Annotated in this window: 54 protein-coding genes and 2 riboswitches (1 of these 56 running past the window's edge); of the genes, 8 read left to right on the top strand and 46 right to left on the bottom strand. The window is 46.1% G+C overall.

Annotation, left to right across the window (positions count from 1 at the left end; all coding sequences use genetic code 11):
- The 7 genes from dxs to QZL69_RS09360 all read right to left on the bottom strand — a co-directional run.
- Window positions 1-100 carry the start of a 1-deoxy-D-xylulose-5-phosphate synthase gene (gene dxs / locus QZL69_RS09390; protein WP_022214958.1) on the bottom strand. The gene continues 1,763 nt to the left of window position 1, outside the view, so the window shows 100 of its 1,863 coding nt (coding positions 1-100); it begins with the start codon at window positions 98-100; its stop codon lies off the left edge, out of view.
- Between the two features lie 16 nt (window positions 101-116).
- Entirely contained in the window at window positions 117-1,016 is a 900-nt protein-coding gene (locus QZL69_RS09385; protein ID WP_022214957.1) for a polyprenyl synthetase family protein, read from the bottom strand.
- Window positions 994-1,209: an exodeoxyribonuclease VII small subunit gene (gene xseB / locus QZL69_RS09380; RefSeq protein WP_022214956.1), complete on the bottom strand. Its 216-nt coding sequence runs from the start codon at window positions 1,207-1,209 to the stop codon at window positions 994-996. Before xseB ends, QZL69_RS09385 begins: the two co-directional genes overlap by 23 nt.
- Window positions 1,197-2,408, bottom strand: coding sequence for an exodeoxyribonuclease VII large subunit (xseA, locus tag QZL69_RS09375; RefSeq protein ID WP_022214955.1), 1,212 nt, complete (start codon window positions 2,406-2,408; stop codon window positions 1,197-1,199). Before xseA ends, xseB begins: the two co-directional genes overlap by 13 nt.
- Before the next feature lie 4 nt (window positions 2,409-2,412).
- Window positions 2,413-2,943, bottom strand: a complete 531-nt coding sequence (gene nusB / locus QZL69_RS09370) for a transcription antitermination factor NusB (RefSeq protein ID WP_022214954.1) — start codon at window positions 2,941-2,943, stop codon at window positions 2,413-2,415.
- Between the two features lie 58 nt (window positions 2,944-3,001).
- Window positions 3,002-3,388 carry an Asp23/Gls24 family envelope stress response protein gene (locus QZL69_RS09365; protein ID WP_118251940.1) on the bottom strand — a complete coding sequence of 129 codons (387 nt, stop codon included), beginning with the start codon at window positions 3,386-3,388 and terminating at the stop codon, window positions 3,002-3,004.
- A 114-nt stretch (window positions 3,389-3,502) separates the two neighbouring features.
- A complete protein-coding gene (locus QZL69_RS09360; protein WP_022214952.1) occupies window positions 3,503-5,092 on the bottom strand; it encodes a peptide chain release factor 3 in 1,590 nt (529 codons plus the stop codon).
- A gap of 181 nt (window positions 5,093-5,273) precedes the next feature.
- Between QZL69_RS09360 and QZL69_RS09355 the strand changes: the two genes are divergently transcribed.
- Entirely contained in the window at window positions 5,274-6,191 is a 918-nt protein-coding gene (locus QZL69_RS09355) for a LysR family transcriptional regulator (protein ID WP_022214951.1), read from the top strand.
- Window positions 6,192-6,248: 57 nt separating this feature from the next.
- Here QZL69_RS09355 and QZL69_RS09350 read toward each other — a convergent pair whose 3' ends face one another.
- From QZL69_RS09350 to QZL69_RS09275, 15 genes are all read right to left on the bottom strand, one after another.
- Complete coding sequence (locus tag QZL69_RS09350) at window positions 6,249-7,007, bottom strand: SpoIIIAH-like family protein (RefSeq protein WP_022214950.1); 759 nt, start codon at window positions 7,005-7,007, stop codon at window positions 6,249-6,251.
- A gap of 10 nt (window positions 7,008-7,017) precedes the next feature.
- Window positions 7,018-7,296 (bottom strand): stage III sporulation protein AG, encoded by a 279-nt coding sequence (locus QZL69_RS09345; protein WP_022214949.1) that lies wholly within the window; start codon window positions 7,294-7,296, stop codon window positions 7,018-7,020.
- Window positions 7,289-7,891 (bottom strand): stage III sporulation protein AF, encoded by a 603-nt coding sequence (locus QZL69_RS09340; protein ID WP_022214948.1) that lies wholly within the window; start codon window positions 7,889-7,891, stop codon window positions 7,289-7,291. The genes QZL69_RS09345 and QZL69_RS09340 overlap by 8 nt, the downstream gene beginning before the upstream one ends.
- 8 nt (window positions 7,892-7,899) lie before the next feature.
- Window positions 7,900-9,117 (bottom strand): stage III sporulation protein AE, encoded by a 1,218-nt coding sequence (locus QZL69_RS09335; protein WP_022214947.1) that lies wholly within the window; start codon window positions 9,115-9,117, stop codon window positions 7,900-7,902.
- The gene (locus tag QZL69_RS09330; RefSeq protein WP_022214946.1) at window positions 9,114-9,500 is read right to left on the bottom strand and encodes a SpoIIIAC/SpoIIIAD family protein; all 387 of its coding nucleotides are present in this window, start codon (window positions 9,498-9,500) and stop codon (window positions 9,114-9,116) included. Before QZL69_RS09330 ends, QZL69_RS09335 begins: the two co-directional genes overlap by 4 nt.
- 12 nt (window positions 9,501-9,512) lie before the next feature.
- The gene (gene spoIIIAC / locus QZL69_RS09325) at window positions 9,513-9,707 is read right to left on the bottom strand and encodes a stage III sporulation protein AC (protein WP_022214945.1); all 195 of its coding nucleotides are present in this window, start codon (window positions 9,705-9,707) and stop codon (window positions 9,513-9,515) included.
- Between the two features lie 18 nt (window positions 9,708-9,725).
- Window positions 9,726-10,256, bottom strand: a complete 531-nt coding sequence (locus QZL69_RS09320) for a stage III sporulation protein AB (protein ID WP_022214944.1) — start codon at window positions 10,254-10,256, stop codon at window positions 9,726-9,728.
- Window positions 10,250-11,983 (bottom strand): stage III sporulation protein AA, encoded by a 1,734-nt coding sequence (gene spoIIIAA / locus QZL69_RS13845; protein ID WP_022214943.1) that lies wholly within the window; start codon window positions 11,981-11,983, stop codon window positions 10,250-10,252. Before spoIIIAA ends, QZL69_RS09320 begins: the two co-directional genes overlap by 7 nt.
- 82 nt (window positions 11,984-12,065) lie before the next feature.
- Window positions 12,066-12,614 carry a 4'-phosphopantetheinyl transferase family protein gene (locus tag QZL69_RS09305; RefSeq protein ID WP_022214942.1) on the bottom strand — a complete coding sequence of 183 codons (549 nt, stop codon included), beginning with the start codon at window positions 12,612-12,614 and terminating at the stop codon, window positions 12,066-12,068.
- Complete coding sequence (locus QZL69_RS09300) at window positions 12,611-14,440, bottom strand: ATP-dependent helicase (RefSeq protein WP_118698978.1); 1,830 nt, start codon at window positions 14,438-14,440, stop codon at window positions 12,611-12,613. The genes QZL69_RS09305 and QZL69_RS09300 overlap by 4 nt, the downstream gene beginning before the upstream one ends.
- A 10-nt stretch (window positions 14,441-14,450) precedes the next feature.
- Entirely contained in the window at window positions 14,451-15,899 is a 1,449-nt protein-coding gene (gltX, locus tag QZL69_RS09295; protein WP_022214940.1) for a glutamate--tRNA ligase, read from the bottom strand.
- 72 nt (window positions 15,900-15,971) lie between these two features.
- Window positions 15,972-16,205, bottom strand: a complete 234-nt coding sequence (gene acpP, locus QZL69_RS09290) for an acyl carrier protein (RefSeq protein ID WP_022214939.1) — start codon at window positions 16,203-16,205, stop codon at window positions 15,972-15,974.
- Between the two features lie 93 nt (window positions 16,206-16,298).
- On the bottom strand, window positions 16,299-17,540 hold the full coding sequence (locus tag QZL69_RS09285) for an FtsW/RodA/SpoVE family cell cycle protein (protein WP_022214938.1): 1,242 nt from the start codon (window positions 17,538-17,540) through the stop codon (window positions 16,299-16,301).
- Between the two features lie 128 nt (window positions 17,541-17,668).
- Window positions 17,669-20,518 carry a hypothetical protein gene (locus tag QZL69_RS09280; RefSeq protein ID WP_022214937.1) on the bottom strand — a complete coding sequence of 950 codons (2,850 nt, stop codon included), beginning with the start codon at window positions 20,516-20,518 and terminating at the stop codon, window positions 17,669-17,671.
- A 50-nt stretch (window positions 20,519-20,568) separates the two neighbouring features.
- Window positions 20,569-22,638, bottom strand: coding sequence for an efflux RND transporter permease subunit (locus tag QZL69_RS09275; RefSeq protein WP_022214936.1), 2,070 nt, complete (start codon window positions 22,636-22,638; stop codon window positions 20,569-20,571).
- 229 nt (window positions 22,639-22,867) lie between these two features.
- Between QZL69_RS09275 and QZL69_RS09270 the strand changes: the two genes are divergently transcribed.
- Complete coding sequence (locus QZL69_RS09270; RefSeq protein WP_022214935.1) at window positions 22,868-23,488, top strand: TetR/AcrR family transcriptional regulator; 621 nt, start codon at window positions 22,868-22,870, stop codon at window positions 23,486-23,488.
- 40 nt (window positions 23,489-23,528) lie between these two features.
- Here the strand turns inward: QZL69_RS09270 and QZL69_RS09265 are convergent, their stop codons facing one another.
- The 4 genes from QZL69_RS09265 to QZL69_RS09250 form a co-directional block, all read right to left on the bottom strand.
- A complete protein-coding gene (locus QZL69_RS09265) occupies window positions 23,529-24,629 on the bottom strand; it encodes an ABC transporter ATP-binding protein (RefSeq protein WP_022214934.1) in 1,101 nt (366 codons plus the stop codon).
- A 1-nt stretch (window position 24,630) separates the two neighbouring features.
- The gene (locus QZL69_RS09260) at window positions 24,631-25,695 is read right to left on the bottom strand and encodes a FecCD family ABC transporter permease (RefSeq protein WP_022214933.1); all 1,065 of its coding nucleotides are present in this window, start codon (window positions 25,693-25,695) and stop codon (window positions 24,631-24,633) included.
- Between the two features lie 14 nt (window positions 25,696-25,709).
- Window positions 25,710-26,876 carry an ABC transporter substrate-binding protein gene (locus QZL69_RS09255; RefSeq protein WP_022214932.1) on the bottom strand — a complete coding sequence of 389 codons (1,167 nt, stop codon included), beginning with the start codon at window positions 26,874-26,876 and terminating at the stop codon, window positions 25,710-25,712.
- Between the two features lie 69 nt (window positions 26,877-26,945).
- A complete protein-coding gene (locus tag QZL69_RS09250; protein WP_022214931.1) occupies window positions 26,946-30,164 on the bottom strand; it encodes a hypothetical protein in 3,219 nt (1,072 codons plus the stop codon).
- A gap of 184 nt (window positions 30,165-30,348) precedes the next feature.
- A riboswitch (cobalamin riboswitch) is annotated at window positions 30,349-30,534 on the bottom strand.
- A gap of 229 nt (window positions 30,535-30,763) precedes the next feature.
- On the opposite strand from QZL69_RS09250, the gene QZL69_RS09245 reads away from it, so the two are divergent.
- Window positions 30,764-34,018 carry an Ig-like domain-containing protein gene (locus QZL69_RS09245; protein ID WP_022214930.1) on the top strand — a complete coding sequence of 1,085 codons (3,255 nt, stop codon included), beginning with the start codon at window positions 30,764-30,766 and terminating at the stop codon, window positions 34,016-34,018.
- Window positions 34,019-34,149: 131 nt separating this feature from the next.
- Here the strand turns inward: QZL69_RS09245 and QZL69_RS09240 are convergent, their stop codons facing one another.
- The 9 genes from QZL69_RS09240 to QZL69_RS09200 form a co-directional block, all read right to left on the bottom strand.
- Entirely contained in the window at window positions 34,150-34,767 is a 618-nt protein-coding gene (locus QZL69_RS09240) for a hypothetical protein (RefSeq protein ID WP_022214929.1), read from the bottom strand.
- 91 nt (window positions 34,768-34,858) lie between these two features.
- Window positions 34,859-36,328, bottom strand: a complete 1,470-nt coding sequence (locus QZL69_RS09235) for a sirohydrochlorin cobaltochelatase (protein ID WP_022214928.1) — start codon at window positions 36,326-36,328, stop codon at window positions 34,859-34,861.
- Window positions 36,329-36,461: 133 nt separating this feature from the next.
- A riboswitch (cobalamin riboswitch) is annotated at window positions 36,462-36,659 on the bottom strand.
- Between the two features lie 54 nt (window positions 36,660-36,713).
- Window positions 36,714-37,364 carry a thiamine phosphate synthase gene (gene thiE, locus QZL69_RS09230; protein ID WP_022214927.1) on the bottom strand — a complete coding sequence of 217 codons (651 nt, stop codon included), beginning with the start codon at window positions 37,362-37,364 and terminating at the stop codon, window positions 36,714-36,716.
- A 5-nt stretch (window positions 37,365-37,369) separates the two neighbouring features.
- A complete protein-coding gene (locus QZL69_RS09225) occupies window positions 37,370-38,662 on the bottom strand; it encodes a Na+/H+ antiporter NhaC family protein (RefSeq protein WP_022214926.1) in 1,293 nt (430 codons plus the stop codon).
- A gap of 9 nt (window positions 38,663-38,671) precedes the next feature.
- Window positions 38,672-39,175: an NUDIX hydrolase gene (locus tag QZL69_RS09220; RefSeq protein WP_022214925.1), complete on the bottom strand. Its 504-nt coding sequence runs from the start codon at window positions 39,173-39,175 to the stop codon at window positions 38,672-38,674.
- Between the two features lie 357 nt (window positions 39,176-39,532).
- A complete protein-coding gene (locus QZL69_RS09215; RefSeq protein ID WP_022214924.1) occupies window positions 39,533-40,156 on the bottom strand; it encodes a manganese catalase family protein in 624 nt (207 codons plus the stop codon).
- Between the two features lie 3 nt (window positions 40,157-40,159).
- Window positions 40,160-40,444: a spore coat protein CotJB gene (locus QZL69_RS09210; RefSeq protein WP_022214923.1), complete on the bottom strand. Its 285-nt coding sequence runs from the start codon at window positions 40,442-40,444 to the stop codon at window positions 40,160-40,162.
- Entirely contained in the window at window positions 40,441-40,776 is a 336-nt protein-coding gene (locus QZL69_RS09205) for a spore coat associated protein CotJA (protein ID WP_227222101.1), read from the bottom strand. The genes QZL69_RS09210 and QZL69_RS09205 overlap by 4 nt, the downstream gene beginning before the upstream one ends.
- A gap of 130 nt (window positions 40,777-40,906) precedes the next feature.
- Entirely contained in the window at window positions 40,907-41,446 is a 540-nt protein-coding gene (locus tag QZL69_RS09200; RefSeq protein WP_022214922.1) for a flavin reductase family protein, read from the bottom strand.
- 131 nt (window positions 41,447-41,577) lie between these two features.
- Here QZL69_RS09200 and QZL69_RS09195 point away from each other — a divergent pair, with 131 nt between their 5' ends.
- Window positions 41,578-42,765: an MFS transporter gene (locus tag QZL69_RS09195; RefSeq protein ID WP_022214921.1), complete on the top strand. Its 1,188-nt coding sequence runs from the start codon at window positions 41,578-41,580 to the stop codon at window positions 42,763-42,765.
- Between the two features lie 72 nt (window positions 42,766-42,837).
- Here the strand turns inward: QZL69_RS09195 and QZL69_RS09190 are convergent, their stop codons facing one another.
- Together QZL69_RS09190 and QZL69_RS09185 are read right to left on the bottom strand one after the other, a co-directional pair.
- Complete coding sequence (locus QZL69_RS09190) at window positions 42,838-43,389, bottom strand: biotin transporter BioY (protein WP_022214920.1); 552 nt, start codon at window positions 43,387-43,389, stop codon at window positions 42,838-42,840.
- A 151-nt stretch (window positions 43,390-43,540) separates the two neighbouring features.
- On the bottom strand, window positions 43,541-44,464 hold the full coding sequence (locus tag QZL69_RS09185; protein ID WP_022214919.1) for a mechanosensitive ion channel family protein: 924 nt from the start codon (window positions 44,462-44,464) through the stop codon (window positions 43,541-43,543).
- 187 nt (window positions 44,465-44,651) lie between these two features.
- Between QZL69_RS09185 and trkA the strand changes: the two genes are divergently transcribed.
- Entirely contained in the window at window positions 44,652-46,007 is a 1,356-nt protein-coding gene (trkA, locus tag QZL69_RS09180) for a Trk system potassium transporter TrkA (protein WP_022214918.1), read from the top strand.
- Between the two features lie 14 nt (window positions 46,008-46,021).
- Window positions 46,022-47,461 carry a TrkH family potassium uptake protein gene (locus QZL69_RS09175; protein WP_022214917.1) on the top strand — a complete coding sequence of 480 codons (1,440 nt, stop codon included), beginning with the start codon at window positions 46,022-46,024 and terminating at the stop codon, window positions 47,459-47,461.
- Window positions 47,462-47,818: 357 nt separating this feature from the next.
- On the opposite strand, the gene QZL69_RS09170 is transcribed toward QZL69_RS09175, so the two are convergent.
- Window positions 47,819-49,501: a glycosyl hydrolase family 18 protein gene (locus tag QZL69_RS09170; RefSeq protein ID WP_022214916.1), complete on the bottom strand. Its 1,683-nt coding sequence runs from the start codon at window positions 49,499-49,501 to the stop codon at window positions 47,819-47,821.
- A gap of 239 nt (window positions 49,502-49,740) precedes the next feature.
- Window positions 49,741-49,962, bottom strand: a complete 222-nt coding sequence (locus QZL69_RS09165) for a hypothetical protein (protein WP_022214915.1) — start codon at window positions 49,960-49,962, stop codon at window positions 49,741-49,743.
- A gap of 637 nt (window positions 49,963-50,599) precedes the next feature.
- Between QZL69_RS09165 and QZL69_RS09160 the strand changes: the two genes are divergently transcribed.
- Window positions 50,600-51,340, top strand: coding sequence for an adaptor protein MecA (locus QZL69_RS09160; RefSeq protein ID WP_022214914.1), 741 nt, complete (start codon window positions 50,600-50,602; stop codon window positions 51,338-51,340).
- A 51-nt stretch (window positions 51,341-51,391) separates the two neighbouring features.
- Here QZL69_RS09160 and QZL69_RS09155 read toward each other — a convergent pair whose 3' ends face one another.
- Window positions 51,392-51,595 (bottom strand): DUF1858 domain-containing protein, encoded by a 204-nt coding sequence (locus QZL69_RS09155; protein WP_022214913.1) that lies wholly within the window; start codon window positions 51,593-51,595, stop codon window positions 51,392-51,394.
- 228 nt (window positions 51,596-51,823) lie between these two features.
- Here QZL69_RS09155 and QZL69_RS09150 point away from each other — a divergent pair, with 228 nt between their 5' ends.
- Entirely contained in the window at window positions 51,824-51,997 is a 174-nt protein-coding gene (locus tag QZL69_RS09150) for a DUF362 domain-containing protein (RefSeq protein ID WP_022214912.1), read from the top strand.
- A 41-nt stretch (window positions 51,998-52,038) separates the two neighbouring features.
- On the opposite strand, the gene QZL69_RS09145 is transcribed toward QZL69_RS09150, so the two are convergent.
- The 6 genes from QZL69_RS09145 to QZL69_RS09120 form a co-directional block, all read right to left on the bottom strand.
- On the bottom strand, window positions 52,039-52,566 hold the full coding sequence (locus QZL69_RS09145) for a MerR family transcriptional regulator (RefSeq protein WP_022214911.1): 528 nt from the start codon (window positions 52,564-52,566) through the stop codon (window positions 52,039-52,041).
- Window positions 52,567-52,903: 337 nt separating this feature from the next.
- Window positions 52,904-54,232: a replicative DNA helicase gene (dnaB, locus tag QZL69_RS09140; protein WP_022214910.1), complete on the bottom strand. Its 1,329-nt coding sequence runs from the start codon at window positions 54,230-54,232 to the stop codon at window positions 52,904-52,906.
- A gap of 17 nt (window positions 54,233-54,249) precedes the next feature.
- Complete coding sequence (gene rplI, locus QZL69_RS09135; protein ID WP_022214909.1) at window positions 54,250-54,696, bottom strand: 50S ribosomal protein L9; 447 nt, start codon at window positions 54,694-54,696, stop codon at window positions 54,250-54,252.
- Window positions 54,693-56,747 (bottom strand): DHH family phosphoesterase, encoded by a 2,055-nt coding sequence (locus QZL69_RS09130; RefSeq protein WP_022214908.1) that lies wholly within the window; start codon window positions 56,745-56,747, stop codon window positions 54,693-54,695. The genes rplI and QZL69_RS09130 overlap by 4 nt, the downstream gene beginning before the upstream one ends.
- A gap of 200 nt (window positions 56,748-56,947) precedes the next feature.
- Complete coding sequence (gene rpsR / locus QZL69_RS09125; protein ID WP_005427218.1) at window positions 56,948-57,211, bottom strand: 30S ribosomal protein S18; 264 nt, start codon at window positions 57,209-57,211, stop codon at window positions 56,948-56,950.
- A 32-nt stretch (window positions 57,212-57,243) separates the two neighbouring features.
- The coding region (locus tag QZL69_RS09120) for a single-stranded DNA-binding protein (RefSeq protein ID WP_291519139.1) at window positions 57,244-57,671 on the bottom strand (428 nt) is incomplete at its 5' end.

Below are 57,671 nucleotides of genomic sequence, written 5' to 3'. Positions count from 1 at the left end.
CAGATTCGATCAGGAACTGACGGATCTCCTCTGCAAGCTGTGGAAAATCTGCTAAAGCTATTTTGTGTATATCATTTGGCTTATTGATCTTTTCCAACATCCTTTGTATCCCTCTTTCATTTTCTGCGGCTTGCCATCTCCATAACAAGTGCCGTCAGAAATTTATTTTTGCTGCTTAACCCTTCCAGAACAGTCTCTGCCTGCTCTGAAAGTTTCTGAACCTGTTCAGATGCCTTCTCCACACCAAACAGTGTCACATACGTGACTTTATTATTTTTCTCGTCGCTGTGGACCGGTTTGCCAAGCTCCTGGCTGGTGCTTGTCACATCCAGAATGTCATCCTGGATCTGGAATGCCAGTCCGATAGCAGAAGCTGCCTTCTCAATCTGTGCTGTCTGTTCTTCATCCGCTCCGCCAAGGATGGCACCTGCCATCATGGAAGCCTCGATCAGCGCAGAAGTCTTGTGCTCGTAGATATAATCCAGCATCTCTCTGGATATCTCCTTGCCGTCATTCTCGACATCCACGCTCTGTCCTCCGAGCATTCCATAAAGCCCTGTCTTATTTGACATGATCTTCAGTGCACGGATCACTCTGTCCTTATCGGAAGTCAGATCAAATGCACCGAGCATTGTCTCATATGCATAATTGAGCAGGCTGACACCGCTTAAGACTCCCATTGCTTCTCCGTAAACTTTGTGGGTAGTCAGGCGTCCTCTCCTGTAATCATCATTGTCGATCGCCGGGAGATCATCGTGGATCAGGGAATGTGTATGGATCATCTCAATCCCTGCCATAAAAGGCTCTGCAACACGCTCATCCTCGCCAAACATCCGGAATGTTTCCAGAAGAAGGATCGGTCTCAGGCGCTTGCCGCCGGCACACATGCTGTAATTCATCGCCTCTGCCATTGTCCTGGCAAAGCCGGCTTCCTCCGGCAGATATCTGCGGATGATTTCCTCTGCATGTGCTGTTCTTATCTGCAATTCTTCTTTAAAATTCTCGTAATGTTCCATCCTCGTCCATCTGGAGCATCTTCTTCTCTACTGTGTCCAGCCTGCCGCTGCAGTATTTGAGCAGCTCCATTCCTTCTTTATAAAAACGAAAAGAATCCTCCAGGGACGTTTCACTGTCCTCCAGCTTCGCAGCAAGAGTATCCAGTTCCTGAAAGACCTCTTCTATTGTCTTTGATTCTGTTATTTCTGCCATGTTTCCCTCCTGCTGTCCGAAACTTCCGCCTGGATCACACCGTCTGTCACAGAAATTTCGACTCTGTCCCCGGGCTTGACCTGTGAAACAGAAGTGATCCCTCTGCCATCAGTATCTGCAACAAAAGAATATCCCTGATTCAGCTTCGCAAGTGGTGACAGTCCCTGGTAGCGTTCCAGATAGATTCCCAGACGATGACGGTACTGCTGGAGTTTATTATCCATCGCCCTTCGCAGTGTATCCTCAAAATCCACAAGGGTCTGCCGCCGTTCTCTGAGACGGCTTTCCGGGCTTAAATATTTAAGCCGCATCTGATACTGCCCAAGCCGTACTCTCTGAAACTCGATTTCCTCCCTCATGTCACGCTGGAAACGCTCCTGATAACTGGAAAGCGTATACATCACCTGCGCCATATCATCCACTGCAAGCTCTGCCGCTGCTGACGGTGTCGGCGCACGGAGATCTGCCACAAAGTCAGCGATCGTAAAATCCACTTCATGTCCAACTGCTGATATGATCGGTGTACGGCACTCAAAGATTGCTCTGGCAACCTTCTCCTCATTGAACGCCCACAAATCCTCGATCGAACCGCCGCCACGTCCTACGATGATCGTATCTACGCCGGCCTCGTCAAGCATGCGGATGCCTTTCACGATGCTGTCTGCTGCTCCATCGCCCTGTACCAGTGCCGGATAAAGGATGATCTGCAGGTACGGATTTCTCCGCAGGGAAATATTCCGGATATCCTGCACAGCCGCGCCGGTAGGCGCAGTCACCACTCCCAGTCTGCGGATAAACCGCGGGATCGGCTGCTTATACTCCGGTGCAAACATTCCCATTTCCTCCAGTTCTGCCTTCAGTGCAAGGAATCTCTCATAAAGTGCGCCGGCGCCCTCCAGAGTGATTTCCTTCGCATACATCTGATAACGGCCGTCTCTCTCATACACATCCACGGCGCCGCCGACTACAACACGGTCTCCGTCCTTCATACGGAAAGCAAGTCCGCGTCTCTGTCCCGCAAACATGACACAGGAAAGCACCCCTGTCTCATCCTTGAGCGAAAAATAAATATGTCCGCTGGTATGATATTTGCAGTTGGATACTTCACCCTTGACGTATACTTTTCTTAAAACATAGTCCTGTATGAACATGTTCTTGACGTAACGGTTGACCTGTCCTACGGAATAAACTGTTTTCATTTAATTAATTATCAGAGTTTTCTTCTGGCTCTGCCTTTGTTTCGGATTTCGGTGCATCTTTCTTGGATGAACGGATGATGATCTTGGCCTGATGGGTCGGACGGCGTCTCTTCGGTGCTTCACCGGAGTCCTTCTTACCGCTGGCGATCTTGCCGAGGATCCCGTTTACGAAAGAACCGGAATCGTCTCCACCAAACATCTTGGCAAGTTCTACTGCCTCGTTGATCGCAACGCCAACCGGAACGTCCTCATCAAATTTCATCTCATATACTGCCAGACGGAGTGCTGTCAGGTCGACTCTGCTCATACGGCTTGTCTTCCATCCACGGCTGTAGTCGTTGAGGATCTGGTCGATCTCGTCAAGCTTCTCCAGGATCTTCTGATACTTCGCCTGCATTGCCTCCTGGTCCTTCTCTTCCAGCTCTCCAAGTGTCTCAAAATACATGGACACCTGATCTGACATTTCATCTTCTGAATTAAACTGTGTCATGAACAGCAGTTTAAAAATATGTTCTCTCTGCTCGCTTCTTCGCATGTTTCCTCCTAAACCAATATCCCCCTCCGGGACTTTTATAAAGAAAAAAGGAAAGAGTTTACTTTCCTTTTCCGTTTTCCATATCAACGCCTGCGATGCGGATATTTACATCTGCCACTTCCAGGCCTGTCATGTTTTCAATGGACGATTTGACCTTGTCCTGAACCTTCTTGCTTACTTCAAGAATATTCTTGCCGAACTCGATATTCAGTGTCAGGTCAACAGTAACAACGCCCTCAAGGACGGTTACCTTAACTCCTTTGGAAAGGTTCTTCACTCCAAGCTTGCTTACCAGCTCGTTTGTAATATTTCCTCCCATGGATGCAACGCCGTCAACTTCGGTTGCTGCCAGTCCTGCGATGACTGTTACTACTTCATCTGCGATCTTGACTTCACCGATTCCTCCTACATCCTGTAATTTATAGGTTGTTCTCTTTTCTGCCATATCTAATACCTCCTGCGGGCTCCGACTCATAGCTGCAAGAAATCCTCTCACAGCTATCAAATTCTAATTTTGCATAGGTTTAGTATATCAAATTTGTCCGCAAATTAAAAGCGTTTATTTACTGAATTCTGTCAGTACGAGATTCGGATTTCGGTCTTCTGTCATGCCGACGCTCCATGCATTGACGAACAGAAGAAGCGGGTTGCCTTTGAGGTCTGTAACCTTCTTCATGTCTGAAGTTCCTGTGATCTTGGCCACATCGACTTCTTCTTTGTTTGCAATCCAGCGGATATGCTCATATGGAAGGTTTTCCAGACGGATCTCAACATTATATTCGTTTTCCAGACGGTATTTGAGGACATCAAACTGCAGGACACCGACAACGCCTACGATGATCTCTTCCATACCGGTGTTGAATTCCTGGAAGATCTGGATCGCACCTTCCTGCGCGATCTGGTTGATACCCTTGACAAACTGCTTACGCTTCATGGTATCAAGCTGGCGCACACGTGCAAAATGCTCCGGTGCGAAAGTCGGGATTCCCTCAAATGCAAACTTACGTCCCGGCGCACAGATCGTATCACCAATGGAAAAAATACCCGGGTCAAAGACTCCGATAATATCTCCGGCATATGCCTCATCTACCACATGACGGGATTCTGCCATCATCTGCTGAGGCTGGAGAAGACGCATCTTCTTGTCTCCCTGTACATGATAGACTTCCTGGGATGCATCGAATTTACCGGAGCAGATACGCATGAATGCGATCCTGTCTCGATGTGCCTTGTTCATGTTTGCCTGGATCTTGAATACGAATGCGGAGAAATCATCAGACATCGGATCAATCTCGCCCTCATCGGATACTCGCGGAAGTGGAGAGGTTGTCATCTTGAGGAAGTGCTCAAGGAAAGTCTCCACACCGAAGTTTGTAAGCGCGGAACCGAAGAATACCGGTGTCATATTTCCCTTGCTTACCTGTTCCTGGTCAAATTCCACACTTGCTCCGTCCAAAAGCTCGATCTCATCCATGAGCTGTTCCTTCTGATCCGGATCTACGATGTCGTCAAGTCTTGCATCGTCAATATCGATTTCTTCGATCACACCTTCCTTGGTTCCCTTCTGTGTGTCAGAGAAGGTCAGGACTTTGTGTGTATTTCTGTCATAAACTCCACGGAATTTCTTACCGGAACCGATCGGCCAGTTGATCGGGCAGGTTGCGATCCCGAGTTCCTTTTCTATTTCATCCAGAAGATCAAACGTATCATTTGCATCTCTGTCCATCTTGTTGATAAAAGTAAAGATCGGAATATGTCTCATGACGCAGACCTTGAACAGCTTTCTTGTCTGTGCCTCGACACCCTTGCTTCCGTCGATGACCATGACTGCGGAATCCGCTGCCATCAGAGTACGGTAGGTATCCTCTGAGAAATCCTGATGTCCCGGTGTATCCAGAATATTGATACAATATCCATCATAATGAAACTGTAATACGGAAGAGGTTACGGAAATACCTCTCTCTTTCTCTATTTCCATCCAGTCAGATACTGCATGGCGGGCAGTTGCCTTACCTTTAACACTACCTGCCAGGTTGATCGCACCTCCATACAGCAGAAATTTCTCTGTCAGGGTTGTCTTACCGGCATCCGGGTGAGAGATAATGGCAAAAGTTCTTCTTTTTTCTATTTCGTTCGCGTACTTAGACACGTTTTTCCTCCTGTCTGTTATCCTATTTCCAATTTCTATACAACTTTTTATTTTATTATAGACTATGCCGGACTGTCAAGAAATTTCCCTATATAAAGGATATAAAGTTATAATTGAAAAGCAAATCTTTTCTCTGTATAATAGAGGCATATTTTTTGAATACGTGCCAGGAGGAAATTTTATGAATCTCGCAGAAATAGAAACTTTTTTGACTATCGTAAACACCAAGAGTATTACCCGCACTGCTGATCTTTTATTTCTGTCCCAGCCAACTGTCAGCCATCGTCTGAATTCCCTTGAGAATGAACTGGGATTTCCTCTTGTCATCCGAAACAAAGGACATAAGCAGGTCGAACTCACACCCAAAGGAATGGATTTTGTCGTCCTCGCCGAACGGTGGATGTCCCTGTGGAAAGAAACACTCACACTTCAGCACAACCAGGAACGGATGCTTCTGACAATCGGCTGCACGGACAGCCTGAACATCGCCGTATTTGCTCCGCTGTATGATGAGATCCTTCAGTCACATTCTCATCTGGATCTGGATATTGAATCTCATCACTCCAATGAACTGTACGATCTGCTCAGTGAGCACAAATTTGATATCGGTTTTGTCTATCAGCATCTTCATTACAAAAACATCATCGCAGAGCAGATCTTTGAAGAAAAACTTTATCTGGTGCAGTCCGAACATCCGGTGATCCCGCGGGCGCAGGTACATACGGATGAACTGGATTCCTCCATGGAACTGTTTCTGAGCTGGGATGACAATTTCCAGATCTGGCATGACCGCTGGCTTTCTTCTGTTACGAGACCTCATATCTCAGCAGACACGATCACTCTGCTTGACCGCCTGTGGAAAAAGGACGAAAACTGGATGATCGCACCGGAATCTGTCATTCAGGAGCTTTCGCATTACCGTTCTCTGTATGTCAGCGAACTGGTCAACACCCCGCCAAACCGTGTCTGCTACAAAATCCGGCATCGTTATCCCAAGGTTTCCAACAAGCTCGCTGTTGAATATTTTGAGCACGAGCTGGAACATTTTCTTGAAAAACGGCATCTCCATATCCCAGTCGGCGTTGTATGGCATTCTTAATGCTTTTTATGTCAAAACAGAGAGGAAGCTCCCCTCTGTTTTGATCTGTGTCATTTCTTAATCATAGATACCGTCTGTCTGGATCACCTGATCGGTGGAAGTTTCCTGGTCTTCGTATGTAGTATCTGCTTCGTCCGTGCTGTCATAGGCCGCGGTCTCGTCAGCATTTTCTTCCATCGAACTGCTTTCTTCCCCTGTATCCTCTGTCTGGTCAAGCGGCGTGATCACGATATTTTCTGCTGCGATCCCTGTCTTTCTCTTGATGATATCCTCGATCTGTGCTCTTTTTGCATCTTCGAGGTCTGCTTCCGGCACAACTACGTCTGCAGTCTCTCCGGTAAGATTTACTACCGCATTCTCGAATCCTTTGGCTTCAAGAAGCATTTCTGCTGCAGCTTCTTTTTCGGATACGTCTGTCATCTCTACCATGGTGTTGATGGCGGTCTGTTTCTGATCATCCGAGATATCCGCATTGTTGATGATCTCCTGCAGGTCCGCCTTGTTCTGGGAGCGCACCTGTTCACGGGAAAGCTTTGCCTGTGCCGCAAATCCGGATGCCCCTGTCAGCACCGCCTCCCCCGGCGTTGTCGTGTCTTCTTCTGTATTGGTAAGACTGCTCTGACTGTTTTCTTCCAGAAGTGCGCTTTCGTCGGTAATGTCATAATCCACCTGATCCAAAATACTTGCACTGTCCGTGCTCGCTTCTTTGTCCTTGAATCCCAGATCCACGTCTGCAAAATTCAGGTATCCCGCCACTGCGATCAGGATTGCCAGTGAAGTGATGATGACCTGATTCCTTTTTACGATTTTTTTCACTTTACTCTCCTCATTTCATTTTCATTATTTTTATTTTATGGGCTTCGATCTGAAATAATGCCATTACCGCCTGCTGAATTTTCTGCACGACCACCGGATCAGAGGCTCCCTCTGCCGCGATCAGCACTCCTCTGACTTCTGTTTCACCGGAACGATAGATTCCCTGCTGTTCCTCCGTCATCAGCATCACTTTGACTTCACCAACTCCTTCTACATTCTCCAGAATATTCTGAAGCCTGCATTCCAGGGAGGACTGGATTTCATCTGTGCTCTGTGTACTGTTATCCATCAGGATCGTCTGCTTTGGTGTACTGCTCTTTTTGGATACCGGAAGTGCGATCACCGACAGAAGAAGTCCCAGAAGCAGGATCACGATCCACTGCTGTTTCGTCATTCCCTTCTGCAAAAATTCTGATATTCTGCTCTTCGATCCCGAAGTTCTGCCGGAGTTCATCCTGGATCCTCCTTTCCTGTTCGCTGTCCATGTTCTGATCCGCCTTCAGTTCCACCGATATCGTCTCTCCTTCTATATCTACGATGGTCTCCTGTATTTTTATTCCTGCATCTTCACATTTTTTTGCAATCTGGGATGCAAGTTCCTGACGAAAGCCTTTACGGATGTAAAAGCCCTGAAGATCCTGCGTTTCTTTCTGCTCCAGAAGGTGTACTTCCTCGTTATAATGGTCTGCGAAATCCCCGATCATCTCCCTGCTTTCCCGCAGGAAAGAGAAAAGCGGCGTGCACAGCATGTAGATCAAAAGAAGTCCCATGAAAGACCGGATGTACCGTTCATATTTTCTGTCCGGCATCAATTGCAGGACCGCAGTAAATAAAATATAAAACGTCGCCAGGATCCTGACCCACTGATAGATTTCTGCCTTCATCTGCCCTCCTAACTCTGGATCCCTGCCATCAGGACAAGGAATGCCAGCATGCACAGAACTTCCGCAGTAAAAACGATCCGAAGAAGCAGGGTGCATCCCTCGCCCATTGCACTGAGCGCGCTGACCATCCGTTTATCTGAGATCGGCTGTGATACCGCCGAAAGAAAGCGATACAAAAGCGACAGGACACCATAATGCAGCATCGGTCCTGCTCCCGCCAGTACAAATACGACGAGTATCACAACGCCAAGACAGTTTCGGATCAGGACTGCGCTTGTCACAACCAGCTCTGTCACCATATTTACGGCGTTTCCTACTCCCGGAAGTGCCCCTGCCGCCCTTCCGAGAAGTCCGCGTTTCAGGTTGTCCATGACCGGCGCAACCAGATTTCGGATGATCTGCAGGCCGACCACTGTCGCGAGGAGTGTTTTGAGGCTCCAGGAGATCGCCGTGTTGAGGAATTCTGCCATTTTTCCGAGCATTTCTTCTTTTGATAGGGAGTTTACGAGCTGTAAAAGGACATACAGGCTGGACGCAGGCAGGATGACAGTCGCAAGAAGCCACTGGATCAGCCATACCAGAATCAGAACCCCCTCATAAAAAACTGCCGCCGATGCCGCGCCGGACGAGGCACAGACTGTCATGTAAAACGCCGGTGCCAGCCCTTTCATAACTTCCGTCATCCAGTCGATCGTCTTTTCCAACGACAGGCTCATTTCAGAAAAGGAATCTGTCAGCAGTGTAAAAACCAGCAGATAAACGACAAAAAAACTGATATTTTCAACCTGTTCGTTTTCGAACACATCCGCAAAGCTGGAAAAAACAGCCGCAAACAGTACCAGAAGGAGAAGTTTGACCAAAAGTCCCCTCTCCTGTTCCAGACGATAAAAGAAAAAGCGGTACACCACTCCCTGTACCGCTTCTTTTGAAAATGCTTGTTCACCTTTTGTCAGTTTTATGAGCGCATCTTTCATGGAAAAACTGTCTTCGCCCAGAAGTTCGTCCAGCATGTTCTGGACATCTGTCAGTTCGATCTCGTTCAGAAGTTCCTGTGCGATGTCTGTGTCGTTTTGATTAGAATCAGATATGTCGTCTGACTGGCTTTTCTTTGGTGTCTGGCTCTGAATTCCTGTACTGCTTCCATAAACTTCTGCTACACATGCTACCATCAGAATTACCAGACATACCACACGCACCAGCACCGCCAGCCAGTTTTTCCCTCTCATGCCATAAACTCCTGAATCGTTTCCAGCAGTGCCAGAAGGATTGGAACGCTCTGTACCAGTACAGAAAGCCGGCAGAATAATTCAATCTGCGCCGCCGTAGCCTGATGCCCCGCATCCTTGCAGATTCCTGCCGAAAACTGTCCGATGTAAGTGATTCCGATCATTTTAATTAACGTCGTCAGGTACTCCTGCTCCACAGGCAGGCTGTCCTTGAGCTGCCGCAGCGTTCCGAAAAGATATTCCAGCTTTCCGACAGCCAGTCCCAGGATCATGATGCCAATTCCCATCGTGATAAAAGCGGTATATTCCGGCCGGGTTTCTTTCAGAAAAAAGCATAATATAACACCGCAGATCCCCAGAAGAGAAATTTTTATAATATCCATCTTTCCTCCTGCTTACAGCACAAACAATTTCTGAATATCCACAAACAATTCATAAATATACGGTACGATCCAGAATAATACGATAAGAAGGCCGGCGAGACTTACAAGAAATGCCTGTTCATCTCTCCCGCTGTGTTTCAATACCTGAGAGAGAATGGAAACCAGAATCCCGACCGCCGCTATTTTGAAAATAATGGTGACTTCCACGCTCTCCCCCTTCTCCTCTTACCAAAACAATACTGCAAGCAAAATGCCTCCCATAATCCCTAAGGACTGGCAGATTTTCTTCTGCTCCGGCATTTTTTCTCTGAGCTGTCTTCTTTGTTCTTCCACATCCGTTTCCAGAAATTCGATCTGTTTTATCTGCATTTCTCTGTCAAGATAGCCAAGTCTGCGCCCAAGAGTCCGAAGAATCTCCATTTCTTCTTTCCTCTGCGACCCTCCGGGATTTCCCTGATAAAAATTTCTTTGTATGCAGGATTCCATGATCTCTTCCAGATTTTTGCCTCCGGTATCTTCCATTTCCTGCGCGGCATCCCGAAGGATCATCTCAAAGGGTCCACTGATTTTTGCTGCAATCTCCCGGAATGCGTCTGGAAGAGAACTGTTGCCGCATCGGATCTCTCCTTTCAGAAAAAAAAGAATCTGAAGCAAAATCTCCAGGTTCTTTTCTCTTTCTGTGATCTCCCGACTTCTGGCATACCCGATTCCTGCTCCACCCAGGATCAGCAACAGGCTTGCCGCCATTTTCACCATTTTTGTCCTTTTTCATCGTAGATTCCTTTTATGATACCGATCTGCTTCCTGTCTCCGAGAACGATATATTTTTCAAATATTTCCATCTTTTTTAACTTTTGAAAAAACGGCTGGTTTAAGATATCCTCCACGGAATTTCCATGTGCCGTCGCAATCAGCCTGCATCCACAATGGATCACGCTTTCAACCGCCCGGAAATCTTCTTCTCTGCCAAGTTCGTCTACCGCCACCACATCCGGCGACATCGAACGCACCAGCATCTGCATTCCTTCCGCTTTCGGACAGGCATCGAGAATGTCTGTCCGCATTCCAAGGTCATTCTGTGGAACACCCTGCCAGCTTCCGGCAAGCTCACTTCGTTCATCCACCACCCCAACTGTCACTCCAGGAATGCCCTCTCTCCCATTACTGAGCTGTCGGATCACATCCCGCAGAAGTGTCGTCTTGCCACACCTCGGCGGTGAGATGATCAATGTGTGTGAAATATGGTTTCGACTTTGAATATACGGCATCACTGCATCTGCACAGCCCGGGATCTGATGTGACAGCCGGACATTGATGCAGGAAATATATTTCATTCCACGGATCCTGTCGCCATTCAGAAGTACCTTGCCGGTAACGCCCACTCTGTGTCCGCCCTGTACGCTTATGTATCCCTGCCGGATCTCATCTTCATACGCATACAGCGAATATCCGCACACATACTCCAGCGTTTCCTTAAGATCCTGCCGCGTCACAAAATACGGCTCGCCTCTTTTTATCTGCAAAAAGCGTTCACCCCCTGCATATACAAGAAACAGGGGGCGTCCCACCCGGAGTCGGATCTCATAAAGTTTCTCATAATCCGGTCCCGCCTCAATGAGAAGTTTGCGGATATTTCCTGCAAACAGATTCTGAATACTCTCCCTGTCGATCGTCCTCACCTCTTTACAGTTAATATATGTGGACAATCTGTTTTTATTACCGGGAAAAATCCGTTTTTTCATGGCACAGCCAAGTCCGAGCATTCCCCAGAACAACGGGGATACTGCCAGGTTGGAATCATTCATAAGCCCCATGAAAAGAAAAGCAGTCACACTCAGCAGAATCACAGCATCCACCGCAAAAAAACTGCTGTCTTTTTTCTGTTTCAGGCTTCGAACAGACGAAACTGCATAACTTCCCCAGAATATCAGAAGACAGAGCAGCGACAGAATGCCTGTCTGAAGTGCATTCTGCAAATACAGACTGTGCGCCTTGGACGGAATCTGCTCCAGCATCCAGCGTCCTGTGTTTGCTTTCATAACATAATCCTGCTGTGGAAATTCTTCTACGAAAGTATCCGGTCCGCTTCCGACCAGAATATGCTCTTTCAGAAGTGGAATCGCCCTGCCCCAGATATAGCCTCGTCCGGTAAAAAGCTTTTCATAGCCTTTCAGAACGCTGTCGGCTGTCCGGATCTCGTCTCCGCGTTTATAAAAGTTAACATATACAAACTGTGGTGATCCATTTGCCTTGACAAATTCCCAGGTGATATCCTGATACTGCATCAGAAGATTCTGCGTACCTGAATCCATGTAGCTGTCAAATTTCAGTTCTTTCAGCGCGTCATCCTGCGCGACAAAACATTGCTGATCCATGTCCCAGTATGCAGGAATTCTGTTCCTGTCTTCATCATAGATTGTCAGAGAATCTCCCTCATCTGACGATACCGGACAGAATTCATAAAAATGCCCTCCCTGTACCAAAAGTAGTTACATTCAGTATAAGGAGGGTATTTTTATTTGTCCAGTCTGTTATTCATTGTTTCACTTTAATTTTTACGCACGATTACGGCAGCTGTATCTCCTCATGCACCCACCGCAGTTCCAACGGGTCGCGGGACCAGACGGCTCCGCTGTAGCCTGGTTCCATTTCAAGCATCAGGTAGCTGCCTTTGTCCAGGGAGATCTTGCGGAGGTCTTTGGAAAGACCTTCTCCCGTCCATTTGATGTAGGCTTCTCTGAGCACCCACTGGGTAAAAAAGGCTTTCTCCATCTGCTCGCTCTCAAGAATCTCGCGTACCATGTCTGCCGGGACCATTCTGGTGAGCATTCGTTCGTAGTTGACTTTCTTGTGTTCCTGGACATCGATGCCGACTTCTTCTCCGGCGATGATGCACATTACATATTTGCCGGAATGGCTGATGTTGTAGTGGATCTTTGGCTGCAGGGTCAGGAATGGTTTGCCGTGCTCTCCTGCTGCCCGCGGCTCAAATGCAAGCTTCAGTCCATATTCCTTGTAAAGTCCTGTCGCAAGTAGTTTCTCTCCGATCATATGCTCCATATTCTTGTGGAGATATTTCTCCGGGACCTCTGTAAAATAAATCACTGCCTTCATATGTGCACCTCCTCCAGAAAGCGGGAAGGCTCCCGTTTCTTCTCATGCTGCTGCCTCACGTAACACAGATCAAGTTCCTTCCTGGCACGGGTCATCCCTACATAAAAAAGCCTCCGTTCTTCTTCGATCGCCGGTTCCAGGACTGCTTTCTTGTACGGCATGCTGCCTTCATTTACATTCAGGATATATACCTTGTCATATTCCAGACCTTTGACTCCATGGAGTGTTGAGATCAGTACACCCTCTCTTTCCTGCTCCTGTTTCTTCGCCTGTTCTTCCAGTTTCCTGGTGTAATCTTCTATGTAGGCTTCCCAGTCTCCGAGGCTGTCCATTCCCTTCGTGCTGTCGGTCAGCCGATCCAGGATCTCACTTAATTCTTCTGGTTTTATTTTACGATATTCCGCGTATTCCCGCAAGTATTCTTCGTATCCCATGCCCTTTCGGATGAAATTTATCGCCGCAAAAGGTGTCAGACCCCGAAGGATACGCAGATGCGTCTCAAGTGTTGTCAGCCGGTCACACATCCAGTCCTTATCCTTGTAAAAATCCTTGAGCTGGTCGAAGGAGATCACAGGGGAAAGTGATACCGCATCTCTGGCTATATAACGGTTCGGGCGGTTCATAAATTCAACAAAATTCTTCCGGCTCTCATCGCCCGCCGCAAATCTCAGATATGCCAGAATGTTCCGGCAGATCCAGTGGTGGAACAGGTTCGGAAGTTTTTCTTTCATGTTAAATGGAACCTGACGTTCCATCAGCGCACCGACCAGACCTTCCGCCTCCTGGTTCGTGCGAAGAAGGATTGCTGTGTCTTCCAGCTTGTCGCCCTGTTCCAGACGCGCCCGGAGTTCTGATACAACTTCGAGATATTCTTCTCTCGGATTTTCAAATTCACGGATCTTTACCGGATCACCTTCCGGATTGGGAGTCTGCAGATGCTTCTGGAATCTTTTCTTGTTCGTTCCGATCACCTGCATTGCAGAAGAAAGGATCCTCTTGCTACATCGGTAATTCACATCCAGTGTCACCGTCTCTGCCTCTGGATAATCCTTTGTGAAATTCAGCATGATCTCCGGTCTTGCTCCACGGAAATGATAGATGGACTGATCATCATCCCCCACGATAAACAGATTATCCTGCGGCTTCGCAAGAAGCTTCACGATGTCATACTGAAGCTGGTTGATATCCTGAAACTCATCGACCAGGATATACTGAAATTTATTCTGCCACGCTGCCAGAATATCCTTCCGCTTATCAAAAAGGTCATAACAGTAGAGGATCATGTCATCAAAATCCAGTTTCCGTCTCGCCTGACAGGTTTTGACATATTCCCGGTAGATCTGACGGAAAACCTCATCCGGACAGCACGAAGAATAATAATATTCCAGCGAAATCCTGTTTCCCTTGACAACACTGATCTCCTTGGCAACTTCTTCCGAAAAATCACCTTCCTCTGCCAGTTCCCCGCCATGGTTCAGTGCAAGTTCCCGGAGAATTGCAGACTTCTCCTCCTCTGACAGAATATTCGCCGCAGTAAATCCATACGCCTGCTTCAGAATTCCATAAAAAACGCCATGGAAAGTCCCGAATGTGATCGGTGTATACTCCTGACCGGTAAAATTCAGAAATCGTTCTTTCATTTCCTTCGCCGCTGCCCTTGAAAAAGTCACGACAAGGATATTGGAAGGAGAAATCCCGCCCTCGGTTGTCATATATGCTGTTCTTTCTACAATTACGGAAGTTTTCCCCGAACCAGGGCCTGCCAGAACCATCATGGGTCCTGACAGGTGGGCGATTGCCCGTTGTTGAGATGGATTACGTTTCATATATCTGTGATCAGCTGAGTTTTTCGATAGCTGCTTTGACACGTTTCAGTGTTTCTTCTTTGCCGATGATCTCCATGATCTCAGTTGCTCCTGCCGGTGTCATCTGCTTGCCGGATACAGCGGTACGAAGCGGCCACATAACATAACCGTTCTTGTATCCTTTCTCCTTAACAAACGCACTTAAAGATGCGAACAGCGGATCATTAGTATAGTCCTCCTGAGCTTCCAGAACCGGAAGAACTTCTTTGAGGACTGCCAGAGATGTCTCCTCGTTGGTCTTCATCTTCTTGTGGCAGTACATTGCGCTGTCGTATTCCGGAACTTCCTCGAAGAAGTCGATCAGTGCCGGGATATCCGGGAATGTCTCGATTCTTGTCTGAACCATTCCTGCGATTTTGCGGAAGTTGTAGTCTCGTTTGAGGACCTGCTTCATGTATGGAAGTGCTTTCTCGTAGAATTCTTCCGGATCCATTTTTTTGATGTACTCGCCGTTCATCCAGCGGAGTTTGGTGATATCAAAGACTGCCGGTGATTTGCTGATGTGATGATAATCAAATGCCTTGACAAGTTCCGGAAGAGAGAAGATCTCCTGGTTGTCCTGCGGGCTCCATCCGAGCAGAGCTACGAAGTTTACGATCGCTTCTGTCACAAATCCCTGCTCCAGAAGATCCTCATAAGAGGAATGTCCGGAACGCTTGGAAAGCTTCTGATGCTCCTCGTTGGTGATCAGTGGGCAATGAACATAGACCGGGATCTCCCATCCGAATGCTTCGTAGATACGGTTGTATTTCGGTGCAGAAGAAAGATACTCATTTCCTCTGACAACGTGAGTGATTCCCATCAGATGGTCATCTACAACGTTTGCAAAGTTGTAGGTCGGGTATCCGTCAGACTTGATCAGAATCAGGTCTTCCATTTCTTCGTTGTTTACTGTGATGTCTCCGTAAATTACATCGTGGAAAGTAGTGGTTCCCTCTGTCGGCATATTGAAACGGATAACATGCGGTTCGCCTGCATCCAGACGTCTCTGTACTTCTTCTTTGGAAAGGTGCAGACATCTCTTGTCATAGATGGAGATCTCCTTGCCTGCAACGACACGTTTCATGGATTCCAGTTCCTCCGGACCGCAGAAGCAGTAGTAAGCATCACCCTGTTCAATAAGCTGCTGTGCATATTTGAGATAGATTCCGGATGCCTGTCTCTCACTCTGTACGTAAGGACCTACGCCGCCGTCCTTGTCCGGACCTTCATCGTGAAGAAGTCCTGTACCTGCCATGGTACGATAGATGATATCTACAGCTCCTTCTACATAACGCTCCTGGTCTGTATCCTCGATTCTAAGGATAAAGTCTCCATCTTCATGTTTTGCAATCAGGTATGCGTACAGTGCGGTACGCAGATTTCCTACATGCATCCTGCCTGTCGGGCTCGGTGCAAATCTGGTTCTGATCTTTGTCATTTTATTATTTCCTGCCTTTCAAAAATGTAAAACCCCTGAGACAATTATATGCCTCAGGGAGTGTTTTTGCAATTATGCCTCAATTCCTCTGCCTTTAAGATACTCGATCACGTCTCCCACTGTTTCCAGTTCTGTCAGTTCCTCAGCAGGTATCTCGATGTTGTACTCATCTTCCAGTGCCATAACCAGTTCGAACAGGTCAAGGGAATCTGCTCCAAGGTCATCTTTAAAAGAAGTATCTGCTGTGATCTCGTTTTCGTCGCAGTTTAACTGTTCTGCGAGCATTTTTTTCATTTCATCTAACATTGCTTTTCTCCTTTATCAAGTATGCTTTTTCACTACTTTGATGTGCAAAGTATATATTCTGGAAAACTATTTGTCAATAGATTTTCTGTTATTTTAGGCTGCCCTTTCGGGTGTCTTGAGTTTAATCTGCTTGGACACGCTTAAGGCCAGTCCCATCTCGGCCATGAGGAACATGATCGAGGTACCTCCATAGCTGATAAACGGCAGCGTGACACCGGTATTTGGCATCAGATTTACTACGACTGCAATGTTCAGAATTACCTGCAGTGCAATATGTATAAAGATACCGCTGACAATCAGCGACCCAAAAAGATCCGGTGCATTCTGTGCGATAAAACACAGCCTGTAAAGAAGATATCCAAACAGAAGCAGAAGAATCACGCCCCCTACGATTCCAAGTTCTTCACAGATGATAGAAAAGATCATATCGTTCTGTGCTTCCGGTACGCTTCCAAGCTTCTGAATACTGTTACCAAGTCCACGTCCCAGAAAGCCTCCGGAACCAATTGCATAAAGCGCCTGTATGGTCTGGTATGCCGCAGTTCCTGTGGCATTCTCAGGATGAAGCCACGCGATGATTCGATTCAGACGGAAATCATCTGTCTCCTTTACACTCTGACCAATAACAAATACAAGAATCGCCAGAAACGCAATTGCCACCGCCACAAGAATCAGAAAAATCCTGGTCTTGGGATGTGCCACAAAAATCATTCCCACTGTAATACAGAAAATAATAATGGCTGTACTGAGGTTATCTGTGCAGACATATGCCAGCAATGCAAGAAATGTTCCCATTGCCCCAAGTGTCATACATGCCTTGAGTGAATTCATCTTCTTGCCCATGTGAACGATCATGTAGGAAAGACAGACGATCACGGCGATCTTGGCAATCTCTGCCGGCTGAAACTGAATCGGTCCGATTCTGAGCCATCTCCTGGCACCATTGGAAACAGTTCCCAGAGGTGTTCTTACCAGTACCATAGAGCCGGCAGCAACACCATACAGAACCCCTGTAAACCTTGCCAGGATATGATAATCAAACATGGATATAAACAGAGCACCGGCAATACATACAAAGCTGATCGCCGCCTGTTTCTTAAAGAAATACATATCATCACCATACTTGATCGTTGATGTGTATGCGCTGGTACTGTACAGCATAACCAGACCGAAACAGGTCAGAAGGATAATCGCCGCTACCAGATTGTAATCATAATACTCTGGTTTCTCTATAAGCTTCACTCCGATATTATTTCTGGATCTGGATTTGGTTTTGGATTTCTTTTTGGTCTTTTTCGAAACCGGTACATTGCCCCGCTGTTTCGTTTTTTCCATTTTATCACCTGATACTTTCTCTGTGATTTCTATGTCCTGCTATACAGTATAGCAGACTCCCTCCGCCATCGCAAGACAAAACAGGGGAACGGTCTGAAACCGTTCCCCTGAAAAAGTTATCATCATTATCAGTCGTTGTCAATTGCTTCTGTTTCAATGACAAACTTCACATTTCCATCCATCTTATCGGACTTTCCTGCATAGCTTGTGTATGCATTATCATCAGAACGAAGCGCATCCAGACGATCCAGAACATCCTGAAGATCATCATTTACAGCTTCATCAAGTTTCTTGATTCCCTTGTCATTGAATTCCTTTGTTCCGTCAGCCAGTTTCTTGGCTCCTTTGGCAAGCGTATTGATTCCGCTCTTAACCTGCGAACTTCCACTTACAAGTGTGCCTGTTCCACTTGCAAGCTGCTGTGTTCCGCTTGCAAGCTGACTTGCTCCGCTGTTCAGTGTACCACTGTTTGCAGAAAGCTGGTTTGCTCCGCTTGTCAGAGTACTTGTTGCACTGTCAATCTGACTTGCTCCGCTCTGAACCTGCTTGCTTGCACTTGTAAGCTGGTTTGCTCCACTTGTCAGCGTTGTTCCTGATTTCTGAAGCTGACTTACACCATTTGTAAGCTGTTTATTGGTAGACTGCAGTTTCAGTGCACCAGATTTCAGCTGTGTTGCTGACTTCTTTGCTGTATTATAACCTTCCTGAAGCTGATCTGCACCAGTCTGGAGTTCTTCTGCACCTTTCTGAAGTTTAGTTAACTGGTCGCCATCCAGCATACTTCCGACTTCTGTCTGAAGTGCTGCTGTTCCTTCTTTTACCTGAGCGGAAGCATTTGTCAGGGATTCTCCCTCTCCGGTTCCGTTCGTGATCAGATTGTCAGCTACTGTCTCTAACGCTTCATTATTACCGGTAAGCTGTGTCAGGGCTGCATTCAGACCTGCTGCAAGCTGTGCTGCACTGTCAATTGCATCTCCTGTGGAATCAGCATCGTCATCCTCATCCAGACCATCAGAAATCTGATCCAGACCATCCTTAAGCTGTGATACTGCATCTGCTGCCGCCTCATTCTGGCTGCTCTGTGCACTGATCGTAGCTGCTGCTGCCTGAACTTCTCCAGCCTGTTCAGAAAGACCAGATACCTGATCTGCATGTTCCTGAAGACTGTCAACTCCACTCTGCGCGGTATCCACACCACTGGAAATTGCTCCGATCGCACTTTCCACTGCGCTGTTTACAGCCGCTGCTGTTACATCATCCATAGAAGAAGTATCAATGCTGCTCAGAATATCAATTGCAGATTCTGCACTTGCAAGACCGCCGGCGATCGTTCCTGCATCACCCTGAATTGCTGCTCCTGCACCCGCTGCTTCGCTGATTGCATCTGCTGCTTCACTCACCTGATCCGCTACGGAATCATCTGTAGATGCCTCAATGGAATCTGCTGCCTCCATTGCCTGTGCAAGACCGCTTGTGATCTGCTCTGTTTTGGAGTCTTCACTTTCGCTGCTTCCTGTCATGCTTCCAAGAAGCTGTGCAAGCTGTTCAGCAACCGGCTGTGCCTGTGCAACGCCTGCCGCATATGTTTTTACGCTGTCTGCAAACTGTGCTGTTCCCTGTGCATAAGCACTTACACTGTCTGCATATGTGTTGATCTTTGTAACTGTATCGGAAAGTTCTCCTACCATTGAACCTGCTTTTTCTGCAAAAGCACTGATTCCTGCTGCCGCTTCCTTGACACCCTTTGCGCTCTTTCCAACACCCTCTACCAGTGTTCCGATTCCATCAACATACGTAGTAATTCCGTTTCCAAGCTGTGTAGCGCCCTGTACATAAGCCTTTACACCACTTCCAAGAGTGTTTGTTCCGCTGACGTAAGCTTTTGCACCGGCTGCAAGAGTATTTACACCCTGATTATATTCTGTGAGGGAACTGGTCAGCTTACTTACACCGGATGCATACTGATTTACACCGGACGCAAGGGTATCTGCACCGGAAGTATAAGATGCAACACCACTCTTCAGGCTTGCAGCACCGCTGTTTAATGTACTTACGCCGCTTTTCAGTGAAGCAATACCGTCATCCAGTTCTTTGTATTTCGTATTCAATGTGGTAGTACCATCAGAAAGTTCCTTGGCTCCATCCACCAGCTTAGTTGCAGAATCTGTAAGTTCTTTCATGGAATCCTTGAGATCATCCAGACCGTCAATATCATCTGTATCAATGGAATCCAGAAGGTCTGTCATTCCGAAAGTAAAGGTAGAACTCATGCTGAAATCTGTCACATCTGCTTCCATTGTGAAGCCTTCCGGAATGTCAATGTCGATATCCTTATCGATGCTCTTGAGATCCAGGCTGTCTGCCAGTCCCGGGAGACCTACGCCGACTGCAATGTTTCTCTGTCCGTCAGAAAGGACTTTACCATTGTCGATCGTTACATTTGTGAAATTATCGACCGGAAGGATCATTGCTGTCACCATGACGAATGGTGAATACATGTCTGTCTTTTTCTTGCCGACTTTTACTTTGTTCTTGGCATTGTTTGTGTATTTTACTTCGACCTTGAGATGACCGCTCTTGCCTGCCAGATCATCCGGACTTACCTGAACACCGTCCAGGTAATAGGTAAGTTCTACAGATGCCGGAAGTTCCTTGGTAGTAGTTCCCTGATAATAAATATCCTTATCCTCTGTATTCCAGGTCAGGTCATCGCCGTCCTGGTCAAAGGTCTCATCACCTTTGACATTCTTGATATCTTTAAGATCGGACACATCGCTTAAATTTCCTGAGGAAGCTGAGTTTTTCAGCCATTCAGATACAGTGATTTCCTGCGGAGTACCACTTGCTGAAGCGTTTACATATACAGTTTCCTGTTTTGAAACACTGCTGTCCGCAGCCAGTACCGGCACTGTTCCCATAACAACTGCCATTCCTGTTGCCAGAGAAGCTACCACTACTTTCTTTCTGTTTCTGTTCATATCTTGACTCCTTTTCCAGCCCGGGGGCTTCATTCATTTATGTGTTGATTTTATTTTTTGTCCGGCAAAAAGCCTTTTGATGTACGAACAATGATCGGGTCAAATACCATAAACATCGCCGGAAGTACAAGCAGTACAACGACCGTACTGATCACCGCACCTCTCGCAAGCAGAGTGCAGATCGAACCGATCATATCTACCTGTGAGTAAAGAGCTACACCGAAGGTTGCTGCAAAGAAGCTGCATCCGCTTACGATGATAGACTTCATGGAGAATTTATGTGCAATAGAAATAGATTCCTTCTTGGTCTTGCCAAGATGACGCTGTTTCTGGTAATTGCTTGTCATCAGGATCGCATAGTCTACGGTTGCTCCAAGCTGGATCGCACCGATGACGATACTTGCAACGAACGGAAGGGTTACACCCTGATAATACGGGATTGCCATATTTACATAAATCGCAAACTCGATAACCGCCAGAAGTACAAACGGCAGGGAGATGGATTTGAATACAAACAAGATGATCACGAAGATTGCTGCCATGGAAAGGATATTTACTCGCTGAAGGTCGACATCTGTCGTATCCTGAAGGTCCTTCATCAGAGGTGCCTCACCGATGACCATGGAGTCCGGACTGTATTCCTTAACGATCTCCTGAATGGAAGCAAGCTGTGCGTTACATTCATCTGTTGCAGATGAATATTCAGAGCAGACAAACTGCACTTCGTAGTTGTCTGATTCCAGCATTTCCCTGACATTGGAAGGGATCATGGATTCCGGGAAACTTGGTCCGATCAGGGAGTTCATACCCAGAGACCATTTTACTCCGTCTATTTCATCGATCTTGTCGAGCATCTGTGTTTTCTGTTTGCTGTCCAGACCATTCCTGAGCAGGATCATATGCATCGTGCTCATATCAAAATCCTCTTTCAGTTTATCATTTGCAACATTACTTGCCAGGGTTGCCGGAAGAGATTTATCAATATTGTAGTAGATCTGTGTATGGTTGTTTCCATAGATTGCCGGGTACAGAAGTACGAGGAATACGATCAGCCATACTTTGTAATGTTTGGTGATAAAACCGGAAGCTTTGTCCATGTTCGGAAGCAGAGCCTTGTGTTTTGTCTTCTCGATTGCCTTGTCGAATACGAGGATCATTGCCGGAAGAACAGTTACACAGCAGACAACTCCGATCACAACACCCTTCGCCATAACGATACCCATATCACGTCCCAGGGCAAAGGTCATAACACACAGTGCAAGGAAACCGGCGATCGTAGTAACGGAACTTCCCGCTACGGATTTGAAGGTATCTGCGATCGCATGTGCCATCGCACGTTCTTTCTCATCATATTTCTTCTTATATGCTTCAAACGAGTTCAGCAGGAAAATGGAATAGTCCATTGTAACACCAAGCTGAAGTACCGCCGTCAGTGATTTGGTAATGTAGCAGACCTGACCGAGAAAAATATTACTTCCAAGGTTATACAGGACCGCCAGACCTACACTCAAAAGGAACAGAATTGGAACCACGAGTGAATCCATTGCAAGAAGCAGTACCAGAAGGGAAAGTCCTGCTGCGATCACAACATAGATCGGCATCTCCTCCAGGGCAATGTTCTTGATATCTGTTACAACACCTGACATACCACTGATAAAGCACTGTTCATTTGCGATCTTACGCATGTCTGTAACTGCTTCCATCGCAGCATCAGAGGAAGTTGTATTGTCAAACAGTGCGATCATCATGGTCGCATCGCCATTAAAAAATGCATCTTTGAATTTATCAGGGATCATGCTTACCGGGATGCTTAAGTCAGCCACACTGTCATACCACAGAACATCCTTTACATGCTCTACATCCTGAAACTTTTCTTTTAATGCTGCTACGTCCTTGAGGTCCATATCTTCCACAACGACCATGGAAAACGCACCCATTCCGAACTCATCTACCATGATATCCTGGCCTTCTACAGTTTCCAGGGAATCCGGCAGATAACTAAGGATATCATAATTGACTCTTGTTGCCGCCATACCGATCACTGACGGTATCAGCAGAATCATACTGATCAGTACGATCAGCACTTTATGCTTCGCTATCCATTTACCGACCTTAATCATCATGTCCTCCTTGTTGACTATCTTTTTCATTTATGACTATCAGTCATTTTCTTTTCATCATTAAGAGTTATATACCAAAACTGACTGTTAGTCAATATACGATTATGCGAAAGTGTCCAAAAACCAACTTATTTTTTTCATTGTGTTGATTGGTCCGTAATTAATATTGACTTCTGGTCATTTTTGATTATAATAAAGCACAAAAGGTATGGTCAGAAGGAGGGATTTTATGGGAAAAGTAGAAGTAAAAAAGCAGAAAAAGAAAGATGCGCTGTTCAATACTGCATTCGAGCTTTTTACCACCAAAGGCACCAACCAGACGACCATCTCTGATATCGTAAACAAAGCAGGCGTCGCCAAGGGGACCTTTTATCTTTATTTTAAAGACAAATATGATATTCGAAATAAACTGGTATCACACAAGACCTCGGAGCTTTTTTACCAGGCTTACCGTGCCGTGATCGACCAGGAGATCACAGGCTTTAGGAATCAGCTTCACTTTATGATCGATTTTATTCTGGATGCCCTGGAAAGTGACTCTCCTCTTCTGATGTTTATTTCCCGCAATCTTTCCTGGGGTGTCTTTCAGGCAGCTCTGGATGACAAAGTTCCAGACGAAGATCTTGTATTTTATGATGCGTATCTCGGACTTCTTGAGAAGGATGAACATACGTATGAACATCCGGATATGATGTTGTTTTCGGTGATCGAGCTGGCAAGCTCCACCTGTTACAGCTGTATTCTTTATCAGCAGCCGGTTTCACTCAGTGAATATAGGCCGTATCTGCATCGGTCGATCGATGGGATACTGGATAGTTATACCCATGACGAACCACGGGGACGGAGTTAATAGCCCTGAAGTGCCATATAACTCCGTCCCCGTGATTCTGTCATCTTTTTTCAAGTTTTTTATCATTCTTTGCTTTTTCGATCAACTCTGCGATTCTGCTGTTCGTTTTCCCCACTGTTACTCCGGCATCAATGACTTTTTCACAGGAATCCACCAATTTCATGGCTTCTGCAAATGTCTCATCACTGATCTCCTCAAACGGCTTCTCTGTCACAGTCCGTACAGCGAGAAGGCGTGCCAGCTGATAGTCGATGTCATTGGTATAGAGAATCCCGGCTGCAAATGGGATATTTTTTCTCTGCAGTTCTCTGTAAATTGGGATTCCGGTTCCACCGCTGGAGATGACCAGGGTCTTTGGTTCTCCTTCTGGTCTTGGAAGTTCCAGGCTTCCGAAGACCGGGTCAAAATATCCATTGTCAATTCCATAAAGATCACGGATCGCTTCTTCCTTAAAGATCGTTTCCGGTTTTCCGTAATGTGCAATGCGGTCGCCTTTTACGCAGATGATCTTGTCGGCCACTTTTTCAGCCAGATCGATCTCATGGAGCGACATGATCACGGTGATTCCTTTTTTCTTTGCCATATTTCTGAGGATTGAAAGCAGTTCCAGTTTGTAACGCACATCCAGGAATGAAGTAGGTTCATCCAGAACGATGATCTCCGGTTCCTGACAGATTGCCCTTGCCAGGAGAACTCGCTGCCGCTGTCCGTCACTGATCGCGTTAAAATCACGGTCGCCAAGTTCCTGTGCATGGACTGCTTCCATCGCTTCATCAACCTTCTGCTCATCTTCCCTGCTCAGGATTCCAAGCTTGCCGGTATATGGATAACGTCCGGTAGCCACAATATCATGGCAGGTCATAAGTTCCGGTTTCATACGGTCCGTCAGGACTACCGCCATCTTGGTAGACAGGTCACGGAAAGACAGCTTAGAGAGATCTGCATCTGCGATCTTTACATTTCCGGAAATGATCTTGAGCTGGCGTGTGATACTTTTGAGGATCGTGGATTTGCCGGCACCATTCGGTCCGATCAGTGTCACGATCTCTCCTTTTTCGATTCCGATACAGATGTCATGGATCAGGGCTTTTCCGTTATAGCCGACTGCCAGATTATCCATATTTATATATTGCTCTGCCATATCACTGTTTTCCTTTCTGACGTTTCAGCATCATTGCGATGACAACCGGCGCGCCAAAGATTGAAGTTACGGTACTGATGTTCAGTTCCAGCGGTGCAAATGCTGTTCTTGCGATCAGGTCACTGAGCATACAGAAGACTGCTCCTCCCAGGAAGGTTCCCGGAATGACGACCAGTGGCCTGGAAGTATTCAGTGCCTGTTTTACCAGATGTGGAACTGCGATTCCCACGAAAGAGATCGGACCCGCAAAAGCAGTTACTGTAGCCGAAAGGATACTGGACAGAAGGATCAGTGTCACACGAAAGACCTTGATATCAACGCCCATGCTCTGTGCATAAGCTTCGCCCAGCTGATAGGCACCGATCGGTTTGGAGAGCATAAATGTCAGTGCGACTGCAACAGCTACGATCACTGCTGCAATATGTACATTACTCCAGCTCATACCGGAGAAACTTCCCTGGGACCAGCCATGAAGGTTTACGATATCGGAATCCTCTGCAAACGTAACCATAAAATCCGTGATCGCAGAGCAGATATAACCGATCATAGTTCCGGCGATCAGAAGTGTCGCCATATGTTTGATGCGTCTGGATACCAGAAGGATAAATCCTGTTGCTATCAGAGATCCGATAAAAGCGGCAATTACTAATGTATAGGAAGAAACTTTGTTGAATTTCTCCAGAAAATAGATCATTGCCAGTGCTACGACCATTTTGGCTCCGGAAGAAATACCCAACAGGTATGGTCCGGCGATAGGGTTTTCAAAAAAGGTCTGTAACAGAAATCCGGAAAGGGACAGTGCACCGCCCAGGATCGCCGCCATCAGAAGACGCGGCATTCGGATCTTCCAGATAATATTGTATTCTGTCTGTGCACCTTCCCGCAGGAAAATGATCTTCAGGATACGTGAGACCGGAATGTTTGTCGTTCCGGTATTGATGTTTAATATCAGAATTGCAAAAAGTGCCGCTGCAAGTACTGCAAATACTGCTGCGTAACGTGAACGCCGCCGGAAGTTTTCCATGTGGAAGGTTCCGGTGCCCTCACCTGTCTGTGCTTTCATCATGTTTTCTCCTGTATTTAATCAATTTTTGTCATAAAGGTCATCTGGCTCGCATCTCCGCCGGTGAGCATCAGATGAATGTCTGTGATCATATTTCCTACAATGTCGGTTGCCTGGTAGAGATATTTGCCGGCACACCATACATTGCCTTCTTTGACAGCCTTGAAGTCTGCAAAAAGTTCGCTCTTCTGCAGAAGGTCATCCACGCTGTTAATCGGATCATCAATCGTTCCATTGTATACCAGATAATCCGCATCGATCGCCTGTGTATAAAATTCTTCCATCGTCATCGGCACGGAAGAACGCTTTGTTTCTTCCTCAGAGTCCACCTGTGTCGGAACGTAACGACCGCCTGCGATCTCGATCATCTTCGGCACATAGTCGGATGGTTTTCTTACGACTACGGAGCCATCTGTATTAATATAGAAGAAAGCGACTGTTTTTTCTGTATTTTTGAAATCTTTCAGATCAGAGATGATCTTTGCCTGTTCGTCAAAGAATTCTTTCGCCTCATCTCTCTTATCAACCATTTCTGCATAAACTTTGATCCATTCGGTACGTCCAAGCGGATGGTTTTCGTAACTGGAACGGTCTGTGAATACAGGGATTCCCATCTGCTCGATCATCTCCTGTACCTTCGGGGTGTGAAGGATCATCGTTGATTCAATTGCCAGATTACATCCGGAATTTACGAGAAGTTCATAATCCGGCTCACTGTATTTGCCGGCAAAAACGATGTCGCCGTTTTCCATTGCCTGTTTTGCCGCATCAACATACCATCCAGATGCCTGGAGGGAAGAAAACTTGATGTCATCCAGTGCGTCCAGGGAAGAAAAAAGAGACATTGCAGATGTCGCTGCCAGGTAAATATTATCCAGCGGCTTCTGAAGCACCACGATATCCTCATCCAGTCCGTCAGGGGCACTCTTTCCTTCCGGTACCAGAAGGAACTGGCCGCTGTCCGGCACATCGATCAGAGTATAGTCATCGTTGTAATAGTATATATGGAAGCATTCTGCAAACTCATTCTGCATTTCTGACTGAAAAGTCAGGCCGGGGATCTCCGGTGCAGAGGAATCGTTATCTGCTGCTTTTGTGCTCACGGACAGGCTGAAAATCCCCATCATGAGAAGGCATGCTGCCATAAGCGGCAGCCACAGTTTTCCTGTACTTCTTTCTTTCATATTCTTATTTTATCCTCCGATTTTTATATACGGGCGATCCGAAGACCGCCCGCTCCCATGATTACTGTGTTACTGTTCTGTATCTGTATTTTCTGTTGTATCTGTACTTTCCGATGTGTCTGAGCTTTCTGAGTTATCTCCGCTATGTCCGCTTACAGCAGCTTCATAAAGTTTGGACGCTTCCTTCTCACATCCGAACAGAGCCCCATATACTTTGCTCCACTCATATTTTGCAAGGACATCCTTCTCATCTTTGGAACGATCCAGGATCATCGGGATCTTGAGGATTGCAAGTTTTTCTGCAAAAGCAGTCATTTCCGGATATTTCGCTGCGATCTGGTTTTCATCGCTCTGTGCATCATCCGTCTGTTCTGCATCAGCAGTATCTTCCGTACTGTCGTCCCCTGTATCCTCTGCTTTCGCTGTCAGGATATCGGACGGTACGATCGCCAGTTTGCATTTATTTTTTACAAGTTCTTTCAGGTCTGCTTTATCATAAGTGCCTGCTGAAATGATATCGCCTTTTCCAATGGATTCTTTGATTGCAGCGATCTTGCAGTCGTCTGCTGTCGCAGAAACCGCAGATACATTTTTGTCTGCACCGATCTTATCGATCATTTCCAGTGCCACGTCAGAAGCAACATATGTCTTGTCCATCGGAAGCTGGATCACAATAATGGATTTGTCGATTCCTGCCGGAATCTGATCGGCTTTGTCCTCAGGAACAAGAAGGTAGCGGATGACTTCCTGCTTATAAAGTTTTGCGTAATCCTGTTCTGTCGCTGCGTTCTCCTCTCCATCCGCACTGGAAGTCTTTGCTGTACTTTCTTCATTCGTGCCGTCTGTGGAAGTCTGTGCCGCGTTATTCTGTGTAAGATCCACACTGTCCTTGCCAAACTCATCATTCAGAGTGATCTCAAGCACGGTCATATCGTTGTTGTAATAATGGATCTTGAACATTTTGGAATGTTCCAGTTTCAGGGAGCTCATATATTCCAGACCTGTGATCTTTGGCGCCGCATCATCCTTGTATACGGTGCCAGCATCTGTCTCGGCTTCCTGACCGTCTGCAAGCTTTGTGGAATTTCCTGCTGCCTTTGCAGTCACACTGCTGCCACCGGAACTCTTACTGCCGGAACTGCTGTCCGGGATATCCATGCCGAAATACAGAGTATATTCAATCTCGTACGGCTTGGACATCGCTGTTGTACAGCCTACGACTTTATTGTTGGCATTCAGCTGGATCGGGATCTTGAAGGTACTGTATTTGTCCCCTTGATCTACCGGATCATACTGGTTTCCACTTGCTTTCACATAGATCCATTTGCCACTGTTGAATGTCACATACGCCCATGCCTGTCCATCTTCGACGCTGATCTTGTCGCAGGTAATATTAAGGCCATGCGTACCTGTTCCACCTGACCAGGAGAAAGAGAACTGATCAGAGCCATATTCCCCATCCTTTAAGCCACCGGCAGAAGAATCTACCTGGCTTGTCTTGCCATCTGTATTTGATTTGTAGTTATTTGTACTCGAGCTGCTTCCACCGGATCCACTGCTTCCGCCGGAACCAGTTGAACCGCCGCCAGAACTGCTTCCATTAGAACCACTTCCACCGGTGCTGCCTCCATTGGAACTGTTGCTGCCGCTGGAACTGCTTCCATTGGAGTTACTTCCATTGGAACTGTTATTTCCATTAGAGTTATTCCCTGAATTATTTCCGTTCGAATTATCATCTTTGGAACCATCTCCGCCAGTTCCGGAATTGCTGGTATCTACGTTGAATTTCAGCGTATGGTCATACCACATTTTATCCTTATCACCAGCCTCATAGTAACGATGAGAGCGCGCAGCCAGTTTCGTATCTTTGTTCAGACCTTCCAATGCAAATTCATAGGTATATTTACCCTCTGCATCAACTTTGTAGGAAATCAGCTTGCTGTCTGCCGCCTTCAAAGCCTCTTCTTTGGTTCCAAGAAACAGCCTGTCGTATCCTGTTCCACTCAATGTGATTTTTGCAGTAACCTTACCATTCTTGACCGTAATCTCACATGCATTGATCTTGAACATCGTAGCCGTACCAGATACATGTGTCACCGTGCCTGTATAGGTTCCATCCTTCGGAATATCACTGGATGGTGCAGAAGTCGGCTTCGGTGTGGCTGTCGGCTGTGGTGTGACTGTCGGAGTGGCATCCGGTGTGGCTGCACCGCTCTTTGTGATATGGATAACGTATTCAATATCATGCGGCTCTGTCATGGCGATCGTCGTTCCGGTGATCGTCATATCTGTATTTAAAGTCACCGGAATCTCAAAGTAAGAACCGCCTTCGTTACTTGCAGGCTGATATTCTTTGCCGTCCACAACCAGTTTCGTAAAACTGCTGCTGCTGAATTTGATCGTTGCATAGGTCTGACCGTCTTTTACAGTAATCCCTTCACAGGTGATCTTTGTTTTTCCTGTACCGCCGCTGAATGAGAAATCATCTGCTTTATACGTACCATCTGCCATGGAAACGGCATCTGCTTCTGTCTCAGCAATACTGTCTTCTGTCGTATTGTCTTTTTCCAGACTTTCAATACGATAGTCCTCGGCTGCTGTAGTCTGCTCTGCACCAGTCTCTTCCAGTGCTCCGATCTGCCAGAGAGAATCAGAATCGCTGTCTGAACTGTCTGAGCTCTTTGAAATCATTCCTTCGCCGGAATTATCTGCAGAAGTATTTTCTTCTGCTGTCGGTACTGTTTCAGAAGGTTCTGCTGTATCCGTTGTTTCCTGTACAGGTGTTTCTGATACTTCAGACGGAAGCATAAAATACAGTTCTTCCTCTGTATACCAGCTGTCATCCTCTGTATTTCCCGGGACATAAGCCGCTTTTTCACCAAGGTACTTCGGGTCGATATAAAACAGATAATGATATCTGCCCGCTTCATCCAGAGAGCCCTCAATTACCGGTGTGCGGTCTTCGTCTGTTCTGTTTCCGATATATACTCTGTTATAAGTTGTATTGGCAGAGACAATCTCGATCAGAATGGAATCATCCTCTGCATACGCTTTTTTGTCTGTTATCTGAAGGAATTCTTCTCCTGATGATACATCGTCTGTGTTCTGCTCTGTTTCGCCCGCATCAGTTTCTTCTGTTTCCTGAGCTGTATTTTCATCAGATTCTCCTGATGAGTCTTCACTGCTTTCCTGCGCCGATGCATTTTCTGCTGATGCCATGACCGATGCCTGTGGTGCAGCTGTTATACTCAATGCAAGGAATGCAGCGAGAAATTTTTTCGAATGCATATGCCTCTCTCCTCTTATAAAACGCATTTCTGTAAGTATCTCATATAGGATTTTTCCTCTTACACTGCAAAAATATAAAGCCTACTCTCCGATCCAGATGAGTAGACTTCAGTCGCACAAATAAAACATCCTTCTTTGCATAACCGGATGTTTCGTTTCTGTGAAATTCTGCTTTCTTCGGAAGCTTTTCACTGATTCTCCAGCAGGTTTCCTGACTTGCAGAGTATTCTAAGATCACGCCTTCTCACACAACTTCACATGCAATGGCTTCTGCAATCCTCTCTTACGCTTACAGTGACCGGATCGTTCAGGATTCGCACCTGATTCCCTATTATCTGTCAGTGACAGCACTGGAGTTCCTATATTCTGCTTTATTATAGCAATATATGCATCCTAGTGCAATAGTCTGAGCCTGATTTGTACTGCCAAAAATGTGCCAATATGCACAGAAAAAGCAGTGTTTTTTTCTTGTTAGCATTTGTTATTTTTAACAAGAAGTGATATGATTAATAACAGAATGTAATTCGCGGGACATTCCAGTTGCACAGGGCATCCTTCATGATGCCTCAATTTTATTCAATAATAAGGAGATTATGAAAATGAAACAAAGAAGTAAAATTCTGACAGCATTGTTTCTCAGTGCATCACTGGCAGTTACTCCGGCAGCTTCAGTCTCAGTTCTTGCGGAGGATCTGGATTTTGCAGCAGTCGAAGAAATTGACGTAGTACCCGAAGAAGAAATTTCTGATTCAGAAGAAGTTTCCACTTCCACAGAGGATTCTGTTTTAGCGGCCGACATTACGACAGAGGATTCTGACCTGACAACTGATGAATTTACAGCAGATACATCTACCTTCAGTACGGATGAAGCAGATGTATTTACATCTGGTGAGACATCTGAACAGGATGTCTCAGAAGCCAGAACTCATTCTATCAAAGTTTCTGTTATCAACAGTTCAGGGGTTGCTTCCGGCATGTACGCTATGGACAGTGCTGTTGTCACCAGACAGGACGATGGCACTTATCTGGTAAGAATGCACCAGACAAGCGTAAACAGAAACTACATGGCTCTCACAGATGATAAAAACAAAGCAACCAATCATGAGGTTGACTGGTATGTTGCTGGTGGAGACGACGGCTACTGGTATACCATTCCTGTTGCCAGTCTGACAGATCCCCTCTATGCAAGTTTCAGCTATACCAAAAATGTAAATGCAGGCAAAGCCTGGGGAAATGTTCAGACAATCACCTTTGATGTCAGTTCCATGGCAGAAACCGAAGAAAGAGATGCAGTTGCATCCGATATCAACAAACTTCCGGCTACAAACGGTCCTGCTGATTACACATCTGTAGATGCAGCTCTGGCCACTGTTCCGGAAGACCTCTCCATCTACACTGATGAAACAGCTGATGCTGTAAGAGCTGCCGTTGCAGCAGTTAAAAGAGATTATACTATGGCACAGCAGGCTGATGTTGACAAGATGGCACAGGCCATCACCGATGCGGTCAATGCTCTGGTCAAAAAAGCTGTAGAAGAAGCCAAGACTCATTCCATCAAAGTTTCTGTTACCAACAGTGAAGGTGTTGCTTCCGGCATGTATGCCATGGATGATGCTATCGTTACCAAGCAGGACGACGGCACTTATCTCGTAAAAATGCATCAGGCAAGCGAGAACAGAAACTACATGGCTCTCGTAAATGGTACAACGGCAGACGACATAGCTGCTGCTACTCAGCACAAGATTGACTGGTATGTTGCGGATTCTTCCTACTATTATACCATTCCTGTTGCAAGCCTCAGTGATACTGTTTATGCAAGCTTCAGTAAGACCACAAACGTCAACAAAGGCTCAAAATGGAGCAATGTCCAGACCATCACTTTTGACACCACCTCCATGGCAGATACTGACAAGAACGATGTTGATGCTTCCGGCATGAACAAACAGGCTGCCCTGGATTATTCTTCTGTAGATGCTGCTCTGGCAACTGTTCCTGAAGACCTCTCCATCTATACAGACGAAACAGCCAATGCTGTTACTTCTGCCGTGAAAGCACTTAGCGGTACATACAAAGCTGCAACACAGGATGACGTTGACAAACTGGCCACCGCTATCACCGATGCGGTCAACGCTCTGGTTGAAAGAGGACTTCTCACTGTTACAAACGAAACATTAATGTTTAACGTTGAAAAAGCTATTCTCAGAGACGGCAATCTCATCCTTACCCTTCACGGAACAGGTTATCATTATCTGTACAAAGGTACTTATGAAGAAGCTGTTGCAAATGGTGATAACAGAGACAACTGGATCGCCGGTGAAGAAGTTAACGGTAAATGGCAATTTACTGTCCCTGTAGCAGAAGGCGAGACATACCTTCCGATCGTAGCTATCTCCAACAGCTACCTTACCAAATATGAAGAAGGCAAGAACTCTCTGGAAAGAGCTTTCTATCCTCGCCAGGCTGTGATCGATCAAGACGCTGCTACTTTAGTTACCGGTGATTACGATCATACAAAAGATCTGACCGTTGACAACAGCGTTAAGATGTTCAACGTTGCCGCTGCTTCTCTTGAAACCATCGGCGGACCAAATTCTAACAATTATAAGGAAATCCTTCACCTGACCATGGGCAGCGACAGCTTTGACAAAGTATTTATCGGTTTTGCCAAAGATGCAGCAAAAGCTGAAACAACGGCTGACATCACAGACCGCAAAGTTTCTTTCGATATGAAGGCAAACGCTATGGGTGGAGCAGCTACTACAGATTATCTTGACAAAGAAGTAATCTTCTCTTTCCATTCTGTAAAAAATGGTACCTGGTATGAGCGTGTCTTCAATGTAAGCAAGACAAATGGCACACTTACCATTACACCGGTTGCTGCTGCTGATTACACCGCTGTAGATGCGGCTCTGGCTGCTGTTCCAAAGGATCTCTCCATCTACACTGACGAAACGGTTGCTGCTGTAAGAGCTGCTGTAGACGCAGTTAACAAAAACTGTACCGTATACCAGCAGGCCGATGTTGACAAGATGGCTTCTGATATTACAGCAGCTGTAAAAGCACTGGTTAAGAAACCTGTAGCCGCTGCCAAAGTTACGCTGAATGCTACAAGCAAAAAAATCACTACCGGTAAGTCCTTTACATTAAAGGCCACTGTTGCACCTTCCAATACAACAGACAAAGTTGTATGGAAATCCAGCAATACCAAAGTTGCAACTGTATCCGCTAACGGTACTGTAAAAGCAGTGAAAGCAGGTACTGCTGTGATCACCGCTACGGCAGGAAAAGTAAAAGCAACATGCAAAGTTACTGTTGCCAACCCAGTTTACAAAGTAACCAGCATCAAACTTGCAGCTGCTCCTTCCCGCTACATCACAGCAGGCAAAAGAGTACAGCTCAGAGCTACAATCACTCCTTCCAATGCAACAAACAAAGCAGTAACCTGGAAATCCAGCAATACCAGAATCGCAACTGTCAGCTCTACCGGTATTGTAACCTTCAACAAAAATGCAGGCGGCAAAAAAGTCACCATCACAGCTACTGCAAAAGATGGCAGCAAGAAATATGCAAGAATCACCCTTGCCTGCATGAAAGGTTCTGTAAAGAGCATCAGGCTTTCCGGAAAAACTACCGTTACCAACGGTCAGTCCACAAAAGTAACCGCAGCCGTTACTTCTCAGGGCGGAAGCGCAAACAGATCACTTGCATGGTCTTCCAGCAATACAAAACTTGCTATCGTTGACAAATACGGTAAAGTCAAAACCATCAAAGGCAAAAAAGGTACAGTTACCATCACTGCCAAAGCAACAGACGGATCTGGAAAGAAAGCAACATTCAAGATCCGCATCAAATAATATCCCTCAGTTTCACTGATCGATATTACTACATAAAAAAATATCCTGGCGGGTTCAGTTATGACACTGGATCCGTACAGGATATTTTTATTGTACTGCATATTTGGTTATCGTTTTGTCCAAAGACAATTTTATTTCTCTGACGCTTCTTTTGTATCGTCTGTTGAAGTGTCCTTCGTCTCTTCTGTTGCTGCTGTCTCATCAGATTCTTTCTGAGGATTGGTGACTTTTACCTTATGGTCGTACCATTTGTTTTTCTTTCCGATCAGGGCAAGGTCAAATTCTTCGTCAATAGCTTCAACCGGAATATCAAAACCATAAACTTCTTCTGACATTCCATCGCTGTATGTAACAGTATCTGTTGTCGGCTGGAGAAGTTCTGCACCATCTTTCTGTGCATCCTCTGCTGTTCCCACAAACAGATTTACGATATTTTTGGAAGCCAGACTTACATGAAGTGTCATCTTACCGTCTTTGACTGTCAGGACTCCCTTGCCATCGTTTGCTTCGTTTACATGGAACATTCCGCTGTCTGTGTCAAACTCAGCACTGTAGGTGCCATCTTCCAGAACTGCATCCTTTGCATCGTCCTTCTTATCGGTTGTATCAGCCTTGGCATCATCCTTCTTGGCATCTGCTGTTGCTGTAGAAACTGACTTGACTTCTGTTTCTGCCAGAACCGGCGTAAAGCTTCCAAGCATAAGTGCTCCGCTTAATACGCATGCCATCATTGCCACTGAACGTTTCATAATATTTTCCTCCTGCTTTTACAGGAAATGCCCGGAAAGACCTAGATCCTCCCGGGCAGCCCCGTTATCTTACATAAAAACTGTTTCTTTATTATTCTGCTGCTTCTTCTGTAGTATCAGCTGCATCGTCTGTTGTTTCCTCTGCTGCTGCATCATCAGAAGCTTCTTCTGTGTCATCTGTTACTTCTGCTGCATCATCAGCTGTTCCCAGAGAATCGATAGCATCTTTTGTATGTGCTACATACAGATCCTCAACTGCTGCGACTCTCCCAAGACCTTCGATCTGGCAGTCAACACTGTCAAATGCTCCGGATGCCTCGAACTGGCTCTTCCAGGAATCTTCATCATCACCAGCCATATCGTTGTTTGCATGGTCACCAGCTACAACCATAAGCGGACGAAGAACAACTTTCTTGAAGCCTGCATCTTTAACCTTAGCGATAACTTCTTCGCATGCGGTGTCTTCCGGCTCACCTTCAACAGTTCCGATGAAAGCGTTTGTGAATCCAAGGTCTCCCATCTGTGTCTGCATCTGATCGTATGTTACGTTTGCTGTATGAGAAGTACCATGTCCCATGAATACAAATGCTGTTCCGTCTTCTGCGGCTGCTTCCATGCTGTCATATCCTGCTACCTTGCAAGCTTCATCTGTGATAGCCTGTGCAACTGCTTTCTTGTCGTCGTTGATCACAGTAGCGTCATCACCAACTTCACCAAGCATTGGCTCTGCGATTGCTACAGATTCGAATTTGTCTTTGTAGTTGTCGATTACTTCTACCATCTCATCGTACTCAGCACCATGCATCAGATGTGTAGGCTGAACAACAAGGTTCTTAACTCCGTTTGCTACTGCACGGTCAAGAGCCTGATCCATGTTGTCGATTGCTTCATCATCTCTTGCCTCTACATGGTTGATGATGATCTGTGCTGTGAAAGCACGTCTTACGGACCAGTCCGGATAAGCTGCTGCCAGAGCATCTTCGATTCCTTTGATATCCTGTGCACGGCTGTCGTTGAAGGAAGTACCAAAGCTTACAACAAGAAGTTCGTTCTCACCGATCTCATCCTGGTTACGCGGATCATCCTTGGAAGCATCGCCTGTGTCACGTCCGAAATATTCCGGGCTTGCTTCTTCGCCTTCTACCAGTTCTTTCTGTGCGTCTGTCAGAGCATCCCATGCTTCTTTGGCTGCCTTGCAGTCCTCATCTGTTGTGTCATTTCTTTCCTGAACGTAGATCTTGTCGATCAGTGCTGCAACGTTGTCTGCTGCTGCCTGGTCATCATCAGATGCCTCTGCTGTATCGTCTGCAGCTTCTGCGTCATCTGCTGCTGCCTCTGTTGCAGTGTCCTCTGTCTTGTCGCTCAGTAGTGCAACGTCATCTGCTGCTTCTGCGTCATCTGCGTCATCTGCTGCTTCTGCATCATCTGCATCATCTGCTGCTGCCTCTGTTGCAGTGTCCTCTGCTGTGTTGTCAGAAGCCATAACTCCTGCTGTACCCATCATAGATACAGTTGTGATCGCTAACAGTATTGCAAGTGCTTTTACAGTTTTGTTTTTCATGTTTTTGTCCTCCTTTGACATTACAGTACGAAAACTGAACAGAATCCTGCACACAAAAAAAGCCCTCAAAAAAGGGGTAAGTGGTCTATCAAAAAACGGTACGACCAATTACTCGTGATCTGGAATCCTATATTCCCGTACCAGACAACAGGCAGGTTTCCTGACTTGCCGCTCAACATATGGTTCTATCTTCCCAGTTTCCCAGTGATCATGCTTAATGCATACAGAACCGTACTCCGTGCTTACAGTGACGAGATCGTACAGGTTTCTCACCTGTTTCCCTTTTAACCTCATGAACAATGCCCTCGGCACCTGTTATCTTCTTTATTCAATTTTCTATACAGTATCATATTTTTTGACAAATTACAATACATTTGGGCTATTTTTAACAAAATATATCGGTCAGCCTGCTCATCTGTGCTGTTTTTGCTGCCGGATCTTCCGCTGCAAAGATCCCCGAGATCACGGCTGCACCGTTGACTCCGCTGCCCTCAAGCTGTGAGACATTTTCGCTGTTGATCCCGCCGATCGCCACGACCGGAATACTGACAGAGGCTGCGATCTTCTTCAGTTCTTCCATGGAAAGATATTTGGCATCTTTCTTTGTCGTGCTGCCAAAAACCGCCCCTGTTCCGATGTAATCTGCTCCGGCTTTTTCGGCTGCGATCGCCTGTTCAACAGTCTTGGCTGTCATCCCGAGGATTTTGTCCGGTCCTATCATGGCACGGATGTCTCTTTCCTTAATGTCTGACTGACCGACATGTACACCGTCCGCGTCCATTTCCAGCGCGATTTCCACACTGTCATTCACCACAAAGGGGATATTGTATCTGTGGCAGAGTTTCTGAAGTTCTATGGCTTCTTTTCTTGTCTCCTCTGCACCCAGTTCTTTTTCTCGGAGCTGAAGGAAGGTTGCCCCGTTCTGGATCACCTTTTCGCAGACAGAAAGAAGTGTCTCGTCTTCTTTCAGCCAGCCTCGATCCGTAATGACATAAAGTTTCAGCGCTTTTGCTATCTGTTCTCTTGTAAATTTCATCTTTCTTATCCTTTCTTCCGAATTCCATCCAATACCCTGCAAAGCGGCAGCAGATACAGGAAAAACGCGAATAAAATACTGCTTTGCGGTGCACCGACTGCTATAAGCGGAACCGCCCCCGCGATCGACCATGGGATCATTGGTGCGAGGATCACGACACTGTCCTCCAGGTCATTCGCAAACCGTTCTTTGTCTCGTTCTGTTCTGGCGCAGAGCTGCTGTGTCAGCATGATCGCAAGTGTCTGGTTGCAGGCGATCGCGCTGGCTGCTGCTGATGTGAGCAGGATCGCAAGAAACGGAAATGTTTTCTGTGCCAGAGACTCTACTGTTGTCTGGATCCCGTCGAGGATCCCTGTCTTCTCAAAAATCCCTGAATAGGATGAGGAAAGACACACGATCGCACCGACTCTCAGCATGGAAACGATCCCTCCTCCATCCAGCATGGAAGCGATCTCTGCATTTTCGCTGTGAAAGCCAAAGATAAGGATGTGCGGGAGTTCCATAAGCGGCATCCCCTGTATCCAAACGCATAAGACAAGTGCCACGGCAATGCTTGCAAGCATGGAGATTTTGACTCCGAGCTGCGCCACGGACAGGGTCAGAATCACCAGTGCCGGCAGAAGTATCCACCAGACGATCCGAAATTCCCGATGAAAAACTCCGGTAAGATCCGGCAGTTCCTGTGTATGGGAAGTCCTCATTCCGACCATTGTATACAAGATGCAGACCAGTACAAAGGGAATCAGCGCACTGCGGACCATATTTCGGATGTTTCTATAAATGCTGGTCTCTGTCAGTTCTGACACAAGAAGGGCGCTGGTCGAGACCGGTGAACAGCGGTCACCAAAAAAGATTCCCGAAAGGATCGCACCACCGCAGAGCCACGGAGATACCGAAAGGACAGATCCCATCGTCGCACAGACAACGCCTACTGTTGCCGCCGTCCCGAACGAAGTTCCGGTCAGCACCGAAACCAGCGAGTTCAAAAGAAATACCATCAGAAGAAAAACCGATGGTTTTATAAAATGGATCGTATAGCAGATGATCGCCGGGATCGTTCCTGCCTGTCTCCAGAGTGCGGTCAGCATTCCGATCAGCATAAAGGTGATCAGGATGTTTCTGACTTTCCAGATTCCCTCGCCCGCCATATGCAGGATCTCTTTTACTGAAAAGCCTTTTTTCTTTGCATAATAGCCAAAGATCACGAAGCCTGCCAGTAATGCATATATAATAGAAACATTACATACAATACACAGAATAAGGATGCCGCAAAACAGCCCTAATACTGCAAATTCCATGGCAGCCTCCTACATCTCAAAGGCTTTGCGGATGCTGTCGTAATGGAGGAATTTACCTTCTGCTGCAAATGCCTGGATCTGTTCCAGAGTTGCAAACATATGTCCGTCTGTCTCCTCTGTCTGCAGTGTCAGGTCTTTCTCGTCAATGTCCATGACGAAACGGTAAACGTCTACAAAATAGTTGTCGCCCTCGCCCGGATTTTCTCTCTTATAAGTAAAAAGATAACCGCCTTCTGCGTTTCTCGCATCCAGACCAGTCTCTTCTTTTACTTCACGGAGCACTGCCTCATAGGAGTCCTCTCCTGCCTGTGCCGCGCCGCCGGAAACTTCCCACCAGCCCGGAGCCCAGGCTTTTGTCATAACTCGTTTAGTGATCAGGAATGTGCCGTCCGGTCTTGCAACAACGCCAAGCACGGTCAGATGATACTCCCCGTCTTTCAGACACCAGTCGTTTCTTTTCATTGTGCGGCCTGTCGGCTGTTTATTTTCATCGTAGATATCCCAGTATTCCATTTATCTTTCTCTCCCTGTCTGTCTTTTTTGTCCCTGCTTCTACTGGCGGGGATTTTTTTCGGTTTTATTTTACCAGAGTAAAGTGTAAATGACAAGGAATTCAGATTTATAGCCTGGAAAAACATGGTTCAAAATCTGGCAGTTCTTCCTTTTTAATGCTCAGGCAGTTTATCGGCATCGGATTTAACCGGTTATTCATTTTCCGGGGCAAAACTCTATTATGAAGACATTTTGCCTTGGAATAACTTGTGAGATGCTATGTTTTATTAAGGAAAAATGGCGCCAGTTATAAGCCCAGCACCATTTCTCACTACATTCTAAGCCTGGTGTCAATGTGCCAGACACTTTTTATTTCATTCAACTTTTACACGAGGCTTTACATGGATTGTCGAAACTTGGGTTAAATGCGTAGAAATTCTTGGCATCCAGTTCTTCCTGAATGCTTCGGAGAGCTTCCCCAAACCGCTGGAAATGAACGATCTCCCTTGCACGCAGGAATTTAATCGGGTCGGCAATCTCCGGAATGTCACGTACTACGCGGAGAATGTTATCGTAAGTCGAGCGGGCTTTCTGTTCGGCAGCAAGGTTTTCGAACAGATCTGTGATCGGATCACCTTTACTCTGGAATTCGCACGCATTAAACGGAACACCGCCCGCCGCCTGCGGCCAGACACCAACTGTATGGTCAATATAGTACGGCCCGAAACCGCTCTTTTCAATCTCTTCCATTGAGAGGTCGCGTGTGAGCTGATGAACGATGGTAGAGACCATTTCGAGGTGTGCGAGTTCCTCCGTACCGATGTCATTTAAGACGGCGGCAGCCATACGGTTCGGCATCGTAAATCGCTGGGAAAGATAACGGAGAGATGCGCTGACCTCCCCGTCGGGACCGCCATATTGGCTTAGGATATACTGTGCGATCTTTGCATTCGGAGTCTTGATATTTACCGGATACTGCAATCTTTTTTCATAATTCCACATAGACTATCTGCACCCTCCTTCCTGCTCCCATGGGAATGGCTGTTCCATCCATTTCCAGGTGCTGCCGTCTGTCTCCAGTGCATCATCGACAGTGAGAGGTCCATAGCACTGGGCGTATTCTTTCATCAGTTTCCTGCGCTCGGCGGCGCATTCCTGATAAAATGCAAGTGCTTCCTGACAGCATGGATGCGTGTCGAGATAGAGAAGAATGTCGTTGACAGCAAAACTGACCTCATTGATCCGCTGAAGGAGTTTTTCTTTTGGGGTGCACTGATTCGGACACATCATCGTCTGCCACCTCGCTTTCCGCAAAATGGTTTGCACAGATCAGGGAAAACTGTTCCAACATTTAAAGCATAACCAAGATCATAAGTCGTCGAAAATTTCTGACAGGGTACATATGCCATCGCGATCTGCATTTCATCAATATGCGTATACATCTCAGGATCTCTGGACGATGCAGAAGGCATGCGGCAGGATGGGCATGGTGCGGACGGTGTTCTCGAGTTTCGCGGTGATGGACGGCAGGAACATGGCTGGTTTCCCATCATTTCACGTGCCATACCGCAGGTTGCATTATATGGGCGGCCACAGGGCCGGGATGTCTGATAGATTTCCATAAACAAGACCTTTCAGAAGAGCTCTTTATATTTTATGTTCTGGCAACAGAAAAGTGCATCCTTTCAGTCCTTAACTCAAAACAGGGCATTTCCCATTCTGATATGAGGAAATGCCCTGTTGTAATTACCTTTACTCTTCAATAATATATGCATTTACGATCTCACCATAATATGCCACATGGGTATCTCTGTTGGAGCCGGTAAATGTGCTGTCTACATTCTGTGGATAGAATTTTCCCTGGTCTTCTTTGGTCATTGCGCTGATGTCCTGGGTCTGTTTGTAGACTACTCTGCATTCCAGAGTCAGCGGAAGTTCCTTGATTCCAGGTACGGAAATGGTTTCCGGTTCTTCGTAAGTAAGACCGAGTTCTTTGGCTTTGTCCACATCTCTTCCTGATTTGGAGCCGCAGAATGTAAGGATTTTCTTTGCGCTGTCGTCTACCGGGATGTTAACGGTGAATTCGCCGTTTTTCTCGATGAGGCTTCTGGTGAAGCGGCTTTCTCTGATGAAGGTTACGAATACAGGTTTCGCCCATTCGATACCAACCATTCCCCAGGAAATTGTCATGGAGTTTACTCTGTCATCTGCCTTGCCTGTTACCAGGACACCAGATTTCACTCCTTTGAGGATTTCTCCCATATGTTCATATACGTCTATTTTTTTCTTCATAATATGAATTCCTCCTGATCTGTCTTTGTTTTCTGCTATTAATCATAAAATAATGACCGCTTTTTGGCAAGCTTTTTGTTCTCTGTTGTTGTATAATAGAAATAATTATTCATACATAAGGAGATTTTATCATGTCATCTGCCAAAAGCAAAAACCTCACGGGATCTTATTCCTGTATCCAGGCTCTGTACTGGATGTATTTCGCTGCGATCATGAGTTTTTCCGGATTTTTCCTTTTGGGAGGGGGATTTTCCAATACTCAGATCGGCATCATCGCCGCTGTTGCCGGCATTATGTCTGCACTTTTGCAGCCTGTGCTCGCGGGTTACGCAGACCGCCCGGACAGCCCATCCCTCAAAAAGATCATCCAGATTCTCTATGTCATCCAGCTGCTTCTCGGAATCGGGCTGTTTTTTTCCAGAACGCTTATCCTGACCGGACTTCTCTACGGGATCAGCATCGCACTGCTGCAGCTTATGACTCCTTTCATCAACGCGCTCGGTATGGAGAGCATCAACCAGGGTCAGAAGCTGAACTTCGGACTTGCGCGTGGAATGGGCTCTGTCGCCTATGCAGTCATCTGCTATGTGCTCGGGATCATCACCGTCAAAGCCGGCGTGCTTTCCATCCCAGCTTCCGTGACGATCATCACCGTCCTGTCACTTGGCTGCCTGATCATCTTTCCTTTCGTCAAGACACAGAAATCTGCCCAGACATCATCCGACAGCAAAAGCCTGGCAAACCCTCTTCTGTTTTTCCGGAAATACAGACGTTTTTCACTGGTACTGATTGGCTGTATTTTTATCTACCTCAGTCATGTGCTCCTGAATAACTTCAATTTCCAGATCGCACAGGGTAAAGGCGGAGGAAGTGCAGAAATGGGTACTGCATCCGCGATCGCGGCAATGTGCGAACTTCCTACGCTGTTTCTCTTTGGATATATCATCAAAAAGATCCGCTGTGACCTCCTGGTCCGTTTCGCGGGGATCTTCTTTGTGCTGAAGGCGCTGGGGACTTTCCTTGCTCCCGGAATTTCCATGTATTATGGAGTTCAGGTTTTCCAGATGCTCGGCTGGGGACTTCTGACTGCGGCTTCTGTCTACTACGTAAACGCCATCATGGAACCGGAAGATGCCATCAAAGGACAGGCGTATTTCACGATGACCTATACACTTGGAAGCGTGATCGGTTCCTTCCTCGGAGGTGCGCTTATTGACTTCGCGAGAGTCAGTTCCATGCTTCTGTTCGCAACAGTCTCTGCACTCTTCGGTGCCGTGATCGTATTTATCTTTGCAGAACGTACACCTCTTAACAAATAAACGCTTCATTACCATATATGAAACAGCCGGAACATATCATCCGATACGCTCCGGCTGTATTTGTTTTATTTTTTATGCTACGTATTTACGCAGTTTTCGGGAAAGCACATAGGCAAGTGCGATCTTGATAAGATCCGGGATGATGAACGGAAATACACACCATCCAAGGGCTGTTACAAGTCCTACCGGTCCGTTTGCTTTGCCATAGACTACCATGAACCAGGCGGTTCCGAATGCATAGCATACGACCAGTGCTACGACCATGGACACGATCTGCATAATGGATTTCTTACCAGGAAGTTTCTCCATCGCCCACATCACAAGTGCGGAAAATAAAAATCCGATGATATATCCGCCTGTAGGTCCCGCCAGGACTCCGATCCCACCGGAAAAGTTTGCGAATACCGGGATTCCTACTGCACCGAGCAGGATAAATACCAGAACAGATAAAGTTCCTCTCTTGCCTCCCAGAACACCTGCTGCGATAAAAACACCAAATGTCTGTAATGTAAACGGTACTGCTGCCGGAATGGAAATCCAGGAACAGATTGCCATGATCACTGCAAACACTGCAATGTAAACAATATCATATGTTTTGCTTCTTTGAACTGCCACCGTACTCATCTTGTCCTCCTCGTGATAAACGTTACTGTTCACAGTAACTGATAAACAACTGTTTTCACAGCTTCTGTAATTTCTGTGCATTACTTTACCACAGGAAAGTTCAGATTGTCAACCTATTATTTATTTCCAGTTTACGTTTTCTCATAAACAGCTATTTGCGTGGATGTACGTAAACCTCCAGCTGGTTGTATGGGATCGCGATTCCGTTTGCGTCAAATTCTTCCTTGATCCGCTGGTTCAGTCTCCACTTCGTTGCCCAGTACGCTTCTGTCGGTACCCAGACACGAAGTCCCATGATGACCGCACTCTCTCCCAGTTCATCTACAAAAACCACCATCTCTGCATTGTCGCTCTTGGTGTCCGGGTCTGCCTTCAGGATATCCTCAAGAATTTTTTTTGCTTTGCGGATGTCGGCTTCGTAGGAGATTCCTACTTTGATCTCAAGCTTACGGTTTTCTTTTGCTGTCACATTGATGATCGTGCTGTTTGACAGAGTTCCGTTCGGTACTACGATCTTCTTGTTGTCAATACTCAAAAGTGTGGTATAACAGATCTCGATTTTGGAAACAGTACCTTCACAGCCATTTGCCTGGCCCTGAATGATATAATCCCCCACAACAAAAGGCTTGAACATCAGAAGCAGTACACCACCTGCCAGGTTCGCAAGACCGCCCTGCAGTGCAAGACCTACCGTAACACCGGCAGTTCCGAGAAGTGCTGCAACAGAAGATTCCTTGACTCCCAGGCTGATCGCAATATTAAAGATCAACAGTGTATACAAAATAGCCTTGCCCGCCGATGAGATAAACTGGACAACTCCAGCATCCACATTGGCACGCTCCATAGAACGCCTCATAATGCTCACGATCCAGCATATGATCTTGCGGCCTACAAAAAATACAATGATCGACAGAACTACCTTGATACAGAATCCGGTAAATGCAGGCAGCTGCTCTGCCAGATATTCCTTGAAATTCAGAAAGTCCCTGATGCTCTGCTTCACGGAAGTTCCGTCAATCCCCATATTCTGGAGACTCTGATCGACTTTATCCGCGGTTTCACTCAGTGTATCCATTGTCCGTCACTTCCTCTCTTTTTTCCATACTATAACATTTTTCTCATTAACTTCTGTAAGCTGCTGTTCACAGCGGCTTCTGCAGCCAGTATACCATGAAATTTACATTTTCTCTATTTAAAAACCTTATGTAGAGTGATATAATAGATTGGCTTATAATAATTATTTTTTATTACTGGAGGAAATCATGCATATCATAATTGTCGGGTGCGGCAAAGTTGGACGCACTCTTGCAGAACAGCTTCAGGAAGAAGAAACTGACCTGACTCTGATCGATATGGATGCCGATGTTATCAACGATCTCACAGAAGATATCGACGCTATGGGAATTGTTGGAAACGGCGCAAGTATCAATACTCTTATGGAGGCCGGTGTTCAGACTGCCGATATCCTGATCGCTGTCACCGCTTCTGATGAACTGAACCTTCTCTGCTGCCTTATCGCACAGAAGACCGGTCATTGTCAGACGATCGCGCGTGTAAGAAATCCGATCTACAGCAAGGAGATCGGGTTCATCAAGGAACGTCTGGGACTTTCCATGATCATGAATCCTGAACTGGCTGCTGCACGGGAAATCTCCCGTCTGCTCCGTTTTCCGGCCGCGATCAAGATCGATCCTTTTTCCAAAGGCCGTGTAGAACTTCTCAAATTCAAGGTCCTGCCTGAATTTGGACTGGATGGCATGTCTGTTTCTCAGATCACAGACAAATACCGCTGCGACATTCTTTTTGCCGCGATCGAGAGCAAAGATACCCTGACGATCCCAGGTGGTGATCATCTTGTTCATAATGGAGATTTTGTTTCCATTATCGCTGCCCCTAAGAATACCGCTACTTTCTTCAAGAAGATCGGTCTCAAGACCCATCAGGTCAGAAATACACTGATCATCGGAGGAGGTACTATTTCTTATTACCTTGCCAAAACTTTGTCCGATCTCAAGATCAATGTCAAGATCATCGAGAAGGATAAGGAACGCTGCGAGGAATTAAGTGACATGCTCCCGGAGGCAACGATCATCTGCGGAGACGGAACTGAGCGTTCTCTTCTTATGGAGGAGGGGCTTGCAACTGTCGAATCATTTGTAACCCTCACCAATATGGACGAGGAAAACATCTTCCTGTCACTTTCTGCCAAGAAACTTACCAACGCCAAGCTGGTTGCCAAGGTCAACCGCCTGCCGTACAAGGATGTTATTGACGACCTGGATCTCGGAAGTGTGATCTATCCGAAATATATCACTTCGGATTCCATTCTCCGTTATGTCCGCGCCATGCAGAATACGATCGGAAGTAATGTAGAGACTCTGTATCACGTCCTGGACAACCAGGCAGAGGCTCTGGAGTTCATCATCCGTGACAACTCTCCTGTTGTCGGTATTCCGCTTGCCGAGCTGAACCTCAAGAGCAATCTTCTGGTCTGCTGTCTTACCCGCAAGGGTACTGTCCGTATTCCACGAGGCCAGGATACGCTTCAGATCGGGGATAATGTTGTCATCGTAACCACCAGCAAGGGACTTCGCGACATCCGCGATATTCTTGCATAGAACGGGGTGGTATTATGAATTTTCGTATTATCGCCTATATTGTAGGCTGGGTATGTAATTTTCAGGCGGCCTTTATGATGCTGCCTCTTCTTACGGCAGGAATCTATCGTGAAAAGGATTTTTCAGCCTTTTTGCTTGTCATGCTGGTGTGCCTTGTCGTTGGCGTTCCGCTTACCCGCAAGAAACCCAAAAACAAGGTCTTTTATATCAAGGATGGCTGCGTTGCCGTTGCACTGAGCTGGCTTGCCTTATGTATTTTTGGTTCGATCCCGTTTGTTGTCAGCGGATGTATCCCACATCCGATCGATGCACTGTTTGAGACTGTTTCCGGATTTACAACGACCGGTTCCAGTATCCTTTCAGATGTGGAAGTCCTCCCTCATTGTATTTTGATCTGGAGAAGTTTCACTCATTGGATCGGCGGTATGGGCGTCCTCGTGTTCCTGCTTTCTCTTCTTCCGCTTGCCGGAGGTTATCATATGAACCTTATGAAAGCAGAGAGCCCGGGGCCTTCCGTCAGCAAACTTGTCCCGAAGGTACAGTCCACTGCAAAGATCCTTTATACGATCTACTTTGGAATGACACTGATCCAACTGGCTCTGCTTCTGATTGGCAGGGTTCCGCTTTTTGATTCTCTGTGCATTACCTTTGGTACTGCCGGAACCGGTGGATTCGGTATTGTCAATGACAGTCTTGGAAGCTACAGCACTTACTGCCAGGTTGTTACTACGATCTTTATGATCCTGTTTGGTGTCAACTTCTCCGCATACTATCTGATCCTGACCAAGAAATTCCGCCAGGCATTCAAATATGAGGAGGTTCGTTATTACTTCGGGATCATCGCTGTAGCGATCGTGATCATCGCCCTGAATACAGCCCACCTGTTCCGCAACCTCCTGACTGCATTCCAGCAGGCTGCATTCCAGGTAGGTTCCATTATCACAACGACCGGTTTTTCGAGCACCGACTTCAACCAATGGCCTGCTCTGTCCAAGACGGTTCTGGTCCTTCTGATGTTTGTCGGAGCCTGTGCCGGAAGTACAGGCGGTGGAATCAAGGTTTCCCGTATTCTGATCCTGTGTAAAGCTGCCAAGAAAGAATTCCAGCTTTACCTTCATCCGAATGCAGTCAAGAAGATCAAGATGGATGACAAGGTCATCACCCATGATATCCTGAGATCCACCAATATTTATATCAGTCTGTATCTTATGATCTTCGCCGCATCTGTTCTGCTGATCGCGATCGATAATTTTGATCTGATCACAAACTTCATGGCGGTAACAGCTACACTCAACAACATTGGTCCGGGATTTGAGATCGTTGGTCCGATGGGAAATTTCAGTTCTTTTTCCTATCTGTCCAAATGTGTCCTTATCTTTGATATGCTTGCAGGACGTCTGGAGATCTTCCCGCTTCTCCTGCTCTTCTTCAAAGGAACCTGGAAAAAATTCTGATGCAGTAATCCCTTCCTTGCCCTTACATTTAAGCGGCAGGGAATTTTTTTTGCTTTTTCACGTAAAAACGCTGTATAAAGCACGTTAAATTTTATGTTTTCTTCACGTTTTCTTCAAAAGTTCATCACACTTTCTTCACATTTATAGGGTATAGTATTAGCCATAGAAGGCGATATGCTTTCTATAAAATATTTTTCTTTTTCATACGCGCCGGTACGAAAGTACCGGCCTCCTTCCATTTATGGAACTTTTTTTATTTTCCCATTTATATAATTAACAAAAAACACACTCTGCATCCCCTGCAAAGTGTGTTTTTTATTATGCTCTCATTCTATTATCATATAGAAAATTTCTTATTTATGAAGCACTCTGAAGATTCTCACTGATCGTGCTCCATATATCATTACTCTCGAATCCCAGTCTCCACTGTGCAACTCCGGCAAGATCGTATTTCGGGATCAGCTTGACTTTCTCTGCGATCGACTGTGCATCCTCCATCCAGATCTGGTATGTAGAGCCGTCCTTCTCGTATTCCCCGTAATTCTGGCTTATACTTCCATCCCATACAGTCTCTACCTTATTCTCTGTAAGGACATTCTGGGCCTCTGTCATACCGATCGCCTCGCTTGTCACAGCGCCGCCTGTTGTCTTCCACAGTCTGGTGTAGAATGGGATCGCAAGAATGGTCCTCTGCGCCGGAACTTCTGCCAGCGTATCCTCTACGCCCTGTTCTACCCACGGAAGGGACGCAACAGAACCTGCATCGGAACCGACATAATGTTCATCATATCCCATAATCACGACATAATCTACAACCAGTCCCTGCTCTCTCCTGTCATAATGGCTTGTAAAATCCTCTGGAACCGGATTATCTACGGAAAGAACGAGATTGTTCTTATGGCATTCGATCGAAAGTTCTCTCAGGAATTCCAGGAAATGCGGACCTGCATCTTCACTGAGCGATTCAAAATCGACATTGATGCCGTCCATTCCGATATTGGCTGCTGTCTGCACCAGATGTTTAATGATATTCTGTCTGGAAGCAAGCTGTGACAGAGTCTCTGTCGTACTCACATCTGCTGTAAAGTTATCCACCAAGCCCCATACCTTATAGCCCTTCTGATGTGCCTGTGTCACATAATCTGCGGAAGAAAGATCCCCAAGATTGCCTGAAGTATCCTGAATATAAAACCAGGTCGGAGAGATCACATTCAGACCGCTGACATTCGCTGTCATATCCGCGAAATAAGCATTTGCATCCGTGTTGGTGATCTGGTGCCAGGTCATATTGACCTTGTCATCCATGGTGAGATAGGTATAATCTTCTTTCTCAAAACTTCTCTCGAAATCAGTCGTCTCCATATCGGAAAGAACCTTCTTCTGTACATATCCGATATAGCCGTCCAGGGTAGAAACCTGTACCCAGTCCTCCAGTGCCTGCATATAGATCAGGGTATCGCCCTTGCTTACGTCTGTAAGTATCGGTGATTTGATACCTCCACGATAACGGACACTTGTGTCCTTCTGGACAGTTGCTGTATTGATTCCTGTAAATTCATGCTGTATCACGATCCTGGATGGATCTTCGTAGGTATAAGTATCGAGATCTGTATATTTCTGTACCAGTGCGAGATTCAGATAAACGGTCCCATCCTTAAGCCAGACATCCCCGTCTCCTGATTCTGATGCCGGATAATTCTCAAGTGCTGACGGTGTTGCATACAGAATCTGCTGGTTAGCGCTGTCCCAGTAATATCTCTGATTCAGATAAGTGCTTACCATAGTCTGAGGCAGATAGATCTGATCTACTGATTTCAGAGCCCGCTCTTCCATGATATCTGTACCAAGTACAACAACCATCTCACCGTCTGACGGCTGACCATAGTACTCTGTCAGACTCATATGCTCCCTGGATGGGATATAATTCTGAACAACATGTACACCCAGTCCGATCGCTGCCAGCAAAAAGATCAGAATAACAATGGTGATCCTGAGTTTAAGCTGCTTACGCCGGCTCTGTATATCGTTTGACTTTTTCATTCGTTCCTCTCTTTCGGTTCAAAATGTATGAAATCCTGTTTTTTTGTAAAGATTCTGTATTATTATATCATGTTTTGTTTTGAATGTATTGTTTATTTATATATTTTAGGAGTTTTTATAGTTTTTTCACTTTTGCAGGAGGATTTTCCCAAATGGTCAAGTATACGGAGGAAACCTTTTTCTCCGGGAGATCCCCCTGCCTGCTCTTATGTATTTCCGCAGGATCTGCACTCCGGTGTTTATCTGTATCGGTATTTCTTACGGGGAGCTTCACTGATCCGGTCAAAATCAACTCTCGCGATCCTGCCCGATTCATCTTCGGTGTAATCTCTCATGTAGCCTCCGCCCTCTGCGATCAAACAGGCTTTCGCAATATCTTTGGGCGTACTTGGCTCTCCATCCATAAAAAGCTGTATCCCGCTCTTCTGATAGAGCTTCAGTTCTTCTCTGAGAGGCTTCATGGATTTCCTGCTGCACTTTGCATGTGACATATTTTCGCTGGTCTTTCCTCCTTTCTCTCGGAATAAGATTTTAGAAAACACCTGCAAGAAAAAATAAGCCTCTATAATTGAATTTAATCTCATGGAAATTGCATCTGCCGCAGCCTGAACGCTGCATGACATGTAAATGATGGCAATGACTTGTTTGTAGAAATAAGAAAATGATGGTTACTATGTAAGTTAGATGTTACGTCTTCAGTTGTCCAATCACAGAATCTGTATTTTTTCTTATCCTTTATTATACAGATTTATTCTGTGCTTGCAAGGACTTTTCTCTATTTGACGAAAAATTCCCGCTTTATTTCCAAATATTTTAGAAATAGGTAATTCTAATTTCTTTACATTCGCTATGGTTGTGGTATATAATATACACAAGGTTACTGTGAACAGGTAGTATCCCGCGAGGTGTTTTGCCATGAATATGGCAAAATCCCGAGACATACAGGGCAAAATGCCATCACCGAAGGTGATTTGGAATGGATTTTGACCAAGTTACTGTGAACGTAGTGAACAGTAACCATATAAGTCATGGACTATATCCTGATTTCTATATATATTCATATAATACAACAGGATCCGAAGAATAGGATGTGATGAAATGAAATTAGAGAAGATCAACGACAATCAGATTCGTTGTACCTTAACACGAGAAGATCTGGAAATGCATCAGGTAAATTTACGTGAACTGGCTTACGGCTCAGAGAAAGCCAAGAAACTTTTTCGCGATATGATGCAGCAGGCTCAGATAGAGTTTGGTTTTGAGGCGGACAACATTCCGCTGATGATCGAGGCGATTCCTGTAAATCTTGACAGCATTATCCTCATCATTACCAAAGTCGAAGACCCGGAAGAATTAGATACCCGCTTTTCCAAATTTTCTCCATATAAAGAGAATACCCAGGCGGAACCGCTTCAGCTTGACGGAGCGGACAGTATCATTGATATCTTTCAGAAGATCTGCGAATCCAAGCTCAAGGGCAAATCTTCACAGGCCTCAGAGTCTCAGGAAACAGAAGATTCTTCCGATTCCGGCGAATCTTCCGCTGTAAATCTGATCCGTCAGTATACATTCACTCATCTGGATGATGTGATCGCAGCATCTCATGGACTGAATGGATTCTTTACCGGCGAGAACAGCTTATACAAGATCCCTGGCAATGGCAGCTATCAGCTTATCATTCACCAGTCTTCTCACACAGCACAGGAATTCAACAAGGTCTGCAATATTCTTTCTGAATATGGCAAGGGACGCGCCTGCACACCTGCCGGCGAGGCTCACCTGATCGAGCATGGAGAACTGATCTCCACCAATGTTCTGCAACAGTTAATACAGCTTTAACCATGACTTAAAAAGACTGGCATCTCTGCCAGTCTTTTATTTTGGTATTAATTAGTTGTTCTCAAGAAAATCGTTGATCTGCTGAACCAGAACATCAGCGTCCATTCCATGAACCATAGCTGCTTCTTCCAGAGATTCCATCTGTGAAGACGGGCATCCAAGGCAGTGCATTCCTGCTCTCATAAGAATCGGTGCAATATTCGGATCTAAAGTGATTAACTGGCCGATCAGCATATCTTTTGTAACCTTTGCCATTATATTTTCCTCCTTTTCTCAGGGATGAGACCGAAATCCGTATTCCCAGTGATAGATTTCATTATAATATAAAACCCACCAGTACGCAACGCCCGACATCAAAAAAACTGTACATAATTTATAAAAAATTTGTTTATAAATTAATACTTGTATTCTTGCCGGATATATATTAGAATAGCCTTATGGATACCTGTAAAGGGTACGAAAGATATAAAGGAGGATATCATTATGGCATACGTAATTTCTGACGATTGTGTAAGCTGCGGAACATGTGCAGCAGAATGCCCAGCAGAGGCTATTTCTGAGGGCGCAGAGCATTTCGAGATTGATGCTGATGCATGTCTTGACTGCGGAACATGTGCAGATGCCTGTCCAACCGAAGCTATTCACCCAGCTGAATAAGCTTCATACAGACAGAATTGAGAGAAGCTGTAGCAATTATGCTACAGCTTCTTTTTTTGTCTTTTTTCAACAGTTGCCGCGGCTTCTTTCCTTGCCATCTGCTGTCTGCGGATTGCAAGATCCAGAGAGCGGCATCTCTCTTCATCTTCGCTTTCATTCTGAAGCTTCAGTTCCTGCGCGATCAGACGCTCGAGGATCGTCTGGAATTCCAGGATCTTCTCATCATTGTCCTTATGTGGATCTTCTATGATCTCTTCTGTCACAACTTCTTCTTTGTCCGGCGGTATTTCCACCATCTCTCCTTCCAGGAGTTTCGTTCGGCTTTCTGTGGAGCCTGGTGCTGTCCGGGCAAGTTTCGGGATCAGCTCGCGGATTGCGCGGAGCTGGAGTCCACGCTTCTTCAGTTCTTTTATATTCATAAAAAGCTGAATATCATATCCGGTGTAATAGCGATGACCAAGTTCGTTCCGGTGGATCCGCAGTTCCAGTTCTTCTTCCCAGTACCGCAGGACATACGACTTCACTCCGGTCATCTCCACTGCCTGTCTGACGGTATACCTCGTTTCCATGGCGGTGCACCTCCCTATGAAATTCATCACCTATCATTATAAGCAGGAATCCCGGTAAATTCAACGAAAACCGTTTGACAGAACTTCACAGGATTTCCTGATAAATCACAAAAAAACAGACATAGAGATAAAATATTGCTACTTTCATCTCTATGTCTGTTTTTTTACCCCGTACCTACGGATTGTTCCGCAGTAAACTGCTCCCACAATCCTCTAACCATTCGGAATCCGCTGATTTACTATGTAAATCGCTACTTCCTCATGTTTGGGCGGGTTCCAAGTTCCAAAACCTTATCGTGCAAGCACGAACGGCTTTTGTAACTTTTCACCCTGGTACTCACTTTTTCATATTTACAAACTGCGTATATCTTGGCAGCCATACCAGTTCGATGGTTCCAATCGGGCCGTTTCGCTGTTTGGCGATGATGACTTCGGCAATGTCTTTCTTCTCTGTGTCCTTGTGATAGTAATCATCCCGGTACAGGAACATTACCACATCGGCATCCTGCTCGATCGCTCCGGATTCTCGAAGGTCTGAGAGCATCGGTCTGTGGTCCGGGCGCTGCTCTACTGCACGGCTTAACTGTGACAGTGCAATGACCGGAACATCCAGCTCTCGTGCCAGAGCCTTGAGCGAACGGGAAATATCAGAGATTTCCTGCTGTCTGGAATCACTCTTGCCACTTCCACTCATCAACTGAAGGTAGTCGATCATGATGATTCCAAGATTATGCTCGAGCTTATATTTCCTGCATTTGGAACGCATCTCCGCAATACTGATCCCCGGTGTATCGTCAATGATCAGGTTGGAACGCCCAATGATATCTGCTCCCTCTACCAGCTTCGTCCAGTCCTCATCCTTGAGGTTACCTGTACGCATATTCTGGGAATCCACATGGGATTCCATCGCCAGCAGACGATTCACGAGCTGTTCCTTGGACATTTCCAGACTGAAGATCGCAACGGTGACATCCTTGCGGAACGCCATATACTGTGCGATATTCAGAACGAACGCCGTCTTTCCCATGGAAGGACGGGCCGCGATCAGCACCAGGTCTGACGGATGCATACCGGAGGTCTTGTAATCCAGATCGATAAAACCTGTCGGGATTCCTGTAACGCTGCCCTTGAGTTTAGATGCTTTCTCGATATTATTGATCGCATTTAGGACAACCTGCTGAATCGGGACGTAATCTCCGCCCACCGTTCTCTGGAGGATATTGAATAATTTCTTCTCTGCTTCCTCCATGATCGTCTCTGTGCTGTCCTTCTCAAGATAGCAGGCATTCTCCACTTCCTCCGTCGCACGAATCAGTTTACGGAGTTGTGCCTTGTCACTTACGATATTGGCGTAATATTTGACATTCGCGGAAGTCGGAACTGCTTCGAGAAGTTCCCTCACATACTCCATACTGCTGATATCCGGTGGAACATCCTTCTCCTTCAGACGATTCTGAAGTGTGATCGTATCAACCGGCTTGCCCTCATTACAGAGCTCCACCATCGCATCAAAGATGATACCATACTGGTTCTGATAAAAATCGTCGCTGGTAAGGATTTCTGATGCCACGAGGATCGCATCACGGTCAAGAAGCATGGAACCGATCACCGACTGCTCTGCCTCGATACTGTGAGGCAGGATACGCTTTATCAGTGCTTCTTCCATTTAGTTTCTCCCGGCACTTACGCCTCTTTGATCCATACTTTCAGGCTTCCTGTTACCTTCGGGTGAAGTTTGACCGGAACCTGTGTAACGCCCAGGTTTCTGATCGGGCTTGGAAGCTGAAGTTTCTTTTTGTCGATATCCAGACCAAGCTGTGATTTGGCAGCTTCGGAAATTTCCTTGGTAGATACGGAACCGAAGGTTCTTCCGCCCTCTCCTACTTTCAGTGTGAGGATGATCTCCTTTGTCTCGAGATCTTTGGCAAAAGCCTGTGCTGCTTCCAGGTTTTCCTGTGCTACCTTGGCTGCATTTGCCTTCTGAAGTTTCAGATCATTCAGGTTCTTCGGAGTTGCTTCCAGACCGAGTTTCTTCGGAATGATCATGTTTCTTGCATATCCGTCACTGACATTAACGATTTCGCCTTTTTTTCCAAGAGATTTGACATCTTCCAATAAAATTACTTTCATTTCTTGTTTTCTTCCTCCTGATATAACTCATCAATGATTTCTTTTAACATATCTTCTACTTCGTCGATCGGACGTTTTACCTGGGCTCCGGCGATATTGATGTGACCGCCGCCGCCAAGTTTCTCCATCATAACCTGGACATTGACTTCATCGATCGCACGGGCACTGACATAAACTTCTTTGTTATATGTTGTAAGTACAAATGAAGCCTTGACTCCGGCAATATTCAAAAGTTCATTGGCCGCCTGTGCACCGACAACAGTAGGGCTCTCAAGTCCCTTGCTCGGGCATTTCGCGATGGCAAAGCAGCCACGGTAGATCTCAGCAGTACGCACTGCTTCTGCCCTTGCCTTATAAGAATCAATGTTGTCACGGAGCATCTTGCGCACTCTGGTCATATCTGCTCCGGAACGACGCAGGAATGCTGCTGCCTCGAAGGTACGCACTCCGGCTCTTGTGATAAAGTTGTTCGTGTCAATCATGATCCCGGCATAAATACAGTCTGCCTCGATGTTGCGCAGACGCAGATCGTCTGAAAAATACTGCAGGATCTCCGCTACCATCTCACAGGTGGAGGAAGCATACGGCTCTACATAGGACAGGACTGCATTCTGGATGACCTCATTGCCTCTGCGGTGATGATCCAGAACAACGATCGTCCTGGTCATGTAGAGAAGTTCCTCACATTCTGTATAGCTTGGTTTATTGGTATCTACAACGACTACTACCGTATTATCATCTACAAGCTCCATCGCCTGGTTTCGATCGATGAACATGGACGGCTCATAGTCCGGGTTGTTCATATATCCTGCCATCAGCGGACGGATGGATGTAGACGGGTCATTCACTACGATATGGACCGGTTTGCCAAGTGTCTTACCTGCACGGTAGATACCGATGGCAGCTCCAAGTGCATCGACATCTGTGATCTTGTGTCCCATGACCACAACGCGCTCCTTGGTGCTCATAAACTCCTTGAGGGCCTGCGCCTTGACACGCGCCTTGACACGGGTGGTCTTCTCCATCTGCTGTGCCTTGCCGCCATAGTAAGTGATCTTGTCGCCATTCTTGATCACGACCTGATCGCCGCCTCGTCCAAGTGCCATCTCGATCGCGATACGGGAATATTCATAATCCTGAAGATAAGTAGCGGCATTCAGTCCGACACCGATACTTAAGGTCACATTCATCTCATTACCGATATTTACGGTCTTGACTTCCTCGAGGATATGGAACTTCTGCTCCTTGAGTGCCTCAAGAGAACTCTGTCTCATGATCAGGAAATACTTGTCCTTCTCCAGCTTACGTACCAGACCATCATAGTTGGAAAAATATTTGGTGATCTTTCTGTCGATCAGAGCGATCAGAAGAGAACGTCTTACATCCTCCACACTCTCCAGTGCTTCCTCGTAGTTGTCGAGATATGCCAGTGCAACTACCAGTTTGTTGTCCTCATTCGCCTGAATATAATCCTTAAGTTCTGTCTCGTCATAGAGATACATGGCGATCAGGCTGGTGCTGTCCGGGATATCCATCAGAAGTTTCGATGGTGTCACGGATTCTCCAAGGAGGACTCTCTGCATGGATACACGATAAATGTGCTCTCCAAACTGTGTACTGATCTCTGTGATTTCTCTGTCAGGTCCTGTCGGAAGCTTGTCTGCTGTGATGTCTGCAAAAATCGTATTGACATTTTTGCGGTAGAACTGATCCCTGCCGGTGATCTGTGAGAATACCTTGTTGGACCAGATCATCCTTCCCTGCATATCCATTACTGCATATGGAAGAGCAAACTCCTCCAGAACCCTTTTTTCCAGAAATTCATACTGGCTGGCAAAAGCTATCAGATCATTGAACATCAGTGGCCGATGGTAAAAGAGCAGCCCGATCGCTGCACCTACATACAGAATGATTCCCATTGTAACCACTATTCCGGCTTTGATGCTGATCACATACACCAGAACGTTCAAAGCTATCAGCAGAACAGACAAATACAGAGGCCAGCGTGCAAGATGCTTCAGATGACCTTTTAGTTTTAATTTTCCACTCATAACATTCTTTACCATTCTTTTTATAATTTTTTCAAGATGCTATCTGCTATTATAGCAGATTTCTATACATTTTACCATATGAATGTCAATAATCGTGTTTTATAAGCGTTTTATTGAATAAAAAAAGCTGCCATTCGTCTGCGGTCCACATGCAAATGCTTGTCCGACAGATTCATGGCAGCCTGATGTTCAACTAAAAATTAGTCCTGAACGTATGGCATCATGGAAAGATGACGTGCTCTCTTAACAGCAACAGTCAGAGCTCTCTGATGTTTTGCACAGTTTCCTGTGATTCTTCTCGGAAGGATCTTACCTCTCTCAGAAACATATTTTCTGAGTTTTGCTACATCCTTGTAATCGATCTCATTGTTTTCTTTACCGCAGAATACACAAACTTTTTTTCTTCTGCGTCCGCCTCTTCTTTTCATAGGAGAGTCCGGTCTTTCGCCTCTATTGTAAGCCATGATGGTTTCCTCCTTATATAATTTCTTTCAGTTTAATTAAATGGAAGTTCTTCGTCGATTCCGTCCGGAATGTTCATAAATCCGTCAGCAGATGCTGAAACAGGATTCGGCATGGATGGTGCAGACGGTGCACTCTGCTGAGGATGTGATGCTGCATAGCTGTCACTGGATGCTTTGCTCTCGGCAAATTCCTGCTCCTCAACAACAACTTCTGTTGTGTAAACCTTCTGTCCTTCTCTGTTGGTGTAGCTTCCGGTCTGGATACGGCCGCTCACTACGATCCTGATGCCCTGATGGAAGTACTTCTCTGCAAATTCCGCGCCACGTCCGAATACTACACAGCTAATAAAATCAGCGGTCGCCTCGCCGTCACGACGAAATCTTCTGTCTACTGCCAATGTGTATCTTGCAATTGCCAGTGCGTTTTCTCCTGCGGAATATCTCACCTCAGGATCTCTTG

It is taken from the genome of Blautia sp. CAG:237 (genome assembly GCF_000436615.1).
Taxonomy (GTDB): domain Bacteria; phylum Bacillota; class Clostridia; order Lachnospirales; family Lachnospiraceae; genus Blautia_A; species Blautia_A intestinihominis.
The sequence above is the reverse complement of the archived record's forward strand: the minus strand, read 5'-3'. Positions and strand labels throughout refer to the sequence as shown.

Bases quoted from the DNA above. Each gene is read 5' to 3' on its own strand.
- QZL69_RS09385 (WP_022214957.1), bottom strand. From the start codon at position 1,016: ATGGAACATTACGAGAATTTTAAAGAAGAATTGCAGATAAGAACAGCA.
- xseB (WP_022214956.1), bottom strand. From the start codon at position 1,209: ATGGCAGAAATAACAGAATCAAAGACAATAGAAGAGGTCTTTCAGGAA.
- xseA (WP_022214955.1), bottom strand. From the start codon at position 2,408: ATGAAAACAGTTTATTCCGTAGGACAGGTCAACCGTTACGTCAAGAAC.
- nusB (WP_022214954.1), bottom strand. From the start codon at position 2,943: ATGCGAAGAAGCGAGCAGAGAGAACATATTTTTAAACTGCTGTTCATG.
- QZL69_RS09365 (WP_118251940.1), bottom strand. From the start codon at position 3,388: ATGGCAGAAAAGAGAACAACCTATAAATTACAGGATGTAGGAGGAATC.
- QZL69_RS09355 (WP_022214951.1), top strand. From the start codon at position 5,274: ATGAATCTCGCAGAAATAGAAACTTTTTTGACTATCGTAAACACCAAG.
- QZL69_RS09345 (WP_022214949.1), bottom strand. From the start codon at position 7,296: ATGGATAACAGTACACAGAGCACAGATGAAATCCAGTCCTCCCTGGAA.
- QZL69_RS09340 (WP_022214948.1), bottom strand. From the start codon at position 7,891: ATGAAGGCAGAAATCTATCAGTGGGTCAGGATCCTGGCGACGTTTTAT.
- QZL69_RS09335 (WP_022214947.1), bottom strand. From the start codon at position 9,117: ATGAGAGGGAAAAACTGGCTGGCGGTGCTGGTGCGTGTGGTATGTCTG.
- QZL69_RS09330 (WP_022214946.1), bottom strand. From the start codon at position 9,500: ATGGATATTATAAAAATTTCTCTTCTGGGGATCTGCGGTGTTATATTA.
- QZL69_RS09320 (WP_022214944.1), bottom strand. From the start codon at position 10,256: ATGGTGAAAATGGCGGCAAGCCTGTTGCTGATCCTGGGTGGAGCAGGA.
- QZL69_RS09305 (WP_022214942.1), bottom strand. From the start codon at position 12,614: ATGAAGGCAGTGATTTATTTTACAGAGGTCCCGGAGAAATATCTCCAC.
- QZL69_RS09300 (WP_118698978.1), bottom strand. From the start codon at position 14,440: ATGAAACGTAATCCATCTCAACAACGGGCAATCGCCCACCTGTCAGGA.
- gltX (WP_022214940.1), bottom strand. From the start codon at position 15,899: ATGACAAAGATCAGAACCAGATTTGCACCGAGCCCGACAGGCAGGATG.
- acpP (WP_022214939.1), bottom strand. From the start codon at position 16,205: ATGTTAGATGAAATGAAAAAAATGCTCGCAGAACAGTTAAACTGCGAC.
- QZL69_RS09285 (WP_022214938.1), bottom strand. From the start codon at position 17,540: ATGGAAAAAACGAAACAGCGGGGCAATGTACCGGTTTCGAAAAAGACC.
- QZL69_RS09280 (WP_022214937.1), bottom strand. From the start codon at position 20,518: ATGAACAGAAACAGAAAGAAAGTAGTGGTAGCTTCTCTGGCAACAGGA.
- QZL69_RS09275 (WP_022214936.1), bottom strand. From the start codon at position 22,638: ATGATTAAGGTCGGTAAATGGATAGCGAAGCATAAAGTGCTGATCGTA.
- QZL69_RS09270 (WP_022214935.1), top strand. From the start codon at position 22,868: ATGGGAAAAGTAGAAGTAAAAAAGCAGAAAAAGAAAGATGCGCTGTTC.
- QZL69_RS09265 (WP_022214934.1), bottom strand. From the start codon at position 24,629: ATGGCAGAGCAATATATAAATATGGATAATCTGGCAGTCGGCTATAAC.
- QZL69_RS09260 (WP_022214933.1), bottom strand. From the start codon at position 25,695: ATGATGAAAGCACAGACAGGTGAGGGCACCGGAACCTTCCACATGGAA.
- QZL69_RS09255 (WP_022214932.1), bottom strand. From the start codon at position 26,876: ATGAAAGAAAGAAGTACAGGAAAACTGTGGCTGCCGCTTATGGCAGCA.
- QZL69_RS09250 (WP_022214931.1), bottom strand. From the start codon at position 30,164: ATGCATTCGAAAAAATTTCTCGCTGCATTCCTTGCATTGAGTATAACA.
- QZL69_RS09245 (WP_022214930.1), top strand. From the start codon at position 30,764: ATGAAACAAAGAAGTAAAATTCTGACAGCATTGTTTCTCAGTGCATCA.
- QZL69_RS09240 (WP_022214929.1), bottom strand. From the start codon at position 34,767: ATGAAACGTTCAGTGGCAATGATGGCATGCGTATTAAGCGGAGCACTT.
- QZL69_RS09235 (WP_022214928.1), bottom strand. From the start codon at position 36,328: ATGAAAAACAAAACTGTAAAAGCACTTGCAATACTGTTAGCGATCACA.
- thiE (WP_022214927.1), bottom strand. From the start codon at position 37,364: ATGAAATTTACAAGAGAACAGATAGCAAAAGCGCTGAAACTTTATGTC.
- QZL69_RS09225 (WP_022214926.1), bottom strand. From the start codon at position 38,662: ATGGAATTTGCAGTATTAGGGCTGTTTTGCGGCATCCTTATTCTGTGT.
- QZL69_RS09220 (WP_022214925.1), bottom strand. From the start codon at position 39,175: ATGGAATACTGGGATATCTACGATGAAAATAAACAGCCGACAGGCCGC.
- QZL69_RS09215 (WP_022214924.1), bottom strand. From the start codon at position 40,156: ATGTGGAATTATGAAAAAAGATTGCAGTATCCGGTAAATATCAAGACT.
- QZL69_RS09210 (WP_022214923.1), bottom strand. From the start codon at position 40,444: ATGATGTGTCCGAATCAGTGCACCCCAAAAGAAAAACTCCTTCAGCGG.
- QZL69_RS09205 (WP_227222101.1), bottom strand. From the start codon at position 40,776: ATGGAAATCTATCAGACATCCCGGCCCTGTGGCCGCCCATATAATGCA.
- QZL69_RS09200 (WP_022214922.1), bottom strand. From the start codon at position 41,446: ATGAAGAAAAAAATAGACGTATATGAACATATGGGAGAAATCCTCAAA.
- QZL69_RS09195 (WP_022214921.1), top strand. From the start codon at position 41,578: ATGTCATCTGCCAAAAGCAAAAACCTCACGGGATCTTATTCCTGTATC.
- QZL69_RS09190 (WP_022214920.1), bottom strand. From the start codon at position 43,389: ATGAGTACGGTGGCAGTTCAAAGAAGCAAAACATATGATATTGTTTAC.
- QZL69_RS09185 (WP_022214919.1), bottom strand. From the start codon at position 44,464: ATGGATACACTGAGTGAAACCGCGGATAAAGTCGATCAGAGTCTCCAG.
- trkA (WP_022214918.1), top strand. From the start codon at position 44,652: ATGCATATCATAATTGTCGGGTGCGGCAAAGTTGGACGCACTCTTGCA.
- QZL69_RS09175 (WP_022214917.1), top strand. From the start codon at position 46,022: ATGAATTTTCGTATTATCGCCTATATTGTAGGCTGGGTATGTAATTTT.
- QZL69_RS09170 (WP_022214916.1), bottom strand. From the start codon at position 49,501: ATGAAAAAGTCAAACGATATACAGAGCCGGCGTAAGCAGCTTAAACTC.
- QZL69_RS09165 (WP_022214915.1), bottom strand. From the start codon at position 49,962: ATGAAGCCTCTCAGAGAAGAACTGAAGCTCTATCAGAAGAGCGGGATA.
- QZL69_RS09160 (WP_022214914.1), top strand. From the start codon at position 50,600: ATGAAATTAGAGAAGATCAACGACAATCAGATTCGTTGTACCTTAACA.
- QZL69_RS09155 (WP_022214913.1), bottom strand. From the start codon at position 51,595: ATGGCAAAGGTTACAAAAGATATGCTGATCGGCCAGTTAATCACTTTA.
- QZL69_RS09150 (WP_022214912.1), top strand. From the start codon at position 51,824: ATGGCATACGTAATTTCTGACGATTGTGTAAGCTGCGGAACATGTGCA.
- QZL69_RS09145 (WP_022214911.1), bottom strand. From the start codon at position 52,566: ATGGAAACGAGGTATACCGTCAGACAGGCAGTGGAGATGACCGGAGTG.
- dnaB (WP_022214910.1), bottom strand. From the start codon at position 54,232: ATGGAAGAAGCACTGATAAAGCGTATCCTGCCTCACAGTATCGAGGCA.
- rplI (WP_022214909.1), bottom strand. From the start codon at position 54,696: ATGAAAGTAATTTTATTGGAAGATGTCAAATCTCTTGGAAAAAAAGGC.
- QZL69_RS09130 (WP_022214908.1), bottom strand. From the start codon at position 56,747: ATGAGTGGAAAATTAAAACTAAAAGGTCATCTGAAGCATCTTGCACGC.
- rpsR (WP_005427218.1), bottom strand. From the start codon at position 57,211: ATGGCTTACAATAGAGGCGAAAGACCGGACTCTCCTATGAAAAGAAGA.